The following is a 57,671-nucleotide window of genomic DNA, read 5'->3' as shown; positions in this document are numbered from 1 at the left end:
AAAACTCTTCTTTCACTTGATCTGGTCTAACAAAAATGTGAGAGTCAGTTAATTCCATTGCTCTAACTCTTTCTAGACCTGTTAAACTACCAGATGACTCATATCTATGTTGTAATGCATGTTCTGCAAATCTAAGTGGTAATTCTCTATAACTTCTTTGTTTGTAATTGTAAACACTAATATGGTGTGGACAACTCATTGGTTTCAAAACCATTTCTTCTTTTGGTAAATGCATTGGGGCAAACATATCATCTCTATAGTGATCTCAGTGCCCACTTCTTTTATATAATTCACTTGTTCCAATAATCGGAGTCTCAATTTGAATAAAATCAAATTCAAATTCTTTTTCCATCAAGTATTTTTTAATTTCTTGTTTTAAGATTGCTCCATTAGGTAATCAAATTGGTAGTCCTTGACCAATGATTGGGTCCAAGTGGAATATTTCTAAATTTTTAGCAATATATTTGTGATCGCTATTTTTCATTTCTTCAATAGTTTCTTGAACTTTTTCAAATGACTCTTTACTGTCACCAGTAATTCCGTGCAATCTATAAATCATAGGATTTGAAGCATCCCCTTGAAAATATGCTCCTGTTAATTGAGTAAGCTCAATTTTATATAATGAACCAGTGCTTTTCAACATTGCATATCTAGCAAAAAACTCTAGTCCTCCAAATTTACCTACTTCGTATTTTATATATCTTTTTTCGCTATCTTCTTTTACAGCTTCTAAATAAATAGGGTTTTTATTTATATCTTTTAATTTTTTTAAACATTCTTCTTCGCTAGCTTCTCCGAATGAAAATGGTTTATTATCTTTAATCATTTCGTTAGCTAAATTTTCTACTGCTTTCAAATCTTCAAATTTCAATCCTTGAGGATAATCAAAAAATAGTGAAAATTCTTCTAATGATAAATCATCATTTTGTGGAACCAAATCTGCATCAGGGTATAATGATTTAACTGCAAAACCTGTAATTATTTTAGCTGTATAGTTTACAGCACTTCTGTATAATTCATGTCTTTCTGTGATGATTTCAAGTTTACAATCTTTATCAATTATTGCACCACTTGTTACAACATCTTTATCATTAATTAATGCACCAATGCATTTCTTTTTTAAACTTATAGCAATATCTCCTGCTATATCTGCAACTTGACGGGGTTTATCATAAACTTTTACTTCTCCGTCTAGTAAAGTAACTTTCATATTTATTTCTCCTTTTTAATTAACATAAATTTAATTGATACAAATTTTTCTTTTTAAAAAGACATTATAAATTATATATCAATTTGTTTTTATTAGTATTGATACTTAGCTAGTTTTTTGGTTAAGTCATCAATACTTCCATTCATTTTTTTTATTTGTTGTTCATTTAATTGTTCTAGTTCTAATTTTAATTTTAAGGTTTGAATCTTAAAGGTTATCTTTCTGTTCTTAAGATAAAGAGCTTTGTCATAGTTGGCTCTTAAACCAAAAACCGTTTCCATTCCTTTCGTTGTATCTCAATACTTCATTTTCGTTCCATTTTTAGTTTCTCTAAAAATAACAGTTCTTATAAAAGCATTGTTTTTCGTGTATCACTTAATTTCAAACTCACTATCAACTTCAAAAGTTGTCACTCTAAATGGTATATTATTTGTTTTTTTAGATGTTATTCCAAAACATCCTTCTTCAATTTCATTTATGTCAATATTGGGATTTAGATCATCAATGGCCATTTTAACAAAAGTCTTAAAAACTTCAGATAAAGTAGATTTTATAAAACACTTTCTATAAACCAAAACTGTTCTTCTAGTTTCTTCGGTCATAGAACCATAAACTTTTTTTTCAAATCTCTCTTCTTCATCTGCAAACTTATTTATAAGGTGACGATAATCATCTCCACCTGTTATTAAAACTTTATCTTTTATATCAAACTTTTTCATAATTTAACCTACACAATTTTATGACCAAATATGATCAATAAGACTCCTATAAGGATACCTAACATTTGTATGCCAAACATTATTCAGTTTATGTTATGTATCACTTTTCTTTTTGACTTACAATAAAAAGTTACAGCTACCCATAAAAACCCGGGTACTACTATAAAGAATATTGCTAATCCTGTTACTAAATAAAATACTGGTCCCATTTTTTTCCTTTTTTTTATTGTACTACTTTTTTAAAATCATTAATAGATATAAAAAACTATTTATAAAATAGATTTCACTCTTTTAAAAGATCAATTAATTCATTTTTTAGAGTGTTATTATCAAACTCTAAAACTTTTCCTTTATTTTTGATTACATTTTTGTATCAAACATAGCTTAATTTAGGTTTTCTTTCTAATATTGGCGAATTAAAATCTACACTAACTAAGCCATAATCTTTTCTGTATCCCCCACTTGGAGAAAAAATATCACAATAAGTTCATAACGAATAACCAATAAAGTTAATTCCTTGTTCTTTTGCTTCTAGCACTTTTTTTAGGTGACCTGATAGAAAGTTTATTCTATCATTATCTAAAATTAGTTCATTGGTTTTATTATCAAAATCTCCCATACCATTTTCTAAAATCATAATTGGATAATCTTTTCCGTATCTCTGAGCTAACTCATGAGCGCCAGAAACAAGTCTATCAGGCTTAATAAGCCAATTTCATTTTGTGTATGATTCTGATTTTGGGAATACTAAATATATGTCTAAATTTTTTACATATTGAGGTGGTATTTGTCAATCATTGTCTTTATAACCTTCTATACTACTAGTCACAAAAATTGGACGATAATAATTTCATCCAATTAAATCTAGTTTATTATTTTTCAAATATTCTAAATCTTGTTGAGAAACCGTAAAGTCCAATTTATGTTTTTCTATAAAATCATAAAATGATTTAGGATAATTTCCTTCAAAAGCTGGAGTTAAATATAATTCTAAAAATCAGTCATTATACTTTTCACAAGCCTTTTTATCATTTTCGTCATTAGAAAAAGCAATTGGTGGTGACCAATCATGATCAACACCAATTATAGCTTTACTTGATATATATCCTTTTGCTTTGGCAATTTCAAACTCTTCCTTGGCAATTGCACCAAGCATATGTAAATTATGAATTGCTTTTGCAAAATTTAGTTCACTTACTTTAGCTGGTGGTAAATAATCACTAAGATATGCATCTTGTGCAAATGTTGAGTTTTCATCTGTCACAAATCATACATCTGTGTACTTACCTAAATACTTGAAGCAAGTTTTTACATAATTTCTAAATCATAATCTGATTTCGTCAGTTTGTAGTCCCCCACGTATTTCAGCCCACAAAGGAGTGTCTCAATGGTATAAGATAGGTATTGGTTTAATTCCTTTTTTATAAAATTCTTCAAAGAAATCGATGTAGAATTTTATACCTTCTGGATTTATATAGTTCTCATCTTTTGGATAAATTCTAGTTCAATCCATGTTATAAACAAAAGCATTTAAACCTAACTTTTCCATTATTCTTGCATCAGTTTTATATTTGTGATAAAAATCCGCTGCGATTTCAATGTTACCTATTTCTCTACCAGGCTTACCTACAGGAGGTATATAGAAGTTTCTTTTGGTAAACTCATCTCATATTGATTGACTTCTACCACCTATTGATCTACCACCCTCAATTTGAAATGAGTTAGTAGATGCACTGAATAGAAAATCTTTCATTTACCTTACCTCTTAATTGTTAGCTTTTGCTGCTTTTGCTGCTGCTTTTGCTTGCGCAAGTTCTGCGCTATATTTTGCTTTAATTTCAGCAGCTTTTGTTTTAAATTCAGCTTTTTTACTTGCAATAGCTGACATTTTTTCAGCACGAACTTGTTTGTAAGTTGCTAATTTTGATTGTTGTACTGATTTGATTGATTCTTTTTTAGATACAAACTCTGCTTTAATTGCTTTAATTTGTTCTTTTAAAGCCGCTTTTTCGGTTTGTTTGTTGATTGTATGATCTTTGTCATCCATCATTCTTTCTGCTAATTCATATTTTAATTCATTAATTCTTCTTGGTTGTTCTCAAGCTTCTTGTTTTACAAGATTTTTTGATTCTCCCATTTCTTTATATCTATCTGCTTTGAAGTCATAGAATGCAACTTTTGCATCTGCTATAGCTAAGTTTCAGTTTTTTCTGATATCTAGAATTGCTGAGTTAGATAATTTATTTTCTCAGAATCTATTTTGAGCTTCTGCATTACCATATGCATATTCTCCACCAGCTTTAATTCTTTCAACTTTATCTTCTAATTTAACAGTTGCTTTAAAGTATGGGTCTCTGAAGAATCTCATTTGTTTTTGATATTCTTCCATATCAATAATTCTGATTTTTTTGAAGTAACGACTGTTGTCAATTAATATGAATGGGAAGTAAATTCCAAATGATATTGCTAAGTTGATTATTGTTAAGACGAATGCCCATCCACCTTGTCTATAGTAAGTTAGTGGACCTGCAATCCAGAATGGTGTTGTCCATGGCACAGTAATTGCTGCATATCCAACCAAGTTTAATGCTTGTGGTGAGAATAATCATGCCATAAATATATTAACCATAGGTGCTGCAACAAATGGTGCGAAGTATACTCCATTTAAAACTAATGGAAAACCAAATGTAATTGGTTCATTAATCTGGAACACACCGGGTGCAGTTGAGTAAATACATATTTTTTTGTTATCTTGTCTTCTTGAGAATACTAATGTACCTAGAATCAAGGCAAATGAAGCTCCTGATCCCCCTAGGTTCATAAAACAGTCAAATATAGGTGAGGCAAATACCCCCATTTGTCCAGTAAGAACTGCTTGATCGTATCCTAATTGTGCTACTAATGTTGAGTTAATAGTAAACATCATTGATCAAATTGGAAGGAATGCTCCATTAACAACATTTGATCCATGAACCCCAAAGAATCATAGGAATGAGATAAAGAATGCATATGCTAATGCTAATGCTAAACCTCCTTGTGATCCTTGAGCGAATGTTAATAAGAATGTTACAAAGAATTGATAAACTGCTGCTGATAGACCAAACTGGTCATAGTTTACAGATACAGCACTATATGTATTGAACATCATTAATTCATTTATATTTTCAACATTTCCTATAAATGCAGATGTTGCTCCTGAATCAAAGCTATAAACTTTACCTGCATCAACCCCTGACATTACTGTCATTAGTGATGAGAATAAAGATTGTTGATCTTTTGATCCCAAATTTCCATAAATATCTTTTAAATGTTCAAACAAGTATCTAATTTTTTCATCATCAGTTCCTTGTTTTGCTGCTGCTTGGAATGCATCTCTAACTGCATCAATTTGTGAGAAATTTGATCAGTTACCTGCTTTTGCAGCATCTCAGAATTTAGTAGTATCATCATTGATTGCACCATATTGATTTATTCATGCAAGTCAACCTTCTGCACTATCTATTTTTGAGTTTTCAGAAGCATGGACTCTAAATGTTTCTTGATCAATGTATGCAGGTATTATAAATATTAAGTTACCTGCAGCCATTATTAATAATGTCAGCATAAATGGTAGAAACACCGCAAATGATTTACTTACACTTGGTGGTACTCCATCTGGTAATTTAATATATAGTGCTCTCACACTAGATAATTTTACAAATATTTCTGTTGATATAGCTCCAAATATAATTGCTCCAATTAATCCGGCAGCACCTTGGTAGAATCCTATGTTCCCCATTGTAGTTGCTAAGAATCCCATTGTAGAAGCAAATCCACCAATAACAGGTGTTTTTAAGTTTCTGTTTAAAGAAATATAATATCCAAAAACAAATGAGAATCATATTGAAGTCATACCAATTGTTATTGTGTTCAAGTTGTTAAATACTGTCGCACCAATTAAGAAAGTTTTATATCAACCTTCATTAAGTGGATTTTGAATAAATTTAGTAATTGCATCATTACTTAATTCAGGGTGAGCTATTTTAACAAATAAACCTAGTACCGATACATATCCACTACCACCACCAGCAAATACTATACTACCTAAAATTAATCCAAGTGATCCAGTAATTGTAAGTGGAAGCAATGTACCAAAAGCATCACGCATTGATGCTAGGTGGGTTTGTGAACCTAATTTACCCATAGCAGGAATGAATTTATTTTTAAATCATGCCTTAGCTTTGGAATCAGGTCTGTTTACAATCTCGTTTGTACCCATTGCTTTTCCTCCTTTTAATTATTCATTCTATTTTTTAATTGTTTGATACAAAAAGGGTAGTTTTAAAATAAATTAAAACTAGTTGTTCTAAAAACTTAAACCCGCCTTTTTTGCCATATCTTGAGCCATTTTAATAGCATCAGGACCTTTTGCAACGGCATAAATCTGAGGTGGAATAACTTCTACAGGTTTATCTGTTACGGCTTGAAGTTCTTTTACTGCAAATCCCATTTGAGGACCTACCATTACAACATCTCATTTATCTAGCTCCATTTTGGCTTGCGCAATTGACATCGCTTCAATTTTACATTCAAAACTTTCTCTTCTAGCAGCAGCTTGCATTTTTGATACAAGCATACTAGTAGACATACCTGCTGAACAACATAATAATATTCTTAACATTTTTCTAACTCCTTTCTTAATAATTATAGAACATTTTCTAAGAATTTCAAAATTTTTCAAAAAAAATTTCTAAAATTTGAAATTTTTTCACTTTTAATCTTTAAAAAAATATTAAAATAAAAGTATTTCACTTAGATATTTGTAATTATTATTGGTAAAATTTTTTAATTAGATTAGTATTTGTTTGATTTTATACCAAAAAAATATAATAGTTTTTTTATTTTAGTAAAACATTTTTTCAAATAAAAAAAATTTGGCTAAGCCAAATTTTTAATTATTAATTAAACTGTTAGTTCTTTTATTGATTCATTTCTAACAAAAAGAATTTTTTCTCCTTTTTTGGCACCTCATGATTTTGCTACCTCAATAATTGCTTTTTCATCTTCTAAAAACTTATCAAAATCTTCAACTTTATTCATAAACACTGAGTGTCATACTCCAAAAGCAGTTCATAAAGAAGGGTTTGCACTTACTCCTAAAATAGTTACATTAGGTCTAAATTTTGAGATTGTTTTTAATAATTCACCAGTTCTTGAAGCAACTACAGCAAATTCATAATTTCCTTCAAAAGCAGTGTTTGCAAGTTGGTTTGCTATTTCTGCTCTTTTTCCACTTGTTGTTTTACGTGCATTTTCTAATTGTTTTTCGTAGTACAACTTAGTGTAAAATTCAATTTCTGCTCTTTTATTAATTGTTGCCATTGTTTCTGTTGTGATAAATGGATAATCTCCATTTGCTGATTCACCACTTAACATTGTTGCGTCTGCTCCAAGTTCTGTTGCATAGTACACGTCAGTAACTTCAGCTCTTGTTGGTTGAGGATTATCTGTCATTGATTCTAGCATTTGAGTTGCAACTACTACTAATTTACCTTTTTCTCTACATTTTCTAATAATAACTTTTTCTCAATATGGAACTTCATAGTAAGGAATTTCTAATCCTAAATCACCACGAGCGATCATAATTCCATCACTTTCAGCTATTATTGAATCAATATTATCTATACCAATTTGTGACTCAATTTTTGAAATGATTTGAATATGTTCTGCATTTTCTTCTTTTAATATTTTTCTTATTTCTTTTACATTGTCAGCAGTATTTACAAATGAAGCTGCAATATAGTCTATTCCGTTTTTAATACCAAATTTTATATCATTGTAATCTTTTTCAGCTAAGAAAGGTAATGTAAAATCAACACCTGGTAGGTTAACACGTTTGTTTGTTTTTACTAAGTGATGGTTAAATGCTTTACACATAACAATTTTTTTATCTTTATCAATGCTTGTAACATGCATTGTTAATTTTCCATCATCAACTAAAACTACATCTCCAACCTTAACATCTTGACTCATGTCATATGACATTTGTAATTCAGTTGGACCACATTCTCTTGAAGAGAATGTTTCAGGATCTGTATAAACAGTTACATCAGTACCTGCTTTAATTTCTTGTTTTCCATCTTTCATTTTACCAACACGAATTTCTGGACCTTTTGTATCCAAAAGAATTGAGATAGGTTTTTTGATTTCTTCTCTCAGTTCTTTAACTCATTCAATTCTTTCTCCATGCTCTGTGAAGTCAGCATGAGAAAAATTCAAACGAATTGTTGTCATTCCATTTTCAAATAATTCATTTAATGCTTCTTTAGAGTGAACAGATGGACCTATTGTTGTAATAACTTTGGTTCTTTTTACTTTATCTTTTAAGTTATAAATCTTCATATATTTTCCCCTTTATTGTTTAACACTAAAAATTATATCACTTTATAAAACCTATAAACAAAAAAAATGGGTAATTCCCATTTTTTTAAACTGTATGAGTCTTAATATCTTCAGATTTAACAATTAAGATTTCTTCACCTTTTTTAGCACCTCAAGATCTTGCAATCTCTGCTGCTAATTTAGGATCAGCCACAATCTCATCAATACTTTTCACTTTATTCATAAAGATTGAGTGTCATGCACCAAATGCATTTCATAATTTCATATCTTCACATACACCTAAAATTGTAACATTAGGTCTAAATTTTGAGATTGTTTTTAATAATTCACCAGTTCTTGATAATACTATTGCAAACTCATATTTACCGTTTCTTGTAATATTGGCTAATTCGTCTGCAATTAAAGCTCTTTTTCCTTTTGATGAACTTCTTGCAATTTCAAGTGCTCTATCATAATATATTTTTCCATAAAAACTTAGTTCAGCGCGTTTATTGATTGTTGCCATAGTTTCAGTTGTTATAAAAGGATAAATCCCGGCAGCTGATTCACCACTTAACATTGTTGCATCTGCTCCAAGTTCTGTTGCATAGTATACGTCAGTAACTTCAGCTCTTGTTGGTTGAGGGTTGTCTGTCATTGATTCTAACATTTGAGTTGCAACAACACAAATTCTTCCCAGTTTTCTACATTTTCTTATTATTTGTTTTTCTCAATATGGAACTTCATAGAAAGGAATTTCTAATCCTAAATCCCCACGAGCCACCATTATTCCATCACTAGCCTCAATAATTTCATCAATATTGTAAATACCAATTTTAGATTCTATTTTTGAAATTATCTGAATATGTTCCGCTTTTTCTTCTTTTAAAATTTGTCTAATTTGATGAACATTATCGGCAGTGTTTACAAATGAAGCAGCAATATAGTCAATAGAGTTTTTGGCTCCAAATCTAATATCAGAAATATCTTTTTCACTCAAGAATGGTAATGAGAAATCAACACCTGGTAAGTTAATTCTTTTGTTAGTTTTAACTTTGTGGTGGTTGAATGCTCTACAATTAACTAAACCTGGTTGAACATTTAAAACATGTAATGTTAATTTACCATCATCAACCAATATAGTATCTCCTGTTTTTAAGTCAACACTCATATCATATGAAACAGTCATTTCAGTTGCTTTACATTCTCTTTTTGCATATTCCTCAGGAGTTGTATAAATAGCAACATCTGATCCTGCTTTAATTTCTTGTGCTCCCTCAAACATTTTTCCAACTCTAATTTCTGGTCCTTTTGTATCTAAAAGTATTGAAATTGGTTTTTCTAATTCTTCTCTTAATTCTAAAACTGACTTCATTTTAACAACATGTTCTTCTTGTGAACCGTGCGAAAAGTTTAATCTAACTACGTTCATACCTGATTCAAATAGTTTTCTAATGTCATTCTTTGTACTTGTACTTGGTCCAATGGTTGTTATAATTTTTGTTCTTTTTATTTTCTTTGATAATTCGTTTGGTTCATAAAATTCTAAGTTTTTATCTAACATACTCTTTACCTCTCTTTTTAATGCTTTTAGCAAGCTGCATTTATTTTTCTTAACTCATTGTACTCATTAGATTTATCTTTTTTTGGCATATTCAAAGTTGAATCTATGTCTCTTGCAACAAGTTTATTATCACTCATTCCAACATACAACCCACCTTTCCCAGCAACCAATTGGTCAACAGCAAACATTCCCGCTGTTGTTGCTAAGTATCTATCCATAGCTGTTGGTGAACCACCTCTTTGAACGTGTCCAAGAATTGTTGCTCTAGTAACATATCCAGATGCTTTTTCTATTTTTTCTGCTAATTTATGTGCATCATACATTTTTTCAGATACTGCAACAATCACACTGCGTTTGTTTTTTTCTGCTAATTCTTTAACTTTAGCACATATTTCCTCCTCAGATAATTTGCTTTCATGTGTTGAAAATACCTCTGCACCAGTTGCTGTTGCTCCATATAAAGTTAAGTCTCCACAGCCATTTCCCATAATTTCAACAACTGCACATCTATTGTGAGATTGCATTGTATCTCTAATTTGGTCAATTGATCTTACAACTGTGTTTAACGCTGTATCAAAACCAATTGTGTAATCTGATGAAACAATGTCGTTATCAATTGTTCCTGGCAGACCAACACAATTGATTCCCATACGAGTTAATTTTTCTGCTCCTTGATAACTTCCATCCCCACCAATTACAACTAGTGCTTCAATACCCATTTCCTTAAGATTATTTACAGCAACTTGTCTAACTGACTCTTCTTTAAATTCAACAAATCTTGCTGAACCAATTACTGTACCACCTCTTGAAATAATATCAGAAGCAAAGTTGATATTAACTTTTTCGATTCATTTGTTAACTAAACCTTTGTAACCTTCTTTAACAACATAGGGCTCGATTCCCTTAGATATTGCTGCTTTAACAACAGCTGCAATAGCTGCATTCATACCCGGAGCATCTCCTCCAGATGTCAAAACTCCAATTTTTTTAATCATATAGTGCCTCCATATTGAATATTATATAACTAATATTGAATAAGGCACACAAATATACATTTTTTTTATTATTTTTGCTAATTAAAATGATTTTAAAAAATAAAAAAGTCATTTCAAATGTTCAAATATACAACTAGTAGTGATCTTGCTTTTCTTATCAAGTGCATATTTTCTTTAGGATTTAAATTTCTAAAAAGTGAGTACACTTTTGTGTATTCAATCCATAATTTTTTATAATTTTCTAAAATAACCTCATTTACGGAAGCTATTATTTTTTTATCATTTTCATTATAATGATCTGAATTTATTAAGAAAATATTATTTCTAGATCTTAAATTATATGACTCAAATTTTAAATGAGTAGAATGTAAATCGAATTTCGCATCTTCAAACAAATGCTTTACACTATCAAATTGAGTTGTTAAGAAATGACTTAAAAGTTTTTTGTAATTATTTGAAATTTCTAGAATTGTCTCAAACATTCTAACAAAGGCTGGTATTAATAATAAATGTATTGAAATTGCCCCAATTTCTACCCATACTTTATTGTCAGTATAATGTTCAAAGGTAATATACATCAAATATGTAAAAACAAGTGTTGAAATAAAACTTATTAAAATATTTAGCAATATAAAACCAACTGAGTTTAATTCAATAATTCTTTGTCCTTCAATTTTTGATTCTGATAACTGCGCTTTATAATCAAATACTTTTAAACTTTTAAAGTAATATTCAGTTGAAAATCAACCTATTATTGTAAAAGCCATAATTAAATAAGCCATACATCCTATACAAACCATATTAATAATTATTTGAACTTTTTTATTTTCTTTAAATACTAGTTGATTTAGTATAACAAATAAAAGCAATACTAAAAATAAAACCATATTTAAGATAAAGTTTCTAAAAGTTTTTTTAGATATCACATACATGCTTTTTAGCATTTTTTCATTTTCTTTTAGCAAAACGCCATTTGTTGACTCCATAAATACCTCCAATAAATATAAATACATTTTATACTATTTATTTTGTTCTAAAAATGTTTGTAGTATTAGCTTTGCGGCAACTTGGTCTTTATTAACTTTTTGTTTTTTGCGACTAAGATTTGCTTCAATCATGATTGACTTAGCCATTTTGGTAGTTAATCTTTCATCAATTTTTACAATATCATTTTTATCTATATTTTCTTTTTCTAAAAGGACTGAGATAAACTCTTCAACCATCTCAACTCTATGTCCAATACTTCCATCCATGTTTTTTGGATAACCTATCGCTATTTTTTCATAACCCTCTACTTGTAAGAGTTTTATCAAGGAATTTGCTGCTTGATCAAAATTATATTCATCAAAACGTATTGTTGAATGCGTATTTGCAAAAAAACCTTCACTGATCGCTACTCCAATTGTCTTTGAACCAATATCTAAACCTATGTATTTTGCCATATTACTCTCCTTTTTCTTTAAAACTAGTTGTTTTTTCTAAATCAGACTTTAAACTTTGTTTTTTCAAATCTTTTTTTATCATTTTATTGATAATAGTTTTAGATATTACAAACCAAAACAAGCAAATAATTAGCGAAAACAATGTGTCTGTAAAAAAGTGTGCACTTATAAATAATCTTGAAAGCAATGTTAAAAAACTCATAATACTAAAAATTGAAAATAAAGCCCAAAAGCTGATTTTTTGTCTCTTGGTTTTTGTGTTTATAAAATATAAAAAACCAAAAACACATAAGGATGAATGTACATGACCAGATGGAAAACTATTTCCTCGTACAGAAGTTGTATTTACCTGAAAAGGATAATAAAAATGACTTTTTGAATCATCAAATTCAAACACTTGATAAGGGCGAAGTCTACCAACACCTATTTTTATTATGTTTATGGTGATTAATGATAACAATATATACAAAATACAATATCCAGCCTTTTTAGCTAGCTCTTCAATATTAAAAATTTCTTTAGTAATTTTTTTTGTGTATAAAAATAGGTAAATAAAAATAATTGATAGTGCAACTAAAATCAAAATAGTGCATGAAGCAATTGATTCAACAACTAGCTGATAGTTATTGAAACTATTGTGATAATCATTATAAGTAGAATAAACCGATAAGTATAATGTTGCCAAAAAATATATAGTTGTAATGAAAACATTGATTACAACTATTCATTGTTTTGTAATTTTAGCTTGATATGTTAAACAATAAACAAGAGTAACTATTGAAATATAGATAGGAAGAACTATAACTGACATTCCATATATATTAAAAAAATATTTTATAAAACTAGTTTTGTCTTCAAGTTGTGCTGATTTAGAAAAAAAATAATTTGCTATTGTGAAGTCATAAACTATTCCAACAGCAAAAATTCCTAAAAAAATAGAAAAACTTATTGTTCAAAATATTATGTTATTTTTTTTAGTTTTAAAAAACATATTTTCACCTTTAATGATTTTACAATAAAAAAAACTCTACAAAGTAGAGTTTTAAATTAATAATTATTATTTTAAGTTGTAGAATGATTTAATTCCATCGTAAATTGCTGCATCTCCAAGCTCTGCTTCAATTTCTAATAATCTGTTGTATTTTGCAATTCTATCAGATCTTGACATTGAACCTGTTTTAATTTGTCCTGTATTTAAAGCAACTGCTAAGTCAGCGATTGTTGCATCTTCAGTTTCTCCTGAACGGTGTGAAGTAACAGCAGTTCATCCAGCTTTTTGAGCCATTTGAATTGTTTCAATAGTTTCAGTTAATGAACCAATTTGGTTAAATTTAATTAAAACTGAATTTGCTGCATGTTTTTCAATTCCTTCCGCAGTAATTTTTGGGTTTGTAACAAATAAGTCATCCCCAACGATTTGAATTTTATGTCCCATAGTTTCAACTTGCAATTGGAATCCTTCTCAATCTGATTCTGCTAATCCATCTTCAATTGAAATGATTGGGTATTTATCAACTAACATATCTAAGAAACTAACCATTTCCTTAGTTGTCATTGATCATTCTTTCCCTGTTAATTTTTCAATTTTTTTGAAGTGGTATTTTTTATCATCTTTGTATAATTCAGAGTTAGCACAATCCATTGCGATCATGATTCCATCTCTACCAGTTTTGTATCCAGCTTTTTCAATTGCTTCAACTAATAAGTCTAATGCAACTTCAACTGGAGTTTTTGCTTTGAAAGCTTCTAATGATTCTTCTTTGTATGCTCAACTAAAGTGAGGTGCAAATCCACCTTCATCCCCAACAGCAGTAATATCACCTTTATCATGTAATAGTGATTTTAATGCTTGGAATGTTTCTGAAGCTCATCTTAAAGCTTCTCTAAATGATGGTGCCCCTACTGGCATAATCATAAATTCTTGGAAGTCGATTGCACTATCTGCATGTTCTCCCCCATTAATAACGTTTAACATTGGAACAGGTAATCTTCTTGCGTTTGTTCCCCCAATGTATCTGTATAATGGAATATCTAATTCATCTGCTGCTGCTTTTGCTACTGCTAATGAAACTCCTAATATTGCATTTGCTCCTAAGTTTTTTTTGAAATCATCACCATCTAATTTACACATAGCTTGGTCAATTGCGATTTGATCGAAAACTTCCATACCAATTACTAAATCAGCTAATTTATCATTTACATTGGCAACTGCTTTTAATACCCCTTTACCATTAAAACGTTTTTTATCTCCGTCTCTTAATTCTAATGCTTCTCTTGAACCAGTTGATGCTCCTGATGGAACTTTTGCTGAACCGCGTCCACCAAATTCTGTTTCTACATCAACTTGTACAGTTGGAAATCCACGTGAGTCTAATACTTCGTGTGCTACTACTTTAACTATTTTTGACATATCTCTATTCTCCTTACCCCTTTATGATAACTCTAAAAAAAATAAATTGATTAGATTTTTTCTTGTTATTTATAGAATTTTTTTCAAAAAAACTACTTAAAAATGGAAAAAATCCACACTAGTGTGGATCATTTCTATGTTGTCTTCTTTCGTTAGAAGTAAGTCATTTTTTTCTAAGTCTAATGTCATCAGGAGTTACTTCAACAAGTTCATCTCATTCAATAAATTCTAAAGCTTCTTCTAATGTAAATTTTTTTGGTGGGGTAAGTTTTACTGAATCATCTGACCCACTTGCTCTTGTATTAGTAAGTTTTTTTCCGGTTGTTGGATTAACTTCTAAGTCATTACTTCTTGAGTGTAAACCAACTATCATTCCGTCATATACTTCAACTTGAGGTCCCACAAACAAGATTCCTCTTTCTTCTAAGTTATTTAATGCATATGGTAAAGTAACACCATTTGCCATTGACACCAGTGTCCCATTAATTCTTCCATCAATTGGTCCTTTAAATTCTTCATAACCAGTGAAAGATTTTACAAGTACACCTTCACCTCTTGTATCATTTGTAAATTCTGATTTAAATCCAATCAGACCTCTAGTTGGTACAGAGTAAGTCACCTTGTCCCTTACACCATCTGAATCCATGTCAATCATTATACCTTTTCTAATATTTAATTTATTAATAACAGTTCCTGAAAACTCTGTTGGAACATCAATAATAACTCTTTCCATAGGTTCTAACTTTTTACCATTTTCATCAATTTTGAAAACAACTTCTGGTCTTGAGATACCTAGTTCAAAACCTTCTCTTCTCATAGTTTCTATTAATACTGAAAGGTGAAGCTCACCTCTACCCAGAACTTTAAAACCATCAGCACTAGAATCACTTAATTGTTCAACTTTTAATCCCACATTAACTTCTAGTTCTTTGTCTAATCTTTCTTTTATGTTTCTTGTAGTAACAAATTTACCAACTCTTCCAGCAAATGGTGATGTATTTACTAAAAAGTTCATACTCATAGTTGGTTGTTCGATTATAATTGGTGTTAATGGGTTTATATTATTTGCATCACAAACAGTATCTCCAATTGTTAAATCTTTAATTCCAGATATTACAACTATTTCTCCAGCTTGTGCTTCTTTAACAGGAACTCTTTTTAATCCTTGATAAACAAAAACACCACTAACTTTTTCTTTATTTATTGAACCATCGTTTTTAGAAATCGCTACTTGTTGGCCTTCTTTTAAAGTTCCTTTAAATAGTCTTCCAATTCCTAATCTTCCAATAAATGAGTCATATGCAAGTGACGAAATTTGAAGTTGTGTGGGTTCTTGTGTTAATTCAAGTGGATAATTTCCTACTTGTTTAATGATTGTTTCAAATAATGGTGATAAGTCTGTTGATTTTTCATCCATTGAGTATTGAACAATACCTTCTCTAGCAACCCCAAATAAAGTAGTAAATTCAAGTTGTTCATCATTTGCATCAAGTTCCATAAATAATTCAAGAACTTCATCAACTACTTCAAGAGCTCTTTGATCTTTTTTGTCAATTTTATTTATTAGAAGAATTGGTTTTAATCCTAATTCCAATGCTTTTGATAGAACAAATCTTGTTTGTGGCATTGGCCCTTCTGCTGAATCAACCAATAGAATAACTGTATCAACAGTTTTCATAATACGTTCAACCTCACTTGAAAAGTCAGCATGGCCAGGCGTATCAACTATATTAATTTTGTAGTCTTTATACTCAATCGCACAGTTTTTTGAGTATATGGTAATACCACGTTCTCTTTCTTGATCATTACTATCCATAACCTGAGCTACAACTTCTTCATTAGCTCTAAAAACACCAGCTTGATTTAAAAAAGCATCCACCAATGTTGATTTACCTGCGTCAACGTGAGCGATAACGGCAATATTTATTATTTTTTTATTCATTTAATTTTTTCTCCTAGAATTTTGTTAACAAAAATATAGTACCAATTTTTAAGGTTAAATACAAAGAAATATTAAAGAATGTTTTAAAAACTCTATTTATATTTTGCTTTTTTCGATGAAGAAGTCATTGGAAATCACTTCAGTTTAGTTAATCAAATCGGCATTAACAAAGCAACTATTAAAAAAACTGAGCTTATTCACAATAAAACTCTTTCTATATTTGACCTTTGATCTTCATTTTTACTTATTCATCTATTCACAAAATATAAATGTACTAATGATAATGAAAAATAAACAAAAATAGTTACACCAATTATTCAATATGAAGCTTCTTCACTTAAATACATAACTCTCTCCTTATTTTCAAGGTTTTTTGGTTATACCAATAATAGAACCAACTATTATTGTTATTTGAAATGGACTACCTAAGATACCAAAACTATCTGGCAATATATCGTTGTAGCCTAACAGTATTATTGTTGAGGTTAATCCTCATATAAATAAAAAACATCCAGTAAATAAACTTACAAAAAAACCATATGTAAGTAATTTTTCGCTTTTAATCAAAAAGTATGAAACTATGCACATCGCGAGAGCAAATATATTAAATATGATTGATAAATAGGCAAAGCTCCCTAAAGCTTCAAAATAAGATGATCCTAAAAACACAATACAAAATATGATTGCAACAATCATAATTATTGGGAAGAAACCTGTTAGTATCAAACCAATTTTAGTTGTTAATCTAGCCTTATTCAAATTCATCTTCCTTTTGTTAAATTATATAAATTAATATAATATTTTTATATATTTTTTACACTTTATGTTTAAAAACAATAAACATATAATTGTTTATCAATATACTAGAAAAATTGTTTTTATCATAAGTAACTTTGTTGAAAACAAAATATGTATTTTCAAAAATATTGTTGTTTTCGATAAATTTTTTTGTAAATTTTAAAAGCATATTTTTAAAGTTTTTAGCAACTTCTAAATCAAAATTCTCATACTTTTTAGAAGACAACAACTTTTCAAAATGTAAAAAATACTTTTCACCGAATTTGAATAACTTATTGTTTTCTTTAAAGTGTTTAAAGTCTAAAAATTTAATTTCATTGAAATCATATTGTTTTAAAAGAAGATCAAAATAATCGGTTAAATCTTCAAATTCATATAACCCAATTTTTTTTACTCTATTTTCATTGTAAAAAAATAAATATAGACATCAAGCAACTGCAATAATTATTATAAATATAGAGCAAACTAAAAAAATGATTACTCTATTTGAAAAATCGTCTATTTCAAAATCTTTATACAAAAAATATAAATATAACATGTATAAAATAACTATTACGCCTATGTTCAATAATGTTGGAATTATTCTTTGCTTTCACTCTTTTTTTATAAAAAAGGGGAAACCATTTAAATTTATAGAATTGCCAAAATATTGCTTAACATTATCAATAAAGTTTATAAATAAAAATTTAGTTAAAAAATAAGCTCCATTGGAAAGAACTACAAAAAATAAATAAACAATAATATGAGTATAAATAGGTGTCATAACTAGCCTTTCAAAAAAATAAATATTTATAGTTAAATAAATATTTATTTAGTTCTTTAAAGTTTTGTAAAATATTTCTTTTGAGTCATCATTTAACATAATTGTTTCAGATTTTCTCATATCATCTTCTTCTATTAATGGTTTATATTCTTCAATTGTTATTTTATTAATTCTTTCTTCTTCAAGTATAATTTTTTCTCTCAAAAGTAAAGTAAAGTAAAACTTAGTTGAGTAATAAATAGCAAAGTTATATAAAAACACTTCATCTGCAACTTCAAATTCTCTTTGGTTATCACTATCATCTTCTAATAAATCAAGTAAATCACTTAATAAATCGTTTAAAGAATATGTCATTGGTATAACAGATTTTAGGTTTTCATTTTGAACAATTTTATCCGCCTCTTGCACCACTTCATTTTTTAAAGATTTATATTTTGAAATTATGTTTATTTCAGCTATTTCTTTTAGTAAAGCATAACTTGTAGAGTTGATTAATTGTTTAAATGCATAATCATAAAGTCTCAACTCATTATGTTTAGATTTGTTACTTAAATATATTTCACTTGAAACATCATAAATGTATTCATAGTCTGAAAAAGTATCGCAAATTGCCATCAATCTTAAAAGACAACTTAAACTATCTCTATTAACTTCTGTCTTGTTTGAAATTTCACATTGCTCAAATGCTTCTTCCATATATTGTCTGAAGTCTTCTAAATCTCTTTTTTCAAATCATCTTTTTTCTAATAGTTTTAAATATTTATTTTCAGCACCAAAAATAGATAGCAGCATATATACTTCATTTGAAATCATATCTTTTGGAATATGACTATAGTACTCTCATTCTTTTATTTGCATATTTTTACCCCTTCAGTAACTTATTCAGATAATCTAAGTAACTTATAGCTATTGCTAACATCGCTCACAAATTAACAATCATATCATCAGCTAATTCGTCTGATGAGGCAACTAATTGTTTAAAATATTCATAATCGCCATCGGGTTTAGCTAAAACTCTCTTTTCTAAATTTTTTACTTCTTCTCATAATCCTTTATTCAATAATTTATTATAATACTTATCAGGCAAAAAACTAAACTTTTTTGCTTTTTTTTCAATTTCTTTTTTATCCAAGTTATTTAATTCAAATGATGCTTTATTGGCATTTGTTACTAAAAATTTGATCAACTCAGAATCTTCACTTTTCATCCCATAAATAATTTGAAGTCAATATTCACTTGACAATGAATCTAGGGTCACCATCAATTGTCTAAAAAGATTTATTAAAATGAAATAGTCATTCGTTCCTTCGTTTAATTGCATAATAGCAGCAACTGAATCAGCTGATGATATTATGTTTGTGCATTGAATAATAAATTTTTTGTATCTTTCATTTAAAAATTTAAAAAACGCTTCTCTATTAGAAGAATAGATTTCACTAAAAGCAATTAGGTTTTCACTAAAATCTTTTACTATATCAATGATTTTTGACTTATCAAAATTTTTTATTAAGTCATTTGAAGATTTTAATAAATCATCTCAAACCTTATTAACCATGGAAATATATCCTCCTATGTTAGACCATATTTATCAAAGTACTGCTCAATAATTGTTTTAAAAACATTAATTTTTTTCATTTCATATGCTGCTTCAGGCTCACTATTAATATCTGGGTGAAATTGTTTGGCAAGTTTACGATATACTTTTTTAAATTCATCCATACTACTCATTTTTGTAATTCCAAAGTAATTGAATGCATCATTCACCTCGTCATTAAAGACCATTGTGCAAGTTTTTTCATAAAAGTCTTCCGAATTATCTTCAAAATAATTACTATTATTACTTGCAAACTCTAGTGTTTCATTATATGAAGAATAAGATTGTTCTGATGTGTAATTTCTATCATGATTATAGTTATATGTGTATTCTTCAAGTGTTAAATCAATAACTTGATCCAACATTTTACTTCAGTGATATGTGAATTCATCTCCTAAATCAACTATTTGTTCTACAAGTAAATGCTCTTTATAAGGTATTATTTCACGATCATCCATTAACATTAATGCTTTGTCAATTATTCCTTCCAAAGCATCAACACAAACCCTTTGCATTACTTCAAAAATTCTTTTTAATGGATAATCATCAATATCTTTACTTGAAAACGTAAAGTTAAAAACTTTTCAAAATTTAAATGTTGTATAGTATGTGTACTTGGTTAAGGCTGTGACTATCAAGGTTGCTCCATAACTTCCAACTCTTCTTGATAAATACTCATATGTATATTTAAAAAAACTCGTACATGGGTAAGAATCGAAGTCTTCTCTAATCCCAAATTTTTTAAATTCATAGATATAACCATCTGAAAGTCTGCTTGGAAATCTTTGATACTTAATCAAATCATCTATTTCTAAATTATAGTCTTCAATGATGATATTCATATTTTCTATAGTCCAAAAATTAACATTTTCAAAAACAGCTTTCCAACTTATAATGCTTGATTCACCTTCTGAATAGTCAAATACAGAGTTTTTTCTTGCATTACTTTTTTGAAATTTTTTAAACTCTTTTTTTCAGCCCATAAATAAGTAAACCTCTCTATGATAATTATACTTAATTCAAATTAAATTGCTACTTTTAGTAAGTTGCTATAATCTTTGTAATTAGGTAAGAACTTTTGCACGTGATTTCAAAAACTTCTTGAGTGGTTTTTGTGAACCAAATGACTTAATTCATGCACAATCACGTAATCCATCGCCACCATTGGGTAGTGAATTAATCTTATATTTAAAACGATTTTTGACTTATCAGGATAACAAATTCCTCATTTACCCTTCATTTCTTTAACTGTTAAGTTTTTAAAGTCTAAACCCATTACTTCTTTTCACATATTAATTCTTTGCAAAAAAACATCATAATATTCTAAAGACATCTTTTTGTACATATGTTTAATTGTCAATTCATCTCTATCATAAAGTTTATAAGTATCTTTCATTTTTTCGTCGGGTTCTAATCTAAAATATACAGTTACTTTTTTGTCAAATATTTTAACAAAACCTGGGTTAGATATTTCAAATTTTTTGTTTTGTTCTCTAAATTCTATGACTTTAATGATTCTGTTGATGTTTTTGTAAATTAGATGCTCGATTTCTCAATCTTGTGCCTGAACTGGAGCAGACACTATTATATTGTCATCGACAATTTTTAGTCTAATGTACTTTTGCTCTTTAAAAATTAAGTCATATTCAATTGGATAAGCTTTATAGTTTAAAACTTTTCTAATCTTTAGCATAATTCACAACCTCTATTTTTTCTGTTTAGGGATTTTTTTCACCATTTTAAGTTCTTTTTTCTTTTCTTTAAATTCTGCAATATTATCTTTAATGGTTTGTTTTTCATCAACAACCAGTTGTTTTTGTAGTTTTTTAATTTCCACTCTTAAATTTTTTGGTTCAACTTCACCAAACTCCAGTTTACCTTCTACGACTTGATTAACAAGTGAAGTTGTAGAATTATCTCTTCCATACATATCTTTAAAATTAAGTTTAAATTTTCTAATAAGTGTAGTTTCAATTGAAACAAAAATACCAATAATCGCAAATGTAACTCAAATTGATTGATAAACTATGCCCCATGCTTTGAATGGTGAGTAAGTGTCGTTTAAAGCATTATAATAAATAGTTCTAGGATCTTGAAACTCATTTATATTGTTACTTTGACCACTTGGGAAAAACTCTTTAAAGTATCAAATCAAATACATTAGCCCAACCATAAATGCTGATCAAAAAAATAAATTAAATGCATAAAATGCACGTTTTTTTCATTGCGCTTTAGAAAAGAAAGGTATTAAAAAGCCAATCAGCATGAAAAATAACATAACAAATCATATAATTGGTGTTATTATTGATGAAAAAAACTCCACAACCCTAATGTCAACTGATGGAACGGTAGCTGAACCATCTGAAGTATTTTTAAGAATATATGATAATATATAACCCAAAAGATTTCTAGTTCCAGGATCATAATAAAACATCAGAGCTATCAAAATTGGTACTATAACTCACAAGAATGTGACAACTATTCTTAAAAACAAAACAAAAAAAAGTAGTACTCTATTGGTATTTCTTGCAAAAAGATATATTTCATGCGCTTTATTTTTTATATCATCTTTAATTGCTTTGATTTTGGCTAACTTATCTTTTTTACTAGCAACTACATTTTCTTCTTTTTTATTTTGTACTTGTGATTCTTTTAAAGCTGATTGCATAATTACCCCTAACTTTTGTAATTTTACCATTTTATAAAAAAAGAATTTAGTATAAACTAAATTCTATTTTAATGAGCATCTCCTCTATCATCTTTTACTCTTCTTGATAGATATTTATAGGCACTTGTATTTAAATTATCTTTTTCTCCTGACAAAGAAGTTGAATTAATACTTTCATAATCCATACTATTTGAACCACCTTGTAATTCAGCAAGTGGATCTTCAAAATTAATTTCATTTCCATTTGCACGGCTTTGTTTATTTACATTGTTACTTGCGTTAGATTTATTTACTTGCTCATAAGAATAGGGAATAATTGTTGGAGTTTCATCTTCTAGATCATCTAAAATACCTTTTAGCTCCATACCATTCAATTGACCTGTTTTTTCAATTTCCTCAATAGCTTCATCATAACTTTTGCTTAAACCAGATTGCATCATTTGAATTTTCATTTTCAATTCTGTTGCATCTTTTAATTCAATATTACTTAGGGGTACATTCATGCCAATATTATCACCCATAATGTCAGGTTGTGATGCTGCATTTGATACCACTTGTGTGATGTTTTGTTGAATAACTGGATTCAATTTGCCTGTTAATTTAAGAACTGTTAATATTGAGTCTGAACAAATAAGTGCTATTGCTGGTATAACAAATACTACTTTGTATCAGCTAGCTTCTCCCAGTATATTATTTGGTAGTAAAGTAATTGGTAGAGCAGCTATGATCACTACAGAAATTATTAAATTAATTACTCCAAAGGCTTTACTAGCAGAGTTTTTTAAACTCAAATGTAAGATGGTTGTAAAAAGATATAGTATTGATGCAGTAAATATTATGATATTTATAACTAAAATGTTATCTGAATTAAATTTAAAATAATATCCACTACCATCATAGAATACATAAAATGCAAAAATACAATTTAATATGCACAAACCAGTTACAGCTAGAGCCATAAAAAATTTTCAAATTTTTAGTTTATCCACATTAATCATCTCACTTTCAAATATTTAGTATATTATATAATTTTGCATTAGAAATAACAACTAATAATTGACTTAAAGCTTGAAAATTAAAAAAACTTATTTATCTTAATATATCTTGTGTAAATAAGTAAATATAACAATCTTTTTTAGTATATTTTTTTCAAGTGTGTAAATAAAGATCATGAAAATTGTGACAAGAAAAATATAAAAGATATAATAACGTTTATCTTCATAAACAAAAATGAGTTAAAGTAGAAAATAGTATACATTAAGTAACAAATCAAATAATAGTTATTAGCTAGTAAATACAGTAGCTCAATGACAAAATATCATTTTTTACTTCAATTGTTTTCTTTTTCAAAACCTACAACCTTAATAATTCTAAAAACTGATCATCCATAAAAAACCAAAGAACATAACAAACCAAATATTACAACAATATCAAAGTAACTCATATTATGCTAATTCTCCGTAATTTTTAAAATAGTTTTTAGATTTAGGATTAAAGGTTGCAAAGCTATATTCTTTTTCTTTTAATTCTTTAATGACTTCTGGTAGATATTCTTTAGTGTATTTTGTTGAATGCATAACAAGAATGTTTTTGCCAGAAACGTTGTTCATGTAGCGGGTAACTATTTTTTCTTTTCCGATGCTATCAAATTTTCAGTCACCACTCAAATAACCTTCTATGAAATTAGATCTATTTATGTTATTTAGAACTTTTCCCATCCCTAAATAGAATTGTAGGTATGACATTCTAACTGGAATGTGATATTCACCCTCTCATTTTGGTAAATTAGCTTTTATCAAACTATCAGTTTTATTAATTTCATCTATTAATTTACTTTCTCTAAACTGATACTTGGAATGTGAGTATGTGTGATTACCTATATATGAACCATTGTCCAAAATTCTTTTAAATAGTTGTTTAACTTTATTATTATCATTTTTCTCAATGTTTTTGCCAACATAAAAAAAAGTACCTTCAACCTCATTTTCTTGAAGTATATCCATAATTTCATTATCATAATCTAAATTAGGTCCATCATCAAAAGTTAACATACAGACTTTTTTATCTGACTTTATTTTGTTTACAACATAACTATTTGTATCTTTTGCTCCATATAAAACCAATGACATAAAAAAACCAAATAATAATAATGCTAGAAATATGTATGGTAATTTTTTTAATACAGTTTTCATAGAATCTTCCTTTTTTTATATAATAGCACTTTTATTTAAATTATAAAAATTATAAAACTTTTTTCATTTTAATATGAACAATATTTGCTTCTAAAAATGGTTCTCCTAGTGTGTTAAAACCATGCTTGCGATAAAAGTTTGTAACTTGTGCTTGTGAGTTCAAATATACTTCTTTAGCATTTAAATCGTTTTTTAAATAATCAAGAGTAAATGTAAATAAATAATCTCCTATCCCTTTTCCTCTAAAAGGTTTTAAAATAGCTACTCTACCGATTTTAAACTTACCATATTCAGTCATTATTCTTGCACAACAAATAGGAACATCTCTTAAATAACCTACAATATGATAGCTTTCATTTTCAAATTCATCTACTTCTATTTCTTTAGGAACTTTTTGTTCTATAATAAAAACTGTTTTTCTTATATTACTAGCATCTTTATAAACTTCGTTATTAACTCCATATTCAACTTCAAATCTTAATTCTTGATCAATCATATTAAACCCCTTTCAAATAATACTAATATTCCATCCAAGATTAATTTAATAATAGATTTCCAATATTACTTTTTAATCATCTAACTTTAAAACTGCTATGAACGCTTCTTGTGGAACTTCTACTGATCCAATGGCTTTCATACGTTTTTTTCCTTCTTTTTGTTTTTCAAGAAGCTTCTTCTTACGTGAAATATCTCCACCATAACATTTTGCCAAAACATTTTTTCTCATAGCTTTGATTGTTTCTCTTGCTATTATTTTAGAACCAATTGCTGCTTGTACTGGAACTTCAAAATTTTGTCTAGGTATTATTTCTTTTAATTTTTCAGTTAATACCTTTCCACGATGATATGCAAAATCTTTATGAACAATAGTTGATAAAGCATCAACAACATCCCCATTTAAAAGGATGTCCATTTTTACAAGTTTAGATACTTTATAACCAATAAGTTCATAATCAAATGAAGCATATCCTTTCGAAATAGATTTTAATTTATTAAAAAAATCAAAAACTATTTCATTTAATGGCATTTCATAAACTAGATTTCTTCTAGTGTCATCAATATAATCAATGTTTATATAGTTACCTCTTTTATCCTGACAAAGACCCATTAAATCTCCTAGATATTGATCTGGAGTCATTATTGAAACCTTTACATATGGTTCTTCAATAGTATTAATTTTTTGTGGGTCTGGTAAAAAAGCAGGATTATCAATTTGTATTGTTTCTCCATTAGTCAAGTTAACATTATAAATAACTGATGGCGCTGTTGCTATTAAGGTTAAATCATATTCTCTTTCAAGACGTTCTTGAATAACGTCCATGTGTAATAAACCTAAAAAACCACATCTAAATCCAAAACCTAAAGACTGTGAACTTTCAGCCTCATACACTAGACTCGCATCACTTAAGCTAATTTTTTCTAAAGCTTCTTTTAAATCTTTATACTTGGCTGTGTCAACTGGATAAATTCCACAATAAACCATAGGATTCAATTTTTTGTATCCTGGCAATGGTTCGCTTGCTCCATTATCTTTTGTTGTGATAGTGTCTCCAACCTGAACATCTCTAACGGTTTTAATTGAAGCTGCTAATCACCCAACTTCACCTGCTTCTAAATGATCTTTTTTAACTTCAAAGGGTGTTTTTACTCCCAACTCAGTTACTTCATAAACAGCTTGTGATTGCATCATTTTAATTTGTTGACCAACTTTAACTGTTCCTTCAACAACTCTAATTGATGCCATAACTCCTCTATATTTGTCATAATATGAATCAAATATTAAAGCTTTTAGTGGTTTTTTATCGTCTGCTGCAAGAGGATAAGGAATAAACTTAACAATAGCTTCTAAAACTTCTTCAACATTTAAACCTGTTTTTGCACTAATCATTGGTGCATTTGAACAATCTATTCCTATTACGCTCTCTATTTCTTCTTTTACTCTTTCTGGTTCTGCTGCTGGTAGGTCAACTTTATTAATGACAGGAATTATTTCTAAATCATTGTCTAATGCCAAATAAACATTAGCAAGAGTTTGTGCTTCAATACCTTGACTTGCATCAACAACAAGCAAAGCTCCTTCACATGCAGCTAAACTTCTTGAAACTTCATAAGTAAAATCAACATGTCCTGGGGTGTCTATTAAATGAAAAATGTATTCTTGCCCATCTTTTGCTTTATATTTCAATTGAACAGAGTTTAACTTAATTGTTATACCTCTTTCTCTTTCAATATCCATTGAGTCAAGAAGTTGAGCTTGCATATCTCTTTTATCAACACTCCCTGTAAGCTCTAAAATTCTATCCGCCAATGTAGATTTACCATGATCAATGTGGGCAATTATACTAAAGTTTCTAATTTTTGATTTATCCATAATGCCCTCCTTTGAGCAATTATAATATTTAAGTCTTATTAATTGTACTTGAAATATAATTTTATTTAAATGTCTTTAAAAATAATTTAGAATTTAGAATAGATATATAAGGAGAAAGTATATGAAAATAGCACTTGATATTGGTGGAACATCTATAAGAATTGCAAAAGTATTTGGAGAAGATATCAAAGATATTGAAATTTATGAAACAAACCCAAATGATTTTTCTAAATCATTTGAACAAATAAAAAATTATATTACAAAAGCAAAACAAGAAGCAGAGTTAGAATTAATAGGTATCTGTGCTCCAGGTCCACTAGACATATATAAAGGCATGATATTACATACACCCAATTTACCTGGTTGATGTCAACTAAATTTAGTTGAGGTTTTTAAAAAAGAGTTTAGTGTAAAAATATTATTTAATAATGATGCAAATATTGCAGCTTTAGGTCAAGCAATTATAAAAAAAAGCAAATCACTTTTATACATTACGGTTTCAACAGGTGTTGGAGCAGGACTCGTTATTGATGGAAAAATATTTAATGGATTTACAGGCACTGCTTGTGAGATTGCAAATGCATTACCTAATCTAGACTTAGGTGACGAAACAAGATCAGGGATTGAGTTTTTTGGAAGTGGAATAAATATCCCTTTGCAGTTGTCTAAAAGAGGTGTTGATGTCAAATCTGCCAAGGAAGGCTTCGAACTACTAAAACAAGGAAATAACGAAACTGTTAACAATTACTTTAAAACTTTAGAAGATAAGTTTGTACAACTTTTCTCAACAGCAATATATTTTATAAATCCAGAAACTTTTGTAGTTGGAGGAACCGTTGCTTTATTCAACCAAGATTTCTTTAATAAAATATTTGAAAGAGTTTGAGTTGTAACAAAAGACATATTTTACAAAACTAAATTTGAATTTGCAGAAGATTTAACCAAAGCAACACTCCTAGGTTGTGTTAATCAATAAAAAATGAAGACTTTATTTGGTCTTCATTTTTTTATATTCTTCTCATAAATCTTGAGCAAACTCGTGTAAAAAGTATTTGGTTGGTTTTTTTAATTTTTCTTTTAACTTATCAACACTTTCTCAAACTTTTTCAATCACAGTTCTTGAATAACTATATGAGATTCGATTTCTATTAAATTCTTTTAAATCTAATATTTTGTAACTTCCATCATTAAAAACTTTGATATCTAAATCATAATCAATGTACTTAATAGTTTTAGACTCAAAAATATATGGAGATGCAATATTACAATAATAATTAATGCCTTGTTCTTTAAACATACATATAATGTTGTATCATTCTTTTTTAAAGAAAAATCAAATTGCTGGCTCATTAGTTCTTCATTTTCTACCATTGAACTCAGTTATTACAACATCTTCATTAATCAATATAAGAACTTCTTCGTCTTCTTTAAAAACTATTGCTTTTTCTCAGGACCTATATAAACTACCATTTTGTTTATATGCATGAACAAGAACTTTATCAAAAGGTTTTACACTATTCACGTAAAACGCCCCCATTCTTATTCTTAAAAATTCATTTTATTAATATCTCACAACTAGATTATAACTTTTTTTCTTCTATTCATTTATTTTTTTAAATAATTATTCGAAACTATCTATAATAAGAATAACTAAAAAGGAGCCAAAAATGAGCATTAAAAAACCTCTATATAGTATTAGAGATATTCATTTTAACCCAGAAGATTTAGAATCAAGGGTTTCAGAGATAATAAAATTATTTGTTGCATACAATAATAAATTTAATAATGCCATTTTTAACACACAATTTTTTTCAATGCAAATGCTCAAATATGAAGCTAGAAATTCAAATGAAATAGAAGGCATTTATACTTCACATATTGAAATTCTTACAAGAGATACTCCAACTAGTAAAAAAATTACAAACTATGTCACAGCTTTAAAAAATGCTAATAAAGAAATAAATAAAAATAGTTTTTTTACCGAAAATCTTATATTGCAAATTCATAAAGACTTATTTGAAAACATTTTTACTGTGGATGCAATTGCTGCAAATCCAGGTTCATGGAGAACAAAGCAAGTGCAAATAGCAAATCATTTCCCCCCAAAACCGCAAGATGTACCAAAATATATAAAAGAGTTTTTAGAGTGACTAAATGATCCAGAGCCGTTTAAGCAATATGGAGCAGTTTTAGAAGCACTGGTCAAAGGTTCAATAGCTCATGCATATTTTGAAAAAATACACCCATTCAGCGATGGAAATGGAAGGACAGGTAGAATTTTATTTAACTTAGTTTTAAATAAATATCAATTAACAAATAGACCATATTTTTATATATCAAAAGCAATCCTACATGACCAATTTACCTATTATATGCAATTAGCCAAACTTGACAACAGCACAAATTATCAAAAATGGATTGAGTTTTTTTTAGATACACTTATATATCAACTGAAATCCAATATTAAGGTTTTTGATGAAGCTGCTAAAATGGTAACAATAATCAGAAAAGATATTACAAAAGAAGATAATGAAGTTTATCGTGAAATAAAAAAAAGAATATTTGATTACATATCCAAATATCCTATTTTTACATATGTTCAAGTTTACAATATAGTTAAACCTTTTTTTCGTAACATTGAAGACAATGTTTTTGTAAACGTCTTTAATCAAATAGTTGAGAACTTTCATATACGCAAAATACCTAACACTGATTATTTTGAATTCAAAACTATCATTGACATAATTGTTGGTAGCGACTATTAACAATTAATATGATCTTGCAAAGTAAACCATATTTTTGGCAGATGCTTCACAATTAAAACATTTTTGATTTTGGTCCACTTTGTGATCGCTTGATATACATCTTGATACTGTTTGGGTTTTTTCTTTAACGTTGTTTTCACAATCAATTTCACAACAAAAAGGAACCAAAACAAACCCTTGCTTATTTTCTAAAAGTTTTATGTATTCATAAATTGTATTTGCTGAGAAAGTTCTATTTTTTCTATTTTGTAGAGCTTTTTCAAATAAGTTTTTGTCATAATCAATTATTTGATTTTCAATGTATTTTATTACATCATCCAGTTTTATACTTTCTTTTGATTTTGTATCTCTTCTTGAAATTGTTACAACTCCATCTTTAAGATCTCTTGGTCCAACTTCTATTCTGATTGGTATACCTTTTATTTCTGCTTCTGAAATTTTAAATCCAAATGACTTATCCGAACTATCAATATTTACTCTAAAAGTTTTTGAAAGTTTTTCTTTTAAATCATTTGATGTTTTTAAAACTTCATCAGAATCATTAATATTTATAATTTGGACTTGTATTGGTGCTATTTTTGATGGAAGTACTAAACCTTCATCATCTGCATGCGTCATTATTATTGCACCTATTAATCTAGTTGAAATTCCTCAACTTGTAGTGTAAGCAAACTCTTCTTTTTGCTCTTTATTTTGAAATTTAATATTAAATGCTTTTGTAAAATTATCTTCAAAGTAATGACTAGTACCAGATTGCAATGATTGACCGTCATACATCAATGCTTCTATTGTATAAGTGTCTTTAGCTCCTGCAAATTTTTCTCTTTCTGTTTTTTTACCAGATAAAACAGGACAAAGTAAAAAGTCTTGCACAAAATCTTTATAATATTTTGCTATTTTTATAGCTAACTCCTCAGCTTCTTTTTTGTCAGAGTGAATTGTATGACCTTCTTGTCATAAAAACTCACTACTTCTCAAAAAAGGTCTTGTTGTTTTTTCTCAACGCATAACATTGGCTCACTGATTATAAACTAATGGCAGGTCTCTATAAGATTTAATTTCTTTTGCAAAATGATTCATTATCAGAACTTCACTGGTTGGTCTAATATAAAGGTCTTCACCAAGTTGTTTGTCACCAACTTTAGTTACAGTTGCAACTTCTGGTGCAAATCCCTCTATATGTTCTTTTTCTTTATTAAAAAGGCTGGCTGGTATTAATAAAGGAAAATATACATTAGTAACACCCATTTTTTTAAAATCAGCATCAACTATCTTCATTATGTTTTCTCAAATTGCATAACCATAGGGCTTAAATATTAAAGTTCCCTTTACAGGTCCGTAATCCACTAAATTAGCATTCTTAACAACATCTGTATATCACTGCGCGAAGTCTTCATCCCTAGGTGTTATTTTTTCCATTTTTTGCGCCATTATTTATTTTCTCCTTTAATACTTTTATTTATATTCCCAGTTTCTCCATAAAATACATCGATGTCAATATCATTGGCATCAACATATGTTTGAATTCTTTTTAAGTTTGCTTTGTCTTTAACCATTATAAACTCGATTGCTGGAGTTGGAACTGTTTCATAAACATATACAATATTTGTTGTTTGATCAAAAGCTCAGTCTTTTTTTGATTGATGAGCTAATTTTTCTGGATTTATTCCAATAACAGATATTCTCTCAACATCAACCTTCGCTTCACTTGCTCATTTTCAAAAATGTACCCTTGTTGAAGTATCAAATTCTAAACCAATAGAGTTTTCAAATTCCAAATAAGTTCAAACAATGTACTCTTCATCTTTTGCTAATTTTTGTTCTTTGATTAACCTAATTCCATTCTCCAAAATTAGCATTACATTATTAATATCGGTATAAAAGTACAAATATTGAACTTTTTTTGATTTTATTATTTGAAAAATCTTTTTTTGCTCAGCTTTAGAAGCAAAGATTTTTTTTAATAAACCTTTTTTTGGTTGTTTATCTTTTAAATCGTCTTTTCCTTTATTATTTTTTGCCATATTTTATCTCCCTCAAATTACGATAATATAATTTTAACTTATTTTAAAGATATTTATAATTGTAAGTACAAATAAAAAACCAAGCAATCTTGGTTTGTTTTTTTCATTAAATGGCGGATTGAGAGAGACTCGAACTCTCGCGCCGGTTGCCCGACCTAACACCTTAGCAGGGTGCCCTCTTCACCAACTTGAGTATCAATCCATACAAAAGAATTATAGCAAAAAAACAAGAATAATTCTTTTAAATTTAAATAAAGTGTTTAATATAAAAAGGTTCTACTTTTTCAATGTCTTCAATAAGTTCAAATTTGTCTTTTAGACTTATATAATTGTTTAAAAAGTCCATTTCTTGATAATCCTGTTTTTTGATAAAATTAGGAAATCCTGAACAAAAGTCATCAATATAATCATTAGGTAATAATTGATCAGCAATTACACAGCTTTTTTTGCTATATATACCCAAATACGACTTTTCACCTTTTGCATCAAGCATACTAATACAATCACTCTCACCAGCCTGATATGCTAACGAACTAATTAAATATATGTTATATCTAGAATCAATCGATTTAAGGGTCTTTGCTATTGTGATAGCAACTCTAACACCTGTATAGCTACCTGGACCTTTTGTTGCATAAATACTGTTTATTTCTTTAATAGAAAGGTTGTTTCTTTTCAATAAATTATCGATCTGTTCTAGTGCAATATCACTTACTCTTAGTTGTTTTGCAAGAATTATGTTATCTATAACTTTATTTTCTTTTTCTAGTATCAAAATAAGATAACCGTTACTTGTATCTATAAATAAATTCATTTATTCAATCCCTTCTATTATAAATTCCCTTTTATTTTCATCTATAATTTTTATATTTATTTTAATTATTTTAAAATACAAACCATAATCAATATTCAAGTTTTCGCTTCATTCTATTATATTAAGACTTTCATAAAAGTGTTCTAAGTACAATTCTACTTCTTCATCTTTATTTAGCCTATATGCATCAACATGGTTTATTTTAAAATCTTTAATTTCATACTGATTCATAATAACAAAAGTTGGAGAATTAACAAGTTCTTTTACACCAAGTTGCTTTAAAAGTTTTTTTGTAAATGTAGTTTTTCCAGCTCCTAAATCACCATTTAGTAAAATAACCATGTTCTTCTGACAATATGGTTTAATAATGTCAACTACTTTACTTAATTCATCCATTGAGTTTATAATCATTATTCTTCTCCTAAAATTCTAAATATATATTTATGATATAATTTTTTAGTTAGGAGTAGCAAATAAAATGATAAAAGATGTACTTATTATTGGTGCTGGTCCAGCAGGACTTTATGCCTGAAAAACTGCAGCTGATTTAGGTTTAACAGCAACCATTATTGAAAGTAATAAAAAATATGGTGGGCAAGTCACTAATTTATACCCACAAAAGCCAGTAAGAAATTTCCCTGGATATAATGAAATAAAAGCTGAAGATGCTATTCATAAACTATATGATTCAATATTAAAAGATGAAAGTAAAGTAAATACAAAGTTTAATACAACAATAACGAATATAAAAATAATAGAACCAATAGAAAACAAAGAATTATTTAAAAACTGATTTGAAGTTGAATTTTCAGATAAAACTAAACAAATTTTCAAAACAGTTTTATGTACAATTGGAGTAGGTCAATACAAAAAAAGAAGATTATTTGAAAACGATGAAAAATATACTAACATAATTTATGAATTTAAAGACTCAAATTTGTTTAAAAACAAAAAAGTTGTGATCTTTGGTGGTGGTGACTCAGCATTAGATTGAGCCAATTTTATAGCACCAATTGCTAGAAAAGTTTCATTAGTTCATAGAAGAACAGAATTTAGAGCAAAGAGTTCAAGCATAGAATTGGCAAAAAAACAAAATATCGAATTGATATATCCTTATGTTTTTAACAGTTATGTGGCAGAAGATAATTATGTAAGTAGTTTAGAATTAAAAAATGTTGAGAATGAAGAACATATAAAATTGGATACTGATTTTATAATTGTGGAGTTTGGTGTTCAGTTTTATGGTGAAGCATTTAACATTTTGGAAATTAAAAAAAATGATAACTCTAGAATATGTGTTGACTATAGAATGTCTTCTTCAATTGAAGGTTTCTATGCCGCGGGAGATGCTTGTGCATATGAAGGTAAGTCTAGAAATATACTATCGGCTTTTTTTGAAGCAATGCAAGCAATAATCAATATTGAAAAAGTGATAAATGACAGAAAAATATTAAATAATGGTTGATAAAAAAACTCCTTGAAGGAGTTTTTTTATTTTTCTATTAAACTTGGTTGAGTCATTTCTGCTGGTTTTTCTTCCCCAAAAATTTCTAAAATTGTTGGAGCAACATCTGCAATTGCTGCATCTTTTACTCTTAGTTTAATAGATTTATCAGTAACTATTATAGGAACAGGTTGACTTGTATGTTTTTTGTTTGGTCCACCTTCTGCATCAATCATGACTTCTGCATTACCATGGTCTGCTGTAATAATCATAACAGCACCAGTTTTTTGAGTCGCATCATAGACTCTTTTTAATTGTTCATCTAAAGTTTTTACACCCTTAATCGCAGCTTCTAAAACACCAGTGTGTCCAACCATATCACAGTTTGCATAGTTTAAAACAATTAGGTCAAACTCATTAGCTTCTATTTGTTTAACAAGTTGGTCTGTAATTTCTACTGCGGACATTTCTGGTTTTAAATCATATGTAGCAACTTTTGGTGAAGGAATCAAATTTATTGATGCTCCGTTTAATTTTATTTCATCTGGTGTTGCTAGTCCATTTTTGAAGTAATCTTTACCTCCGTCAAAAAAGAAAGTAACATGTGCAATTTTTTCTGTTTCTGCAATTCTTAGTTGTTTATAACCCTTATTGCTTAATCATTCACCTAAACCATTTACCACTTCAATTGGTTTAAAAGCGATATGTTTTGAAGCAACTGAATCTGAGTATTCCATCATAGAAACAAAAAATATTCTATCCCCTAGGAATGTTAATTCACTAAATGCTTGGTCTTTTCAAGCCATATAGTCTTTATTTGTAAAAGTACTTGCCATCTGAATTGCTCTATCTGGTCTAAAGTTAATAAAGACTACTGAATCATTTGATTTAACATAACCTTCTGGAGCTGCTGAATTATATGCGGGAATAATTCCTTCATCATCTTTTCCTTGATCATATTGAGATTTTATGTATTCTATAGGATCTGTGAAACTATTATTAGTTTTTCTGTCAACTAATGAACTATAACCTTCAGCAGTTCTTTCCATTCTTTTATCTCTATCCATTGAGTAAAATCTACCTGAAATTGAACCTACTTGTCCTACTCCATATTTTGAAAATAGATCTAATAGCTCATTTAGATAATTTATTGCGACCGCAGGTTTTGTGTCTCTACCATCTGTAAATAAATGAACATATATTTCTTTTAATCCGGCTCTTGCTGCTGCTTCAAATGTTGCAAACATATGTTTCATATGTGAGTGAACTCCCCCGTCAGAGAATAGACCCATTATATGAAATGCGCTTGTATTTTTTTTACAATTTTCAATTGCTTTATTAATTGTTTCGTTTTTTTCAAATGTATGTTCTTTAATTGCTTTATTAATTAAAGTTAATGACTCATATTTAATTCTTCCAGCACCTAAATGAATATGACCAACTTCAGAGTTACCCATTTGACCTTCAGGTAAACCTACTCATTCTCCACTTGCATGTGCTTCAACTCATGGATATTCTTTTTTTAGACTTTCTACAAAACTCATATTAGCTTCAATTACAGCATTACCTTTTCCAGGTGCTGCTAGTCCTCATCCATCTAATATAGCTAATACTACTGGTTTTTTTGCTTTCATATTATTAACCCTCCTGTAATATATATTTTTGGATTGCTTTTGCAACCGCTCCTTCTGTATTTTTATAATCCATAACAATTTTAGATACTTCTTTAACTACTTTTGAAGCATTTGAAGGACAAACAGATAAACCTACATGTTGAAGCATTTTTACATCATTTGCAGCATCACCCATCGCCATCATATTCTTCACATCAATACCATAATGTTTTGAAAAAAAGTCTAAAGCGAATGCTTTATTGATTCCTAGTTCAGTTACTTCAGCACTTTCATCCGACTCACTTCAAGCAACCTCTAGATTTAGCTTGGTAAGTTCTTCGCATAAAGCTTTATCAATGCCTTTAAACAAAAATTTATAACACTCTGTTAATTGATCTGGGTTGTTGTATTCGATTATGTCTCCCTCAAAAAAAACTTTTTCTGTTTTATATAGATGATTGTTTTCGTCTTTTTTACTGACAATTACTTTGTTCAAATCTTTTGGATAAGCTCATAAAAAAGCTTTTGGAAATCTACCTGACATTAATAAATCAAATACTTTTTTTGTTTTATCTAGACTAATTAGATTTTCTTGAACCACTTTGCTACTATTAATGTCTCTTATAAGCGCCCCATTAAATCCAGCTACTAAAACATCATGATTTTGAAAATTAAAAAGATCAAAACTGTTTAGTTTTGCATCAAGTGGTCTTCCTGTGACAAAAACCACTTTTATACCTAAGTCAATGACTTTATTTATTGGTTGGATATTTTCTTCTACACATTTACCCATTGAGTAGTATGTTGTACCATCCATATCCAATGCTAAGAATTTGATTTCATTTTTCATATTAATTATTTAATTAATCCTAAGAATGAGTCTTCAACTAATGAAGCTCCACCTACTAACGTACCATCAATATCACTTTGTGCTAGTATATCTTTGATATTTTCTGGTTTAACACTTCCACCATATTGAATAGAAACTTCATCAGCAACTTCTTGACTGTATAGTGAAGCAAGGTGTTCTCTAATTCCTTTACATACTTCTTGAGCAATTTCTGGTGTTGCTACTTTTCCCGTTCCAATAGCTCAAATTGGCTCATAAGCAATAACTACTTTTTTAACATCATCTGCACTTACACCAGATAAATCAGAACTAATTTGTTTTTTTACATGGTCCATTGTTTTTCCTGATTCATAAATACTTAAACTTTCACCACAACATAAAATTGGTGACATATTTGCAGCTAATAATGCTTTAACTTTGTTGTTTAGTAAATCATCATTTTCTCCAAAAATATCTCTTCTTTCTGAGTGACCAATAATTACATATTCAACGCCAATTTCTTGTAACATTGGAATTGAAACCTCACCTGTGAATGCTCCCTCTTTTTCAAAGTAGCAATTTTGTGCTGCTATTTTTAAATTTTTTGCTTTTTTAGTTAAATCGCTTAACATAACTGATGGTGCAGCAATACCTACAACTAAATCATCTCTTGATTGAATTTTTGAATCTACATTTTCTACAAACTTAATTGCACTAGAATTTGTTTTAAACATTTTTCAGTTTCCAACAATAACTTGTTTTCTCATTTTTTTTGTCTCCTGTTTCCTTTTATATTAAGTATTTTATCACTCTTAAAAATGAATAGCATAAAAAGAGCAAAAAAAATATTTTTAACTTTTACTTTTTTTTGGAATATTTTAAGTAAAAAAAAATATCCGAGAGTTAAACTGGGAAAAACAAATTCTACAGTTTTAAATAATAGCGCCGGCAGTAGCTGGCGTTTTTCAATTCAAAATTTTTTGTATTCTTTTATTATTATATCAATCTATATATCAATCTATATGATTATAAATTTCATCAATATTCATTTTGTTTGTATTAATGTGATTTAGATACTCACCTTTTAAACAACTAAAAAAATACTCTATTTCTCTATTATCTAAGGAATTGCCAACTCTGCTCATTGAAGTTTGACAATTCATTTGTTTTACCAATTCTATAACTTCATTACTAGAGTATTGAGAGCCATGATCTGAATGTAATATAAAATTTGATTTATTAATTTTATTTAAAGTATCTATAACTAATTGCGAGTTGTTGTTTTTTGATAAACATCATGATTCAATTTTTTTAGTTTTATGACTAATAGCTGCAGATAAATAGTAATTATTTCCTTCTACCAAACCCGGAATGTAAGAAACATCAGTAGCAATTATATTGTCTATAGTAGGATTATAATTGCGCTTCACTAAATCCTTAAATTTAGTATTAATATTTTTTGATTCTGCTTGTCTTTTTTTAATTCGGGTTTTAATTATAAAACCTCATCTTTTTAGATAGTGCCTTAAAGTTCTATCGTTGATTGACATATGTTTTTCTTTTAATAAAACACTTATTTTTCTGCTACCATATATAAACTTGGACTCCTTTAATATTTCTTCAACTGTGTTTTTTAAATTATTGTATTTATATCTTCTAACTTTTGGTTTTTTGTAAAATGTTGTTCTATGCATTGATATAATTCTTGCTTTCATACTTATGTTTAGAGATTTTATTTTGCTAATCGCATTTCTTTCCTTTTTATCTCTCTGACTTTTTATTCAATCTTCAATTATTTCTCTTTTTTGCTCTTCAGTTAGATCACTAATTATTCCTGGAATATCAGAATCATCTCTTTTTTTGTATCTTCCAGAGCCTTTTTTTCTATTTAAACTTTTCATACCATAATTATCTACTAAATAAGTTTTTTGTTTTATTCTTTTTTTAATAAATTGTGAAAATTTAATCTGTTTTGCTTTAATTATACGATATTCTTGTTCTGCAATTTGAATTCCTTGTTTTTTATATATTTGAATTATTTTCATTCATTCTTCTACAGTTAGGTTTTTTGACATAAAAAATTCTACACCTCTTTCTAGTGTAGAATTTATTTTTCCCAGTTTAAGTTTCTCGAATATTTTTTTTACTTATTAGCTGCACTTATTGCTTCTTTTGCAGCTTCTTGATCAACTATAACTGTAACGTTTGGATGGTTTTGTAAAACTGTACAAGGTCATTCGGTTCCTATTTCACCTTTAATTAAATGTTTAATTGCTTCTGTTTTGTTTGCTCCTGAAGCTATCAAAATAATTTCTTTTGAGTTCATTATAGATTTTAATCCCATTGAAACCGCTTTTGTTGGTACATCGCTTACTTTTTCAAAAAATCTTGAGTTTGCTTCAATTGTTGTTTTTGTTAAATCAACAATTGAAGTAATAGAGTCAAAACTTGCTCCTGGTTCATTAAAACCAATATGACCGTTTTGTCCAATTCCTAAAAGTTGTAAATCAATTCCACCAGCTTTCTTGATTTCTTCATCATATTGTGCTGCTTCTTCGTTAGTTTTTCATAAACCATTTGGTACGTGTGTGTTTTCTTTTTTGATGTTTATGTGTTCAAAAAGTTGTTTTTCCATAAAGTAACGATATGATTGTTCGTGATCTGGAGTTAACCCTACATACTCATCAAGGTTGAATGTTTTCACTCCACTTCAATCAATATTATTCTCTTTAGTTTTTTCAATAATGTATTCATATGTAGTTATTGGTGAACTTCCTGTTGCAAGTCCTAAAATAACATTTGGATTTTGTTTAACTTTTTCAAGTATAAAATCTCCTGTTATTTTACCTAATTCATTATAGTCTTTTACGATTACTAGTTTCATTTTTCTACCCCCTATTAATTTATTCTGCTCAAAAAATTATTTGCAAAATCAAAATAATCATATAAATTGTCAATTTCTGCTATATTTAAATTTAATTCAGGCACCATTCTTTGTATTAAAACATATGTAAGCAATCTATTTTTACCCCTAAATAAATAAGTGCCTGTGTGTAACTCTACTAAAACACCATATCTTTTAGGGACAATTTGTTTGATTTCTTTATATCTAATTTCAAATTTTAACACTTGATTAGAATCGGTTAAGTAAATTTTTTGATTTGAAAAATATGCATCAAACTGACCTTTCATCTTCAGCTTTGGTTCAAGATTAATTGTAGTTACTTTATGAATGTTTATATTTGATTGAACAAGGTTAACTTTTTCTTTTTTTGATAATTCAAATTTAACAGGAACCTCTTTTAAAGGTCTTCAAGAGTTAAACAATAATTCATCCATTTCGTTCAAAAAGGTTTCTTCTCTGGAACTTATATTTAAGTCCAATTTTTTGATATTTTTTCTAAGTGTTATCATAAACTTTTCAGTAAAGTCGAAGTTTTTATAAATTCATCTTCATAATACTCAGTACTTAAAAGAAATAAAAACACTTGTATCATTAATTTTTTTACCTAATCTTTTGATCAAAAACCTTGTTTTTCATCTTAGATTTCTTTCATCCAAATATTTAATCAAACTAGTTCTTTTTAAGTAATATCCAATATCTCCAGTATTTCTTAAAAACATACAATTACCTCTCATTTTTATTTTACTTTAAAAAGTCAACTTATATGATAAATTTATTAAAAAACAAGTGATTTTTGGAAAAATTAATATTAAAATATAATTATGATATTACTAATAATATCCAGATAGAAGAGGTATTCAATATAATGAAAGTAATAGTAATTGGTACAAATCACGCTGGTACTACAGCTGTGAGAACATTAAAAAGACTTCAACCAGAAATTGAAGTAACTACATATGATAGAAATGATAACATTTCATTTTTAGGATGTGGAATTGCATTGTGAGTAAAAGGTGAAGTAAAAGATCCAAAAGGTTTATTTTATGCATCACCAGAAATTTTACAAAGTGAAGGAATCAATGTAAAAATGGAGCACGAATGATTATCAATCGATGCTTCTAAAAAAACAGTTAGAGTAAAAAATCTAAAAACAGGAGAAGAATTTGACGATAATTATGACAAATTAATTATTGCTGCAGGTACATGACCAATTTTTCCACCAATTGAAGGAATAAAATTAGAAGGTGTACAAATTTGTAAAAACTACCATCATGCACAAGCTATCAAGGCTGCAAATAATGATCCAAAAATTAAGAAAGTGGCTGTAATTGGTGCAGGTTACATTGGGGTTGAGTTGGTAGATGCCTTTACAACAGCGGGTAAAGAAGTAACACTTGTAGATATTGCTGATAGAATTATGCCAATTTATTATGATCATGAATTTTCATCATTGGTTGAAAATGAGATGAGAAATAATAAAGTTAACTTAGCATTAGGTCAAAAAGTTGTAAAATTCACTGGAGAAAATGGAAAAGTTAAAAAAGTTGTAACAGATAAAGGCGAAATTGATGTCGATTATGTAGTCTTTTCAGTTGGAGTAAAACCACAAACTGAACCATTAAAAGGTGTAATAGACTTAGATGATAGAGGTTCTATTAAAACTAATGAATATATGCAAACATCAAACTCTGACATTTATGCTGTTGGAGACTGTGCACAAGTTTACAACGCATCATTAAAAAAAGAAATGCAAATAGCACTAGCAACAACTGCTGTTAGAACTGGAGTTATGGCAGCAGTTAACATTGTTACAGGAAACAAATTAGAAGGTCCTGGGTTTACTGGAGCTAATGGTATAGAAGTTTTTGGTTGAAAAATGGCAGCTGTTGGTGTGTCAAAAGCTCAAGCTGATTTATTGAAATTAGATGTAGAAGAAATTTTATTCAAAGATTCAGATAGACCCGAGTTTATGTCTTCATATAAAGACGTGACAATTAGAATTTTATGAGACAAGTCAACAAGAAGAATTATGGGAGCACAAGTTGCTTCTCAAAATAATCATACTGAGGTAATGTATATGTTTGCATTAGCAGTTCAAAAAGGATTAACAATCGATGAACTACCACTTGTTGATATCTTCTTCCTACCTCATTTCAACAAACCTTATAACTTTATCACTTTACCAGCGCTAGAAGTTTTGGGATTAAACTACTTTAAAAAATAAAAAAACACTTGGTAAATACATTACTTAAATTGATGTATTTCAAGTGTTTTTTTATTCATTAGTTTTTGCAAAATTTAGAGTTTTTATAATGTACTCATCATTAAAGTCAGCTATAGTTCTAACGTGTTCTGTTTTTAATGAGTCTTTTGGAATTCATAAAAGACTATTGCTATTTGGATTATATCTTAATTTATATTTATACATATTTTCAGACATTTCATATGGTATAAATGTATCACCTATAGAATGAATAAAAAGTGTTGGTGTGCTACAGTTTTTCATTCCTTTCAATAAATCATATTTGGTTTGTTTTGTTTTTGTTACTTTGTTAAATTTATGACCCATAAATAAGCTTATTAACCATCATTTTTTCTTCAATAAATTTGCACTTATATAATGTCTATACTGCCTAATCATATGTTCAAAGCCACAATCTGCAACTACTCAATTTATCAAATTTTTATACTTTCCTCTTTGTGTATATAAAATAGAGGTTGATGCACCCATACTATTTCCAATCATTCCTATAGAATCAATTTCATAATTTTCTTTCATATAATCTATTATTTTGTCTATTATAACTAATGTAGAAATGCCAATATCGGTTATATCACCATATGTTTTTCCATGTGCGAATGAATCAAATAAAAAAACATTGTATCCATTATTGAAATAGTGTTCTGTTAATCTTAAAGCTAAATATTTGTTCTCTGTTCATCCGTGTAATCCTATAACTCACTTTTTGCTCTCTTTTTTAGTTAAAACCAAGCAACTGATTTTTCCTTTTTCATCTATTATTTCAAGTTCCTTTAAATCAGAATTTAAAATCTTTGATTTAGGTAAATTTTTATTTTTGATATCTTCATAGTATATATCGATTGAGTTAAACTCTACATTTTCTATACTTCCATCTCTAACATATGAATAACAAAAATCTCTAAGTTTTTTAAAGGAGCGAGCTGACAGAAAAATTATTATTGGAAATAATAATAGTGTCATTAATAAAATGCCTAAGTTATATTTATATTTTTTCATTTAGCCTCCTATTTTAAGCCAACAATTTTATAGTCTAATAAATAAATATTTTTATAGTTAGCATCTTTACTAAGTCCTGGCATACTAAAAATATTGTTGGTATATACTAAAATAAATTTAGCTCCACTGTTAACTTCAACATTTTTGATTTTTAAAACGTAATTCTTATCCTTTGTAATATTTCCATCTATATTACTATGATCTTTCACCATGCAAATTGGATAATCTTTGTATTCTGATTTTTCTAATACTTTGATTTTTTCAAGGCATTCATCTTCTATTATAAATTCATTTAAGTAATAAAAGTTTTTAACGACTTTATTTATTTTTTCAATTATGCTATCAGTTGGAGTAATAAGTGGTTTAAAATTTTGTTCAGTATCACAAGCTTTTATCACTTTTTTGGCTAACTCTTCTGAACCTTTTGGTCCTAAATTATAACCGTTATTCATTTCCCATTCATAATTATTTGCCCCTAATCATTCTTGTAATTTTTTTAAATCTTCAACACTATCGCCTTCAATAAAATTGATAGCCACAACTAAATTTAAATTATATAATGTTACATGCTTTAAGTGAGCTTCTAAATGCTTAAAGCTATTGTTAAAATCGTCATGGAGTTTTAATGCTCTTAAAGTAATTACCATTACAACACAGTCTGGAACTAAATCATTTTGATAATTTATTAAGTTCATAAATTTTTCAAAACCTAAATCAGATCCAAAACCACTTTCAACAATAGTGTATTCAGATAACTTTAAACCTAGCGAAGTTGAAATAATAGAATTAGTTCCTGTCGCAATATTTGCAAACGGACCTAAATGAATAAGAGCTGGAGAGTTGTATTTAGTAAGAACTAAATTAGGTCTAATAGCATATAGCAATAGTGCTAAGACTGCACCCGTAATTTTAAGCTGCTCCATAAAGATTGGGTTGTTATCATTGTCATATGCTACAATTGAGTTTTCTAATCTTTGTTTAAAATCGTTCAAATTTTTTGATAAGCACAAAGTTGTCATTATGTTACTCGCTGCAGTTATTGTAAATGACTCTTTTCGCTTTAAGTTTTTCTTTATATTTATTTCAACTTCTCTTAATGACCTATCATTTAAATCCATACATCTTTTTCATATTATTTTTTCACAATTAATATTTAATTTATTTCCTCAATATAATTCGTTATCAATAGTTGCTGAAATTAAATTATTTGCTGAAGTAATAGCGTGAAGGTCTCCTGTAAAATGAAGGTTTATTCTTTCCATTGGTTCAACAATACTTTGTCCTCCACCTGTTGCAGTTCCTTTTGAACCAAACACAGGACCCAAACTTGGTTCTCTAAGAGCAAGAATAGCTTTTTTGCCAATATAGTTTAGCCCATCAGCTAGACTTATAGCGGTGGTGGTTTTACCCTCTCCAGCAGCTGTTGGATTTATTGAAGTCATTAAAATCAGTTTACCTTTTTTATTTTCATCTTCAAATTTTCAGTACTTTAGTTTAGCAATTTCTTTACCACAAATTTCATATTGATCGGCATTAATATTAAGTTTTTTAATAGTTTTCAATAATTTATCCATGGTTTCTCCTTGTGTTGTTAATTGTCCGCTTTAATTATATAATTAATTTGTAATTAGAATAGGAAAAAAAGTTAATATGTCAAATATAATTAGTGGTAAAGAATTATCAAATATAATTTTAGATGGTCTAAAAAACAAAATATCAAAAATAAAAGAAAAAAGATTACCAAAAATAGCTATAGTTCAAGTTGGAGATAATAGTGCTAGCAACAAATACATAAAACACAAAATAAAAGGCGCTAACAATATCGGTATGTTAAATGAGTATATAAAATTAAAAGAAGATATAACACAGTCAGAATTAGAATTACAAATCAAAAAACTAAATGAAGATACAAGTGTTGATGGAATTATTGTGCAATTACCATTGCCTAAACAAATAAATGCAAACACAATAAATAGTTTGATATATCCATCCAAAGACGCTGATGGATTTAACCCTACAACAATTGGTAATGTTGTTTTAAACAACACCGATATATATCCGGCTACACCATCAGGAATAATTAAACTTTTAGAATGAAAAAATATTAATTTAGTTGGTTCCAATGTAGTTATAATTGGGAGAAGTAATATAGTTGGTAAACCATTGGCTAATATTCTAATAAATAAATCAGCAACGGTAACAATTTGCAATACAAAAACAAGAAATTTAGAAGAAATAGCAACTAATGCAGATATCTTAATAAGTGCTGCTGGTTCAGCAAACTTAATAAATAAAAACTTCATAAACAAAAATACGGTGGTTATAGACGTTGGTGCTAATTTTATTGATGGTCATTACTGTGGGGATGTAAATTTTAGTGAAGTTGGTGAAATAGTGAAATATATTACACCGGTTCCTGGTGGAGTTGGGCCAATGACAATAGCTTGTCTTTTGGAAAATGTATATAAACTATATTTAAAAAATAATTAAAAAAAGTGTTTGCACACTTTTTTTACTTAATAATTTTATATACTTCTTCTTTGGGTCTTTTGTATCTAGTGTATGAGTAGTGATTTTGTTTTGTTGTATCGATTTTACCAATAAACATTCCCAAAGTAGTGTGTTCTTCTTCTGGATTTATTATTCCATGTTTTGCAAGAATATCATCTGTCTCTTTTCTTTTAAAACCTTCTGCTGGACAACAATCTAGTCCCATTTCTTTTGCCATTATTAGAGTGACACCCATTGAAATATAAACTTGTCGTGCTGTTCAATTATCAAAATCAGTATTTTGAGATTTTAAAAATGATTCAATCCCATTTTTAATATATGCTTCGGCTTTATCGCTTTGAGGATCTGTAATATTTGTAATTTGTTTATCAATTACAGTGCTTTTCATATATTTTTCTTTGAATGTTGTTCATATAATTAAACCACTGCACTCTTTCACGGCTGGTTGATTTCATCATTCAGGTCATAGTTCTTCTCTAATTTCATGATTTTGTATGAAATATACTCTATAAGGTTCCATACCAAATGATGATGGAGAATATCTAATACCCTCTAAAATTTCTTCAATTTGTTTTTCAGATAATTCAAAATCAGTTTGATATCGTTTAGCAGATCTTCTATTTTTAATATATTCATAAGTATTGCTCATTAGTTAATTCCTCTTTCTTTTATTTTATTTTAAAACAAACCTGTCCGTGCTCATTATCGATGGCTACACCATCACCGTTTATTATAACTCTATCTTTAAACAATTGTATTTCAAATTGAGAATGTGGTTGTTCAAAGTAGTCGCAATCCTTATATTTATCAGTAATTTTAATTACCCTTTGATTCTTACTTCCAATTAGTCTTCTTTTTATATCTAATTGATTTGCAATAAAAGGGCCATCAATTAAAATATCAATTTTTTTAAGTATATTAGAATATTCGTCTTTTAAATTTTCATAAATATATCCCGTAAAACAAATTATAGTTAAATCATTTTCATAACAAAGATCAATCAGCTCTTCTAAACCATCGGGTTGAATGAAGGGTTCACCCCCTAATATAGTAATTCCTTCTATATTGTATTTTTGTTTTGCTTCTTTAATTTTTTCAAACAAAAAACTGACTGGCATTAAAAACTTTGGAACCATTGGAATTAATTCTTGATTACAACAGCTTTTACAACCTATTGTACAACCTTGTAATCAAACAACAAACCTTGTACCCGGCCCTTCAATTTCACTATTCATCAAGAATCTACCAACGTTTATGTTAGCCATTTATTAAAAAATCTAACTTTCTTTTTTCGGTATTAGATTTTGCAAAGATTTTAGTACCAGCTTTAAGTTTATGAAGATTTTCAAAAATAAACTCTGATAAAGGATCTACTAAATTAGTTTCCAATGAGTTTAAAACATCTCTTCCACCACGTCTTTCATCCGCATCTTTTAATAAATTATCTAAAATACTTTCGTCTTGCAAATCAATATGAAGTTCAGCTTTATATTTTTCGTAAATTGCTATTTGTATAGGTCTAACTTTTTGTTTAACAATTTTAGCTTTTAAACTTTTATCTTTAATAAAGTTAAAAGGAATGATATTGTTTCCGAATCTTCCTAACAATTCAGGTCTATTTAGTTCAAAAGTAAAGTGATTTTGTACTCTTTTTACAAATTCATTATACACGTCTTCTTTATTTGCACTAGGAACTACTTCAGATGCTCCTATATTAGAAGTAAATATTATAAATGTTTCACTAAAGCTTACAGTTTGACCGGTGTTGTCTGTTAATCTACCATCTTCCAAGATTTGTAAAAACTTATCAAACATTTTAGGATGTGCTTTTTCAATTTCATCAAATAAAATAACAGAGAAAGGTTTTTCTTTAACAGAATTTGTTAGTTGTCCTCCACCTTCAAAACCAACATAACCTGGAGGTGCTCCAATTAGTTTTTGATCTGAGTTGTCTTGTCCATATTCAGACATGTCAAATCTAATTAAATTAGCTTCATCATTAAAGATAAATTGTGCAATAGCTTTTGCCAACTCAGTTTTTCCGGTTCCTGTTGGTCCAACAAAAAATAAAGTTCCTTTTGGTTTGGTTCTTTTTGCAGAATAAGTTATTCCAGTTAAACCTGTGAAAGCTTTATAAATAACTTTTGCAACTTTATCAACTGCATCTTCTTGTCCAATAACCCTTTTGCTTAACTCATCTTTTAGTTTCAACATTTTTTCATAACTAAGATCTTCTCATGGTGAACTTTTTTCACCAAAATTATATATGTTAAACATTTTATTAAAAGGTATAGGCTGATTAAAATTACATGAAAATTTTACAAAGTGAGACAGTTCTTTAATGGTTCAACCTTCTGTTGCGTCAACTATATTATCAAATTCTGTGCTTATATCTGTAACTTGTATTCTAGATTTTACAGAAGCTAAAAAATTGTGTCTTTCATCTCTATTTGGTTTTGGCAATGATAAAATCAATATTTCTGGATTATTTAAATAAAGACTTGGTGGAAGCTGGTTAATTTTTTTAGTAATAAAAATTACACAATTACTTAATTCATCTACTTTTGAAATTATAAACTCAGATTCTTTCAAAGTTTTTGAAAATTCAGTTAAGACTGCTCTGTCGTCTTGGTCTAAAGATTGATCACTAAAAAAATAATCTGTATAGTCTGCAACAAATCCCATTTTTTTATTATCTGCCCTATTTAAGTTTTTATTTAGGACAGAAAAAAACTGTAAAGGATTTTTTATATTGTTTGTATCTTGTTTCTCTTGTGCATCTGTACTTCCAGAGTTATTAAAAAGTTCTTCAAACTCTGATGCTGCACTTTCCCCTTCTGCATTGTTTGCTTCACTTGTTAAGATTAGGTTACTTAGTTTGCTTCCTCTTATACCTGAATTTCTATCATATAGAAATCTATCTGTATATTTTTTGGAACTAAATAACTCCATTATATATTCTTGAATATTTACATACTTTCCATTTAATTCATATACATCATCAACATTACCTTCTAAGATAATTGATTTTTTAATCCCTATCAAGTTTTTTAACTGATTTAACTCTCTTTTTACACTCATACTTTAACCTACTTCCCTGAGTTTTTATTTTTACTAATTAGCTTACTTTTATTTGCCACAAACTTTGGCTCTCTATATTGTTTTTTGATAGCCTCAGTTGTATTAATGCCAAGGCTTCTAAGTTTATCAATAAACTCATTTACATCAGCATCATGATCATGATTTTCAAAACCTTCATAATTGTAAATGAAACTTCCATCTAAATTAACTGCAAAGTCTGCTGTTTCTCCGGTTATTTTTTCTCCATGTATCATTATAATATTTTTTTCTTTTAATTTTCTTATGTTATCTTCTTTTACAATGTATCCAACTTCTCTTATTGCTTTCACAATTTTTATGACATTTTCTCTTCTTATTAATTCATTTTCAATTAGTTCAGATGAACTTGAAATAAATTCCTTGGCGTTTTTCATTAGTTCATTTTCATTTTTTTTATTTATAAATGCTTTAGCTCTTTGTGTAATTTCATCAACAACATCTTGATCATTGCCACAACTTTCAGTTACTTCTTTTATCATTTCCCTTGCTATTAGTTCATATTGATTATCAACTTTAAAAACATTTACATTTATTAAATTGTAAATTTCTGGTAAACTTTTGTTTACCAAACTTGCTTCGTGTTGTTCTAAATAATTTTTTACCAAAACTTTATCATCTAAGTTTTTTTGCTTATTAATTAATTCGTGTTTAACTTGCTCAAAACTTTTATTAGTATTTTCAAATGCTTTCATTATTTCATTTTGCTCTTTTTTTACAACCTCTGCTTTTATAACATAAAGTTCTGCTCTTAAGTCAGCTAATTGTTTACGTTTTTTTATTGCAAATTGTTGTGCAACATTATAATTTTCTAACAAAATATTTTCATCGATAGTTTCTTGTAAAAGAATATTATCTTTGGTTTCTAATTCTTCAAGTAAAAATTTAGAGTTCTTTAATAATGACTTTAATTTTTCTGTAAAAAAACCGGCATTGTCGATGTCTTTACATTGATCAACTAATTCTTGAATAAACTTCATGATTGAATCTATATCTTTTTTAAGTAGTTCGTGTAGCTTTTTACTATTTAAAATCATTTGTTGAACTGTTAAGCTCATTTAAATTCCTCCAAATCTTTTTTTATAATTTTCTAAAAATCTTACATCAAATTCTTTTTTTTCACCAAAAACTAAATTTAAAGCTTCATATAATATTGATTCATCATTTTTAAATATTTTATCTACTTCTTTTATTTTATTTTCGATATGTTTAGCTCATTCAACTTTTACTTCAATAGGAAATTTTTGAGCTTCTGGTGAAATCAACATATCTATTTTATTTTCCAATCTGCTAATAAAATTAGCAGATTCAACTTGAACTTTATAGCTTATTAAATCTGAATCAAGTTCTGTTAGCTCCTGACTTTTATATTTATAAAAATCTTTATACAAATCCTTTAAATTTTCTGCAACTTTAATCAAATAATCTTTTTGATTATTTATTTTAACATTACTTCTCATAAGATCTACAACACCATTCAACATATTTTTGTAATGTTTTTCTACAGAAGTAAAATTTTTTTCAAACACTTTTTTCTTAATTGTGCATATCATATTTAAGGTTGCTGCATGCAAAGCTCAGGTTTTAGATTGATATTTATTTATATCAAATAGTTCCCTAGTCATATATTTATTTGCATATCCCAATAAAGTAACTAAGCAATTTCTGGTATTATTTTTTCATCAGTCTACGTTATTTTTATCAAGAATATCAGATATTAAAAACAACATATTTTCTTCTTTATCTAAATGTATATTCTCTAAAACTTTAAAAAGATTCTTTTGATTTTTAAAATTATATAAATTTAAAACGTGTAATATTTGATCGTCTTTAATATCTTTAGACATAGTTATAATTATTTCAGATAAACAATTCTCTATAAAATAATATGCTTCATCATTTTCTTTACTTGCAAAGTATTCTGTTAACTTTTTATAATTATTTCCAGCATAAAAATCTTTTTGTAAATGTTTTTTAATTATGTCAGTTAGTTTTTGTTGTAGCCCTACTCTTTTTAAAAATAAAAACATCATAGTTGATACATCTAAATTTTCGTTTTTCAGCTCTTCTTCATAATCTAATAAAAGTCTTTCTAGGTTATCTTCAAATACTTTTGCCAAATTTAATTTTGGATTTTGATCGTAAGAATAGACAACTGGTATAGTTGCCCCAACAGACTCTAGTTTTTTTTCTACAAGTGCAAATCCATTAACTTTATTTTCTGAATCGATATAAATTAAAGTATTATCATTTAATAGAGCTTCTCTGCTACTATCCACATACACTACAATTTTATCTCCAAGATATTCTATTGTTTTATTGTTAGATTTAGAATTATAAAATACTATTATTTGGCAACTATTTATAAGTGATTTATTTGATAAAACTTTATCAGGAGATAAGACATCTCTTCCATTAATAAGTAACAGATTTCAAGTAGACTTTACAATTAAATTAGATAAAATATCTGGTTCATTTAAAAAATTTTTTTTATTTTCAAAGTCTTTTTTAGCAAAAAATCGATCTTTGATTTTGTCTGAATAACTTTTTAAAATATCTCTAACAATATTTTTTGCTAAATCTTTTTGTGTTTTTAAAAATATTTTTAGTTTTTCATTTTCTGTATTTATAATAAAAGCATCATTATCAAATAACTCTATACTAACTTCATTCGCACAAGGTAATGATTCGGTAAGTTCTTGTGCAATTTTATGATCAGCTAAATCAATTCCATTAGCTAAAGTAACATTAGAAAATTTTGCATTATCACCAAAAATTTCTTTTTTTAACTCAATAAATTCATTAACATTTTTCTTAATTAAATCTTTTATATAAAAGTTTTGGCTAATACTAGTTTCTTTAATTTTATTTGTTAGTTTTACCCCTTGAACTCTTCTTGATCACTCAACATCTTTTACAATATCAAAAGAATCTTCAATAGGATCATAAACTCATTTAACATCAAGTGTTTTATCATACTGTGATATTATATATTCTTCATTTATAAATTGTTCTTTAACTTTTTGATTAAGTTCAATTTTTTCTATTTCTAAATCTATTCCCAAAGTACTTCAACCGGCAGTAGTTTTATTTAATTCAATAACCTTGTATGCAATTAAATCTTTTAATGCTCTCTCAAATAAATCAATGTTATATATTTTAAAATCATCATTTAATATTTGTTTTAAGCTTAAGTTTTTTCTTGGATAATCATAAATAATTGACAATATCAAAAACTCTACAAATGTAGGTTTTCTAGATTCTGAGTATTTAATTTTAATAGGTAATGAATATTTATTATACATTATCTCTATCTTGTCAAAAATCATAATTACCTCCTATAATAAATCTTTGGTTGTTAAATAACCACCGTCGAAATTAATTTTTGCTATTATATCTGCATATACATCGTATGTATTTGATATATTCGGATCTTCAACTGTTGGTATCTGAACTCTTATATCATTAACGGCTCTGCTAGCTCCGATAATAACTAGTAATTCTCTAGCTCTACTGTATGCAACATTTATTCTTTCGTATTTTTTTAGAAAATCTCTTCCACTAGTTTGTGATAATCTTTCTGGGTTTCTTACCATATTTACAATTACATAGTCAGCTTCTTTACCTTGAAAATCATCCACAGTATTTATAACTAATGAAAAGTTTTTGAACTTTTGTTTTCTAATTTCGATAAATAGTTTTCTTACATGTAAATTATAAAAACTAATTACAGCAACTGATGGTTTTCTTTTGTAAGTTTTACTATCGAGCGAAACATCTAGTCTTTTCAAAAACTCAACTGTTAATTTAATTTCTAACTCATTAAATAAGCTTGTTGAGTAGTCTTCACTGCTTTCAAAAATAACTTCGCCGTTTGTTCCGTATGTCGAATCAATTCAGTAAACAGAACTCTTTTGACTTACAATCTCAGCGCCTGTTTTTGAAGTTATAACTAAATCATGCCTTTTATGTTCACTTACTTGTTGATCAACTTTTAATTCATTATCATAAAACTTATTTACCACTTCCATGATTTGTTGATGACTTCTATACTGAGTTTTTAGCATGGTTGTTATCGAACTATTTCTGGCCCCAATGAAATTTTTAAATGCTGATTGATCTAATAGTTCAAATAATTCTTGATAGCTATATTCTTTTTTCAACTCTCTATTAACTATCTCTACATCTTCTGGTTGTAATTTTAAAATTGGTGGTAACTGCCTGTAATCCCCTACTAGCACTAATGTTTTTCCATAAACTAATGGCATAAGAATTTCTAAAAGCGTTGCTTTTGAAGCTTCATCAATAATTACAACATCAACATCTAAAGTTCTTAAATTTATTTCTTCAAGACCCATTTTTTTTGCTTGTAAATCTTTATTAAATCTAAAAAGATTAGTTGAAGTTAAAGTCATTGCATAGACATTAACCAAGTTATTTATTATAGATGATGAGTATCTACGAGTTTCTTGTATTAACTGGCTTGAAAAATCTTGTGTAGCCAATTCTTCATCTCATTTATCGATTATTCCGTAATTATTTTTTGCATAGCTAGAAACTAGATTAAAAAAATCTTTTAACTCTTTAGTTCTTTTTAAACTTTTTTCTAATTTATTTTTATAATCATTTAGTTGTTGTGTTACTTGTTGTTCCAAATCAACATCAGTTATTCCTAAATTTAAATTAAATTTTGAGTTAGCAAATTTTATTAAATCTCTTAGTTCATTGCTATTACCACCAGCTAGTTCAGAAAGTTTTTGTCTTGTTAATAATAAATCATTTTTGTGTACTTCCAAAGAGTTAAGTTGCATTTCATTGTCTTCACTTGCGTTTATTTTTTTTAAACTTAATTCTAAATCTAGTTTTAGATTTTCTAATTCTGATCTAAACCTTGCAAAAATTTTAACAAGTGCTAAACACATAGTATCTTTTAGTAAAAATTTTTCAAACTCTTCTAATCGTTGCTCTTCTTTATCTGCAAGTTCAAACTCAGCTTCTCTTTTATAATTTATAATGTTATTTTTTATTTTTTGTATGTCAATGAAAAATTCATTTTTAAAAATTGTCTCTTCACAAACCAATTTTAATTTGTTAAATATATTTATTTCATTTATTTCATGATCTATGTACTTCAAAATAAAATCTTCTATACTAAAACTAATTTCGTTTTTATATAATTTTTCTATCTCCTCAGATATGTTTATAGATATTTTAAAATCTAAATTGCTTATTACTTCAATAAGATTATCTATATTAAAAATTTCTTCTTTCAAATAAGTTTTATTATGTATACTTTTTATTTCTTCTGTTTTTATTATTTTTATTTTTTCATTTATTTCATCAATTTGTTTTTGTATCTCTCTCATTTGAGTACTATTTTGATGATATCCTTTGCTACTTAATAGCAGTTTTTCTAATTTATTTTCAATGATTTTAAAATCTTCTACATTATTTTTACCAACTGATAAATCATCAAATATTGATTTAGTAATTGATTTATAATAATTGTAAACAACTCTTTCTGGTGTAAAGTTGTTTGCACTTCTTGATTTATGATTCAGTTGATTTGTTAATCTTATTCTATTTATATTTGGTTCATATGGTAATCTGTCAACCACGTTTTTGATGGCTTCATGATTTTGACTTGATATCAAAACTTTTCTGTTTAATTTAGCTAACTGATATATCAGCTCACAAATAACCTGAGTTTTACCAGTACCAGGTGGACCTTGTAATAAAAAAATATCTTTTGAGTTCAATGCTTTTTTTACAGCGCTTTTTTGTTCACTGTTCAAAGCAAAATAAAAATCACTATCTTCTAAATCAATTTCATTTGATGATTCAGATAATTCAATAAGTTTTGTATTAAATAAATAATTTGTTAAATAAGGATTTTTTGTATTACCTTCAGATATTCTTTTTAAAGTTTGTCTACTTCTATCAATTAGAACATCTTCACCTATTCCAACAAAAGCAATGTAACCCGAGTTTAGTGTGTCATAATTATTTTTAGTTTTAAATAAATTTTCATCAAACTCTTCTTCTATTTCATAAATTACTTTATGAACTTTTCAGTCTGTCATTTCTTCAAAATATTTTTTTTCAAACATTTCAAACTCTTTTTTTGCCCCTAAAATAATCTCTTTTTTCTTTTTTCAATAATCAATAAGGGGTTTTGGTTCACCATATGTTCCTAAAAGATATGATAGATTTACAGAAAACATATTCTCTTGATTTTTTTCAAAATCAAAATCAAAAATAGTTTTAAAATTTTTTTGTAAAACATAATTATTTACAAAAAGCTTGTTAGCCTTAAAAGGAATTAGAGCAAGCTCACTTGTTTTTTTTATTTTTTCTAACTTATTTTCATAATCAACTAAAATATCCAAAACTATTACATTTACAACATCGTATTTAATGTCTTTGCTTTTTAAAAAACTTTCATGACCTAAATCAAAATATGCAAATGTTTTATTTCTAAGTTCTTTTATGGTTTTATCTTTTATTTCATCATCTAGATCTTTTTTGTCAATTTTTAGAACTTCTGCCAGATCAGTTCCTAGATATGGTAGTGAGTTTTTTCTTTGGACAACTAAAAGATCACTCATAAAGTCCAAATACTTTAATCAGCGATTTTTTTCTTGCTCAAAAGTAGAGGTAATTTTATTGATATTAGATATTGTAGAAGAGTTGATTATATTTCTTCTTAATAACTCATCAACTGGTATTTGCTTATTGAACTTTATAATTTGCAGCGGTACTTCTTTAATGGTAGTTTCAAATTCTTGTGGCGATAATTTTAATCTAGTTTGAAAAATTGAAGCAACAGTTAAAGCTGGATACTCAGGATCTATATTCACAAAAAATCCCAAGCTTGTACTTTTGGGCATTTTTGATTGACTTATGGTATCTAACTCAATTCTTATAATTGCATCATAAACTTTGCTGCCACCACTTTTATTAATTATTTTTCTAGTTTTATCATCTACCAAACAAATAAAAGCTTGTTTTATCATCGAGTTTCTTAAAAATTGATCAAAATCATTATAGCTTTGTATACCTTCTATATTTAATCTTTGGATTACAAGATCTAATTGACTAAGTTTATCAACAAAAAGAACATTTCTTAAATAAGAAAAGTCTAAAAAAAGTTCTTTTGTCCCATCATTTTCGATTACTTTGCCCATATAAATCTCCTAATATTTAATTAATTATAACATTTATTTAGTTTTAAAAAAATAAGTTGCATTTACACTTAATTTACAAAAAAAGTGCCTAGGCACTTTTTTACTTAACAACTATATTAACAATTTTATCAACGACTACAATTTCTTTTATTATTGTTTTGTTCTCGATATAAGGTTTTACATTTTCAATATTCTTAGCTTTTTCTAACAATGTTGCTTCATTTGTGCCTTTTTCAATTTCAAATGTCGCTCTTAGTTTACCGTTAATTTGTACTGCTATTGTAACTTCGTTTTGAACCAACTTAGATTCATCATATTGGGGTCAACTTTGTAGAGCCACGCTAGGTTTATTCCCTAATTTTTCTCATAACTCCTCAGCAAGATGTGGGGCATATAGAGAAAGCATAACTACAAAATTTTTGATGTATTCTATATATACTGGTTCTTCTTCTTTGTAAACAGCATTTACAAAAGTCATCAATTGAGATACAGCGGTATTGAATTTACAGTCTTCAATCATGCTTGTAACTTTTTTTACAACGTCATTATAAATAAAGTCTAAGTGACCATTATTTTCTGAACTAAATTCAAATTTTTCAATCATTCTATAAACACGATCTAATCATTTTCTAGACCCATCAAGACCTGTAAAACTTCATTGAAGTGATGCTTCTAATGGACCCATAAAAACTTCATATAATCTTAAAGTATCTGCGCCATGTGATTCAACGATTTCATCTGGATTTATTACATTTCCTTTTGATTTTGACATTTTTTCACCAGACTCAGCTAAAATCATTCCTTGATTTACAAGTTTTTGAAATGGTTCTGGAGTTGGAACTATTTTTATATCATAAAGAACTTGATGTCAAAAACGTGCATAAAGTAGATGTAGAGTTGCGTGTTCTTGACCACCAATGTATAAATCGACTGGAAGTCATTTTTTAAATAGTCTTTGTGCTTCTTCGCTATTAATATCCATTAGGTTATTTGGTGAAATAGTTAAAATATATGCCAAATAATATCAACAAGAACCTGCTCATTGTGGCATTGTGTTTGTTTCTCTTTTAACTTTTTTACCTTTGTATTCAATGTTTACCCAATCATGAATATTAGCCAAAGGAGACTCTCCAGTCCCGGATGGTTTTAAATATGCCCCTTTGGGTAATTCAACTGGTAGGTCTTTTTCATCAATTAGAGCAATTTGACCATCTTCTGAAAATACGATTGGGAATGGCTCACCATAAAATCTTTGTCTTGAAAATAGTCAATCTCTTAGTTTATAATTTACTTTTTTTTCTCCAAGGTTTTGTTCTAATATTTTTTTTGTTATTTTTTCAATTGCTTCTTGTTTATTTAGACCATCCAGAAAATCAGAATTTATATGTTTACCCTCACCAACAAATGCCTTTGATTTATCTTTGCATTCAATAACATGAATTATCTCTAAACCATATTTAGTTGCAAAATCTCAATCTCTGTCATCATGAGCTGGAACTCCCATTACAGCACCTGTTCCATAGTCATTAAGGACATAATCAGCAACCCAAATAGGAATTGGTTTATTTGTAAATGGATTTATTGCATATGCGCCTGTGAATAAACCAGTTTTTTCTCTTGATTCATCTTGTCTTTGAATATCCGTCTTAGATTTTGCTTCTTCAATATACTGATTAACCTTTTCTTTATATTCATTTGTTACTAAAGATTTTACTAAATCACTTTCAGGTGCCAATACTAAATATGTTGTTCCAAAAATAGTATCTGGTCTAGTTGTAAATACAGGAATTTTTAAATTATTGTTTTGTGACTGGAATTTTATTACTAGTCCTTCTGATCTACCAATTCAGTTTCTTTGAAGATCTTTAAGAGATTTTGGTCAATCAAGGTCTTCTAAACCATCTATAAGTCTATCAGCATACTCAGTAATTTTTAATACTCACTGTTTCATGGGTCTTTTGACTACCTCAAAATCACCAATATCAGAATACATTTTGTTATTTTTTACAACAACCTCTTCATTCGCTAAAACGGTTCCTAATCCTTCGCATCAGTTAACATCTGCATATCTTATTTCTGCCAAACCTTGCTTGTAAAGTTGTTGAAATATTCATTGTGTTATTCTGTAATAATTTGGATTACTTGTATTTACTTCTTTTTCATAATCGAAACTAA

Annotated in this window: 50 protein-coding genes and 1 tRNA gene (2 of these 51 running past the window's edge); 5 read left to right on the top strand and 46 right to left on the bottom strand. The window is 27.9% G+C overall.

What is annotated here, in order from left to right; translation table 4 throughout:
• The 25 genes from thrS to lepA form a co-directional block, all read right to left on the bottom strand.
• Window positions 1-1,210, bottom strand: partial view of a threonine--tRNA ligase gene (gene thrS / locus SHELI_RS01075; RefSeq protein ID WP_069115928.1) — the 5' portion only. 740 nt of this gene lie to the left of the window's left edge; only the first 1,210 of its 1,950 coding nucleotides appear in the window; the start codon lies at window positions 1,208-1,210; its stop codon lies beyond the left edge, outside the window.
• Window positions 1,211-1,302: 92 nt separating this feature from the next.
• Window positions 1,303-1,929 (bottom strand): hypothetical protein, encoded by a 627-nt coding sequence (locus tag SHELI_RS01070; protein WP_069115927.1) that lies wholly within the window; start codon window positions 1,927-1,929, stop codon window positions 1,303-1,305.
• 265 nt (window positions 1,930-2,194) lie between these two features.
• Entirely contained in the window at window positions 2,195-3,682 is a 1,488-nt protein-coding gene (locus SHELI_RS01060; protein ID WP_069115925.1) for a glycoside hydrolase family 1 protein, read from the bottom strand.
• 12 nt (window positions 3,683-3,694) lie between these two features.
• Entirely contained in the window at window positions 3,695-6,187 is a 2,493-nt protein-coding gene (locus SHELI_RS06080) for a PTS sugar transporter subunit IIC (protein WP_069115924.1), read from the bottom strand.
• 87 nt (window positions 6,188-6,274) lie between these two features.
• Complete coding sequence (locus tag SHELI_RS01050) at window positions 6,275-6,589, bottom strand: PTS sugar transporter subunit IIB (protein ID WP_069115923.1); 315 nt, start codon at window positions 6,587-6,589, stop codon at window positions 6,275-6,277.
• A 281-nt stretch (window positions 6,590-6,870) separates the two neighbouring features.
• Complete coding sequence (gene pyk, locus SHELI_RS01045) at window positions 6,871-8,310, bottom strand: pyruvate kinase (protein ID WP_069115922.1); 1,440 nt, start codon at window positions 8,308-8,310, stop codon at window positions 6,871-6,873.
• A gap of 85 nt (window positions 8,311-8,395) precedes the next feature.
• On the bottom strand, window positions 8,396-9,853 hold the full coding sequence (gene pyk, locus SHELI_RS01040; RefSeq protein ID WP_069115921.1) for a pyruvate kinase: 1,458 nt from the start codon (window positions 9,851-9,853) through the stop codon (window positions 8,396-8,398).
• 26 nt (window positions 9,854-9,879) lie between these two features.
• Complete coding sequence (gene pfkA / locus SHELI_RS01035) at window positions 9,880-10,848, bottom strand: 6-phosphofructokinase (protein ID WP_069115920.1); 969 nt, start codon at window positions 10,846-10,848, stop codon at window positions 9,880-9,882.
• Between the two features lie 92 nt (window positions 10,849-10,940).
• Window positions 10,941-11,834: a hypothetical protein gene (locus SHELI_RS01030; RefSeq protein ID WP_069115919.1), complete on the bottom strand. Its 894-nt coding sequence runs from the start codon at window positions 11,832-11,834 to the stop codon at window positions 10,941-10,943.
• A 33-nt stretch (window positions 11,835-11,867) separates the two neighbouring features.
• Window positions 11,868-12,290, bottom strand: a complete 423-nt coding sequence (gene ruvX, locus SHELI_RS01025) for a Holliday junction resolvase RuvX (RefSeq protein WP_069115918.1) — start codon at window positions 12,288-12,290, stop codon at window positions 11,868-11,870.
• A gap of 1 nt (window position 12,291) precedes the next feature.
• Window positions 12,292-13,281: a phosphatase PAP2 family protein gene (locus tag SHELI_RS01020; RefSeq protein WP_069115917.1), complete on the bottom strand. Its 990-nt coding sequence runs from the start codon at window positions 13,279-13,281 to the stop codon at window positions 12,292-12,294.
• 66 nt (window positions 13,282-13,347) lie between these two features.
• Window positions 13,348-14,700, bottom strand: coding sequence for a phosphopyruvate hydratase (gene eno / locus SHELI_RS01015; RefSeq protein ID WP_069115916.1), 1,353 nt, complete (start codon window positions 14,698-14,700; stop codon window positions 13,348-13,350).
• Between the two features lie 118 nt (window positions 14,701-14,818).
• The gene (typA, locus tag SHELI_RS01010; protein ID WP_069115915.1) at window positions 14,819-16,642 is read right to left on the bottom strand and encodes a translational GTPase TypA; all 1,824 of its coding nucleotides are present in this window, start codon (window positions 16,640-16,642) and stop codon (window positions 14,819-14,821) included.
• 92 nt (window positions 16,643-16,734) lie between these two features.
• Window positions 16,735-16,989 (bottom strand): hypothetical protein, encoded by a 255-nt coding sequence (locus tag SHELI_RS01005; RefSeq protein WP_069115914.1) that lies wholly within the window; start codon window positions 16,987-16,989, stop codon window positions 16,735-16,737.
• A gap of 10 nt (window positions 16,990-16,999) precedes the next feature.
• Window positions 17,000-17,401, bottom strand: coding sequence for a hypothetical protein (locus tag SHELI_RS01000; protein ID WP_157087559.1), 402 nt, complete (start codon window positions 17,399-17,401; stop codon window positions 17,000-17,002).
• Window positions 17,402-17,456: 55 nt separating this feature from the next.
• The gene (locus SHELI_RS00995) at window positions 17,457-18,203 is read right to left on the bottom strand and encodes a hypothetical protein (RefSeq protein ID WP_069115912.1); all 747 of its coding nucleotides are present in this window, start codon (window positions 18,201-18,203) and stop codon (window positions 17,457-17,459) included.
• A gap of 48 nt (window positions 18,204-18,251) precedes the next feature.
• Window positions 18,252-19,061 (bottom strand): hypothetical protein, encoded by an 810-nt coding sequence (locus SHELI_RS00990; RefSeq protein WP_069115911.1) that lies wholly within the window; start codon window positions 19,059-19,061, stop codon window positions 18,252-18,254.
• A 4-nt stretch (window positions 19,062-19,065) separates the two neighbouring features.
• Window positions 19,066-19,758 carry a hypothetical protein gene (locus SHELI_RS00985; protein ID WP_069115910.1) on the bottom strand — a complete coding sequence of 231 codons (693 nt, stop codon included), beginning with the start codon at window positions 19,756-19,758 and terminating at the stop codon, window positions 19,066-19,068.
• Between the two features lie 14 nt (window positions 19,759-19,772).
• Window positions 19,773-20,780: a DnaJ domain-containing protein gene (locus SHELI_RS06075; RefSeq protein WP_069115909.1), complete on the bottom strand. Its 1,008-nt coding sequence runs from the start codon at window positions 20,778-20,780 to the stop codon at window positions 19,773-19,775.
• A gap of 41 nt (window positions 20,781-20,821) precedes the next feature.
• On the bottom strand, window positions 20,822-21,490 hold the full coding sequence (locus tag SHELI_RS00975; protein WP_069115908.1) for a M48 family metallopeptidase: 669 nt from the start codon (window positions 21,488-21,490) through the stop codon (window positions 20,822-20,824).
• A 12-nt stretch (window positions 21,491-21,502) separates the two neighbouring features.
• Window positions 21,503-22,465: a hypothetical protein gene (locus SHELI_RS00970; RefSeq protein WP_069115907.1), complete on the bottom strand. Its 963-nt coding sequence runs from the start codon at window positions 22,463-22,465 to the stop codon at window positions 21,503-21,505.
• 68 nt (window positions 22,466-22,533) lie between these two features.
• A complete protein-coding gene (locus tag SHELI_RS00965; RefSeq protein WP_069115906.1) occupies window positions 22,534-23,454 on the bottom strand; it encodes a hypothetical protein in 921 nt (306 codons plus the stop codon).
• Between the two features lie 456 nt (window positions 23,455-23,910).
• Entirely contained in the window at window positions 23,911-24,657 is a 747-nt protein-coding gene (locus tag SHELI_RS00955; protein WP_069115904.1) for a polysaccharide deacetylase family protein, read from the bottom strand.
• 49 nt (window positions 24,658-24,706) lie between these two features.
• Complete coding sequence (locus SHELI_RS00950; protein ID WP_069115903.1) at window positions 24,707-25,153, bottom strand: GNAT family N-acetyltransferase; 447 nt, start codon at window positions 25,151-25,153, stop codon at window positions 24,707-24,709.
• Between the two features lie 72 nt (window positions 25,154-25,225).
• Window positions 25,226-27,028: a translation elongation factor 4 gene (lepA, locus tag SHELI_RS00945; protein ID WP_069115902.1), complete on the bottom strand. Its 1,803-nt coding sequence runs from the start codon at window positions 27,026-27,028 to the stop codon at window positions 25,226-25,228.
• A gap of 121 nt (window positions 27,029-27,149) precedes the next feature.
• Between lepA and SHELI_RS00940 the strand changes: the two genes are divergently transcribed.
• Window positions 27,150-28,004 (top strand): ROK family protein, encoded by an 855-nt coding sequence (locus SHELI_RS00940; RefSeq protein WP_069115901.1) that lies wholly within the window; start codon window positions 27,150-27,152, stop codon window positions 28,002-28,004.
• 12 nt (window positions 28,005-28,016) lie between these two features.
• On the opposite strand, the gene SHELI_RS00935 is transcribed toward SHELI_RS00940, so the two are convergent.
• Entirely contained in the window at window positions 28,017-28,550 is a 534-nt protein-coding gene (locus tag SHELI_RS00935) for a DUF402 domain-containing protein (RefSeq protein WP_069115900.1), read from the bottom strand.
• Between the two features lie 145 nt (window positions 28,551-28,695).
• Here SHELI_RS00935 and SHELI_RS00930 point away from each other — a divergent pair, with 145 nt between their 5' ends.
• The gene (locus SHELI_RS00930) at window positions 28,696-29,793 is read left to right on the top strand and encodes a Fic family protein (protein WP_069115899.1); all 1,098 of its coding nucleotides are present in this window, start codon (window positions 28,696-28,698) and stop codon (window positions 29,791-29,793) included.
• A 3-nt stretch (window positions 29,794-29,796) separates the two neighbouring features.
• On the opposite strand, the gene proS is transcribed toward SHELI_RS00930, so the two are convergent.
• From proS to tsaE, 5 genes are all read right to left on the bottom strand, one after another.
• The gene (gene proS / locus SHELI_RS00925) at window positions 29,797-31,224 is read right to left on the bottom strand and encodes a proline--tRNA ligase (protein WP_069115898.1); all 1,428 of its coding nucleotides are present in this window, start codon (window positions 31,222-31,224) and stop codon (window positions 29,797-29,799) included.
• Window positions 31,224-31,817, bottom strand: a complete 594-nt coding sequence (locus tag SHELI_RS00920) for a hypothetical protein (protein ID WP_069115897.1) — start codon at window positions 31,815-31,817, stop codon at window positions 31,224-31,226. Before SHELI_RS00920 ends, proS begins: the two co-directional genes overlap by 1 nt.
• Window positions 31,818-31,928: 111 nt before the next feature.
• Window positions 31,929-32,019: transfer RNA gene (locus SHELI_RS00915), tRNA-Ser, on the bottom strand.
• A gap of 45 nt (window positions 32,020-32,064) precedes the next feature.
• Window positions 32,065-32,631, bottom strand: coding sequence for a tRNA (adenosine(37)-N6)-threonylcarbamoyltransferase complex dimerization subunit type 1 TsaB (tsaB, locus tag SHELI_RS00910; protein ID WP_069115896.1), 567 nt, complete (start codon window positions 32,629-32,631; stop codon window positions 32,065-32,067).
• Entirely contained in the window at window positions 32,632-33,042 is a 411-nt protein-coding gene (gene tsaE / locus SHELI_RS00905) for a tRNA (adenosine(37)-N6)-threonylcarbamoyltransferase complex ATPase subunit type 1 TsaE (protein ID WP_069115895.1), read from the bottom strand.
• Window positions 33,043-33,109: 67 nt separating this feature from the next.
• Between tsaE and SHELI_RS00900 the strand changes: the two genes are divergently transcribed.
• Window positions 33,110-34,099, top strand: coding sequence for an NAD(P)/FAD-dependent oxidoreductase (locus tag SHELI_RS00900; protein ID WP_069115894.1), 990 nt, complete (start codon window positions 33,110-33,112; stop codon window positions 34,097-34,099).
• 23 nt (window positions 34,100-34,122) lie between these two features.
• Here SHELI_RS00900 and gpmI read toward each other — a convergent pair whose 3' ends face one another.
• The 6 genes from gpmI to SHELI_RS00870 form a co-directional block, all read right to left on the bottom strand.
• Window positions 34,123-35,709, bottom strand: coding sequence for a 2,3-bisphosphoglycerate-independent phosphoglycerate mutase (gene gpmI, locus SHELI_RS00895; RefSeq protein WP_069115893.1), 1,587 nt, complete (start codon window positions 35,707-35,709; stop codon window positions 34,123-34,125).
• Between the two features lie 4 nt (window positions 35,710-35,713).
• Window positions 35,714-36,538: an HAD-IIB family hydrolase gene (locus SHELI_RS00890; protein WP_069115892.1), complete on the bottom strand. Its 825-nt coding sequence runs from the start codon at window positions 36,536-36,538 to the stop codon at window positions 35,714-35,716.
• 5 nt (window positions 36,539-36,543) lie between these two features.
• Window positions 36,544-37,284 carry a triose-phosphate isomerase gene (gene tpiA, locus SHELI_RS00885; RefSeq protein ID WP_069115891.1) on the bottom strand — a complete coding sequence of 247 codons (741 nt, stop codon included), beginning with the start codon at window positions 37,282-37,284 and terminating at the stop codon, window positions 36,544-36,546.
• 165 nt (window positions 37,285-37,449) lie between these two features.
• Window positions 37,450-38,592 carry an IS3 family transposase gene (locus SHELI_RS05895; RefSeq protein ID WP_084449221.1) on the bottom strand — a complete coding sequence of 381 codons (1,143 nt, stop codon included), beginning with the start codon at window positions 38,590-38,592 and terminating at the stop codon, window positions 37,450-37,452.
• Between the two features lie 68 nt (window positions 38,593-38,660).
• Window positions 38,661-39,401 (bottom strand): glucosamine-6-phosphate deaminase, encoded by a 741-nt coding sequence (gene nagB / locus SHELI_RS00875; RefSeq protein WP_069115890.1) that lies wholly within the window; start codon window positions 39,399-39,401, stop codon window positions 38,661-38,663.
• 14 nt (window positions 39,402-39,415) lie between these two features.
• The gene (locus SHELI_RS00870) at window positions 39,416-40,141 is read right to left on the bottom strand and encodes a hypothetical protein (RefSeq protein WP_069115889.1); all 726 of its coding nucleotides are present in this window, start codon (window positions 40,139-40,141) and stop codon (window positions 39,416-39,418) included.
• Window positions 40,142-40,287: 146 nt separating this feature from the next.
• On the opposite strand from SHELI_RS00870, the gene SHELI_RS00865 reads away from it, so the two are divergent.
• Window positions 40,288-41,646, top strand: coding sequence for an FAD-dependent oxidoreductase (locus SHELI_RS00865; RefSeq protein WP_069115888.1), 1,359 nt, complete (start codon window positions 40,288-40,290; stop codon window positions 41,644-41,646).
• A gap of 51 nt (window positions 41,647-41,697) precedes the next feature.
• Here the strand turns inward: SHELI_RS00865 and SHELI_RS00860 are convergent, their stop codons facing one another.
• Both SHELI_RS00860 and SHELI_RS00855 read right to left on the bottom strand, forming a co-directional pair.
• Window positions 41,698-42,681 (bottom strand): alpha/beta hydrolase, encoded by a 984-nt coding sequence (locus SHELI_RS00860; protein WP_069115887.1) that lies wholly within the window; start codon window positions 42,679-42,681, stop codon window positions 41,698-41,700.
• Window positions 42,682-42,689: 8 nt separating this feature from the next.
• On the bottom strand, window positions 42,690-44,255 hold the full coding sequence (locus SHELI_RS00855) for a formate--tetrahydrofolate ligase (protein WP_069115886.1): 1,566 nt from the start codon (window positions 44,253-44,255) through the stop codon (window positions 42,690-42,692).
• A 76-nt stretch (window positions 44,256-44,331) separates the two neighbouring features.
• On the opposite strand from SHELI_RS00855, the gene SHELI_RS00850 reads away from it, so the two are divergent.
• On the top strand, window positions 44,332-45,171 hold the full coding sequence (locus SHELI_RS00850) for a bifunctional 5,10-methylenetetrahydrofolate dehydrogenase/5,10-methenyltetrahydrofolate cyclohydrolase (protein ID WP_069115885.1): 840 nt from the start codon (window positions 44,332-44,334) through the stop codon (window positions 45,169-45,171).
• Between the two features lie 22 nt (window positions 45,172-45,193).
• Here SHELI_RS00850 and SHELI_RS00845 read toward each other — a convergent pair whose 3' ends face one another.
• From SHELI_RS00845 to leuS, 7 genes are all read right to left on the bottom strand, one after another.
• A complete protein-coding gene (locus SHELI_RS00845) occupies window positions 45,194-45,841 on the bottom strand; it encodes a nitroreductase family protein (protein ID WP_069115884.1) in 648 nt (215 codons plus the stop codon).
• A 19-nt stretch (window positions 45,842-45,860) separates the two neighbouring features.
• Window positions 45,861-46,457 (bottom strand): 4Fe-4S single cluster domain-containing protein, encoded by a 597-nt coding sequence (locus SHELI_RS00840; protein ID WP_069115883.1) that lies wholly within the window; start codon window positions 46,455-46,457, stop codon window positions 45,861-45,863.
• Window positions 46,450-48,273, bottom strand: coding sequence for an AAA family ATPase (locus SHELI_RS00835; protein ID WP_069115882.1), 1,824 nt, complete (start codon window positions 48,271-48,273; stop codon window positions 46,450-46,452). The genes SHELI_RS00840 and SHELI_RS00835 overlap by 8 nt, the downstream gene beginning before the upstream one ends.
• Window positions 48,274-48,281: 8 nt before the next feature.
• Window positions 48,282-49,367 (bottom strand): hypothetical protein, encoded by a 1,086-nt coding sequence (locus SHELI_RS00830; protein WP_069115881.1) that lies wholly within the window; start codon window positions 49,365-49,367, stop codon window positions 48,282-48,284.
• Window positions 49,368-51,638 carry a hypothetical protein gene (locus SHELI_RS00825; RefSeq protein WP_069115880.1) on the bottom strand — a complete coding sequence of 757 codons (2,271 nt, stop codon included), beginning with the start codon at window positions 51,636-51,638 and terminating at the stop codon, window positions 49,368-49,370. It lies immediately after the preceding gene.
• A gap of 9 nt (window positions 51,639-51,647) precedes the next feature.
• Window positions 51,648-55,496, bottom strand: coding sequence for an AAA domain-containing protein (locus SHELI_RS00820; protein ID WP_069115879.1), 3,849 nt, complete (start codon window positions 55,494-55,496; stop codon window positions 51,648-51,650).
• A 100-nt stretch (window positions 55,497-55,596) separates the two neighbouring features.
• Window positions 55,597-57,671, bottom strand: the 3' portion of a protein-coding gene (gene leuS / locus SHELI_RS00815) for a leucine--tRNA ligase (protein ID WP_069115878.1). Its footprint extends 343 nt past the window's final position; 2,075 of the gene's 2,418 nt are visible here — the last part of the coding sequence; its start codon lies off the right edge, out of view; its stop codon occupies window positions 55,597-55,599.

This window comes from Spiroplasma helicoides, from assembly GCF_001715535.1.
GTDB classification, from domain to species: Bacteria; Bacillota_I; Bacilli_A; order Mycoplasmatales; family Mycoplasmataceae; genus Spiroplasma_A; species Spiroplasma_A helicoides.
Note: the sequence above shows the minus strand (reverse complement) of the source record. Positions and strands in the feature narration are given on the sequence as shown.